This is a genomic window from Mesorhizobium sp. M6A.T.Ce.TU.002.03.1.1 (assembly GCF_003997275.1).
GTDB classification, from domain to species: Bacteria; Pseudomonadota; Alphaproteobacteria; order Rhizobiales; family Rhizobiaceae; genus Mesorhizobium; species Mesorhizobium mediterraneum.
The window spans coordinates 55,744-104,384 of the sequence record NZ_RZTI01000005.1; the positions used below are offsets into that span (position 1 = coordinate 55,744).

Below are 48,641 nucleotides of genomic sequence, written 5' to 3' on the forward strand. Positions count from 1 at the left end.
ATGTCGCCCGCGTGCGGGCCTTTTCCAGTGAGATATCCATGTTCGGCATTCGTCGGATTGAAGTGCCCACCTGCCGAGTCATGGCCGGTCTGATGGTCGCACTTTCCGGTTTCATGAACATGGAACGCGACCCATTCACCCGCCGGCAGTCCTGTTACGTCCAACGCTATCAGCACACCCTGCGCCGTCTCGGTCAGCGTGGCCGTTCCGTTCTTCTCGCCAGCCATGTTGACGAATTCGGCTTTCGCGGTCGCGGTGTCCTGAGCCGCTGCAGGCATCGCGACCGCCAGCGCCAATCCTGTTGTTGCAAGCAATTTTTTCATCCACTCAGCCTCCGGTTGTCCAAGGACCCCAAACAACAACGGGGCCTCTTCGTTCCATTTGGGAATGGAGTTTGTCTCCGGCGCGGCCGCCAGAGAAGCGGGGGTGATGCGTAGAACTCGATAGTCTCCGTGTCATGGAGTGAAGTTTCACGACGTGATTACACCAATTCGAAGAGTTCCGCGGTTTGCCAACCTGCCAGCAGCATGATGACAACGCCAACGAGTCTGAGAAGCGTCTTTTCTGCGATTGACTTCACTACCAATCCGGCCATCGGCGCTGCGACTACGCCGCCAACGATCAAGCCGGCAACGGAGAGTAGATTTTCCGTTAGCTCTCCTGCCTCCTCCCAATGGCCCGTTAGTAACGCAAACAAGAAGGTCAGAGACACCGACAACGTGATGAGGAACTCGCTGGCATTGACCGTGCCAATAACGTAGCGGGGCGTGCCGCCAAAACCGAGAAGGCCCGTCGTTACGATGGGTCCCCATCCGCCGCCCCCTGCGGCATCGAGAAATCCACCACCAAGTCCAAGAGGAGGTACCACGCCTGCAGGGACCGGATTGCTTGGGATCCGCCGGAATGAACGGAACAGGAGCCAAGCTCCGACAAGCGCAAGGTATGTGGTCACATATGGTTTCATGATGGCTCCCTCGAACGAGGTGAGAACAAAAGCGCCGAGAACGCCGCCGAGCACGCCAAATGGCATCAGCCGCCAGAAAAGCTTCCAGTCAATGTTGCGGTGATAGAGGTGAGCCGAACCTGAGGCTGCGGTGGTAAACAGTTCAGCTGCGTGAACTGACGCCGAAGCGTGTGCAGGAGACACGCCAAACCCCAGTAGGGTTGTCGAGGAAACCACGCCGTAGGCCATGCCGAGAGCCCCGTCCACAGCTTGGGCTACAAACCCCACAATCGCAAAAAGAATGAATTCTTGCATTTGACTCTCCGATAAGGCGCGGGGTCACAATTGGCGATAGAGAAACCCGCTGCCTACAACGTATGCAATTATATCTTCACGCTTCCACAATTCATCAAACGCGTGGCATCGATAATGGTGACGACGAACGGAAAACGATCCGCTCGACCGACGCCTTTCCCAATCCCGACAGGATGCCGGTTTCTGTTTTGCTCAAATGTCCCTGCTGGAACCGCAACCTCCTCTGACGTGAGGTTTCACTGGCCGGACGCAGGCTTGCAGCTCCACCCTTTATCTGTTTAATTGCCGCCATCCACAGGGGTGCTCCGTATCGTCGGGGCTGAGAGATGGGCTGCAAGCCCGTAAACCCTAGAGCTGATCTGGATAATACCAGCGGAGCGAGGCGGGCGATGTTTTCTGGCGCACAGATTTTTCTTTTTCCGATGTCCGGCGATTTCGTGGGCCCGCTCGAGGGCCATGTCACGATCGACCTCACGGTCTCGGCCAACAGCCCGACCCCGCGCTGATCTTTCGCGCCGGAGGTCTCGCATGTCCCAGTCTTTCTCCGCCGCGCCGCGAATCGCAGCCTTGTTCGCCAAGGTCGGACCGGCCTTGCTATCGGTCGGCACGCTGGTTCTGGCTTGGGAGCTCTATGCGCGCATCTCGGGCATCTCGCCCACCACGCTGCCCGCGCCGTCACGAGTCCTCGCCCAGGCCATCCAGCAGCGCCAGGCGCTGTTCGACAACACCGTGCCGACGATCAGCGCCACATTGGCGGGTTTCGCGTGCTCATTGGCCGTTGCCTTCATCCTTTCGGTGCTGATCGACTTCTTCAAGCCGCTGCGCCGCGCCCTGTTCCCGGTGTTCATTATCAGTCAGACCCTGCCGCTGGTGGCGATCGCCCCGCTGGTCGTTCTTTGGTTCGGCTTCGGGCTGACGCCGAAGACCATGCTGGTCGCGCTCGTGACTTTCTTTCCCATGCTGGTCGCGCTGGTGCAGGGTTATGAATCGACGGATCGGGATATCTCGGCGCTTCTGAGTTCGATGGGCGCTTCCCGCATGCGCATTTTCCTGCTGGCCCGCCTGCCCTCCTCGCTGCCCTATTTCTTCGCCGGACTGCGCATCTCGATCACCTATGCCGTGGTCGGCGCCATCTTCGCGGAATATGCCGGCGCGGCCAAAGGGCTCGGCATCTACATGCTCAACGCCAAGAACAATTTCCGGCCCGATCTCGTGCTCGCGGCCGTGCTGGTCAGCGCCTTGCTCACGCTGGCCCTGTTTGCCGCCACTGTGCTGATCCAGCGCGCCGCCATGCCATGGGAGCGGCTCGATGCCGTGCGAAAATCATGAGCAGGCGGCTGGAATTGCGCCAAGTCAGCAAAAGTATTGGCGATGTCGACGTGCTTGCCAGCATCACCCTGCATGTCGAGCCGGGCGAATTCGTTTCAATCCTCGGCCCCTCCGGAGCCGGCAAATCCACGATCTTCAGGTTGCTGACGGGCAGTCTCGAAGGCCACGACGGCGGCATCGACTTCGACGGGCGGCCACTGGCCGACGCGCGCCGACCGTTTGCCTTCATGCCGCAGCACGATGCCCTGATGCCCTGGCGCACAGTTATCGACAACACCGCGCTCGGCCTGGAAGTGCAAGGCATGTCCCGCAGGGCGGCGCGCGGCAAGGTGGCGCCGCTCTTCGGCGAATTCGGCCTTGCGGGCTTCGAGCATAAGTATCCCGCACAGCTCTCGGGCGGAATGCGCCAGCGCTCCGCGCTGTTGCGTACCGTCGTGCAGGACCGCGCCATGCTGTTGCTCGACGAACCGTTCGGCGCACTCGACGCCCTCACGCGCACCGGCATGCAGCGCTGGATTCAGACGATGTGGGACCGACACCGCTGGACCGTCCTGTTGATCACCCACGATGTCCGTGAGGCGGTCTTCCTGTCCGATCGCATCTACGTGCTGAGTGGCCGCCCGGCCCGCGTGCTGCGCGAAGTGGCCATACCTCTTCCGCGCCCGCGCAAGGATCTTGCCTCGCCGGAAGCCAGCGCCATCGAAGCCGACATCCTCGATACCCTTCTCGATCCACAGCTCGCCCAAAGGACATGACCATGCTTTCAAGACGCCTCTTCATCGCTGCCGCATTGATCACCGGGCTCGGACCCGTCACATCCGTCTCCGCCCAGCAGACTGTCACCGTCGCACTCGACTGGACGCCGAACACAAACCATGTCGGGCTCTATGTCGCCCAGGCGAAAGGCTTCTACACCGAGGCCGGGCTCGACGTGCAGATCCTGCCCTACACCGACACTGCGGCCGGTACGCTGATCGCCAACCACGTGGCCGATTTCGGTATACTGGGATCCATAGGATTGTTCACCCAACGCACGGCCGGCGCCGACCTCGTCGCCACCTACGCCATCATGCAGACGGAAACCGGCAGGCTGGTGTTCAATGCCGACCGCGCCGATATAAAGTCCCCCAGGGACCTGGACGGCCTGACCTATGGCGGTTTCGGCAGTGCCTGGGAGAATGCGCTGATCGGCACCATCATCCGCCATGACGGCGGCGAGGGCAAATTCGAAACGGTGACGCTGGGCACCTCCGCCTATGAGGCCTTGGCCAATGGCGCAGTCGATTTTACGCTCGAAGTCTACACTTGGGAGGGGATCAAAGCGGAACTTGACGGCAAGGCCCAGCGCGCCTTCCGCTACGCGGATTTCGGCGTGCCCGACCAACACACCAATTTCATTGGCTCGAGCCGAGCCTACCTGGAAAAGAACAAGGACACGGCAACCGCGTTCATCGCCGCGACCAGGCGCGGCTACGCCTTCGCCGTCGAACATCCGCAAGAAGCGGCTAACATGCTGATCGCTGCAAACAGCGACGTGCTGACCGACCGTCCGCTGATCGAGGCATCACTGAAGGCGCTGGTCGATGGCCACTACCTGCAAAGCCCCACCGGCACGATCGGCACGATCGATCCCGCAAAGATGGGGGCTATCGGCGACTATCTGTTCAAGGCCGGAGCCCTGCGCGACGGCGATGGGAACCCGGTCAGCGAACGACCCGATTTCGCGGCCTATTACAGCAACGCCTATCTGGCCGGCGAAAAATGAGCCCGCCGCGGCGCATGCATCTCAATGCCGTGATCTTCGGCCTCGGCAGTCACGAGGCCGGCTGGCGCATGCCCGAAAGCAACCCGCTAGCCTCGACCAGCCTCGACTATTGGGTCGATATCGCTCGCCGCGCAGAGGCTGCCGATTTCGACGCTTTGTTCCTCGGCGACGTGCTGGCCTTGCAGAGCGGCGCTGATCGGCATCTTTCCGACGCCATGGATCCGCTGGTCATCCTGTCGGCGCTCGCTGCCGTCACCAGCAGGATCGGACTGATCGGAACTGCATCGACCAGCTTCGATCACCCTTTCCACCTGGCCCGGCGCTTCGCCTCTCTCGACCACATCAGCAAAGGCCGTGCGGGCTGGAACATCGTCACCTCGTCCAACGTGCTCGAGGCCCGCAATTTCGGACTGGAAGCCATGCCGGAGCATTACGAACGTTATGCCCGCGCAACCGACGTGGTCGACGCAGCCATAGCGCTCTGGGAGAGTTGGGCTCCCGATGCGAGGAAGCCGGACAAGGCCGCCGGGCGATACTTCGATCCCGACAAAGTCCGGTCAGTCGATCACGCCGGTCCGTTCGTGCGCACCGCTGGCCCGCTCAACGTACCGCGATCGCCTCAAGGTCGACCGATCCTGGCACAGGCCGGCTCGTCGGAAACTGGTCGCGCCTTCGCCGCTCGTTACGCCGACATCGTATTCACCGTACAGGCGACGCTGACGGAAGCGCAGGACTTCTATCGCGACATCAAATCACGAGCGGCCGCCGTCGGGCGTGATCCGGACACGATCTTGGTCTTTCCGGGGATCGTGCCGATCGTCGCTCATACCAGGCAAGCAGCCGAAGAGCGGCTAGCTGAGCTGAACGGCTCTACAGTCACCGATCACGTCCTTGCCAAACTCGGCGAATTCCTTGGCGAGGATCTAACCGATGCCGATATCGACGCGCCGCTGCCGCCCCTGTCGAGCGCACAGCCGAACCAGTCCAGCCAGAGCCGCGTCGGCGTGCTGGTCGGAATCGCAATGCGGGAGAGGCTGACACTGGGCCAGTTGCTCATGCGCCTCGCAGCTGGCCGCGGTCATCTGCTTGCCGTCGGAAATGGCCGCGATGTCGCCGACACGATGCAGCAATGGTTCGAGGGCGGAGCGGCCGACGGTTTCAACGTCATGGCGCCCGTCATGCCCGGTGACCTGCAAAGCTTCATCGACGATGTGATGCCTTTGCTGGAGCGTTCGGACGTTTTCGACGCTGGGGGTAGCCGCACCCTTCGCGAGCGATACGGTCTTCCAAGTCTTTGGGTCTAGAATCCAAATCCAATCCCGTTCGTCCGATCAGAGCGCCGTAAGCCGTCAGGCGCTGCTTTTGCCTGCGTCATCACCGTCCATCGTCACATCGATGCGATCCGGCTCGGTCGATGCGCCGGCGTCGGCCGCTTGCACCGTTATGTCCCGCCCTTTCGAGAATGCCGGAATTGACACCCTCGCATAGCCATGCTCCTGGCAGTCCAGACCTTCGAGCCAGAAAAGCGGTTCCAATGCTTCTTAGATTTTTCTCCTACTACCGCCCCTGGAAGGGTCTGTTCATCCTGGATTTCTGCTGTGCGGTTCTGTCTGGCATGCTGGAACTCGGGTTCCCGATGGCGGTCAAGGTGTTCGTCGACGAACTGTTGCCAACTCAGCAATGGCTGCTGATCCTTGCTGCGTCGGCCGGCCTGCTTGCCATCTATGTGTTGAACACCGGACTGATGGCGGTCGTGGTTTACTGGGGTCATATGCTCGGTATCAACATCGAGACCGAGATGCGCCGGAAGAGCTTCGATCACCTGCAGAAGCTCTCCTTCCGCTTCTATGACAACCATAAGACCGGCCACCTCATCGCCCGCGTCACCAAGGACCTGGAGGAAATCGGCGAGGTCGCCCATCATGGCCCGGAAGACCTGTTCATCGCGATCATGACTTTCCTTGGCGCCTTCGCGCTGATGTTCCTGGTCAATCCGCAGCTTGCACTGATTACGGCGGCAATTGTGCCGCTCGTCGCCTGGGTGACAAGCCGCTATGGCGCGCGCATGACGCGCAACTGGCAGGCGCTTTACGGGCGGGTCGGCGATTTCAACGTTCGCATCGAGGAGAATGTCGGCGGCATGCGGGTGGTGCAGGCTTTCGCCAATGAAGACCACGAGCGTAATCTTTTCGCGCGTGACAATGCCAGCTACCGCAAGACCAAGCTCGATGCCTATCGCATCATGGCTGCCAGCACATCGCTGAGCTATATGAGCATGCGGTTGATCCAGCTGGTGGTAATGATCGCCGGAAGCTATCTCGTGCTGCGTGGCGAACTTTCCAGTGGCGGTTTCGTTGGCTTCCTGCTCCTGGTCAATGTGTTCTTCCGGCCGATCGACAAGATCAATTCGGTGATTGAAACCTATCCGAAAGGCATCGCCGGATTTCGCCGCTATGCGGCTCTCCTCGACACCGAGCCCGACATCGCGGATCGGCCTGGCGCGGTTGATGCACCGACACTCCGAGGTGACATCAGCTACCGCGATGTCACCTTCGGCTATAGCGGCGAACGGGCGGTTTTGAAGAACATCGATCTTGACATAACAGCAGGACAGACCATCGCCTTCGTCGGGCCGTCAGGCGCCGGCAAGACGACCCTGTGCTCACTACTGCCGCGTTTTTACGAGGTCGACAGCGGCGCCATCACAATCGACGGTTTGGATATCCGCGACATGACGCTGGCCTCGTTGCGCGGCCAGATCGGTATCGTGCAGCAGGACGTGTTCCTGTTTGGCGGCACGATCCGCGAGAACATCGCCTATGGCCGGCTGGACGCGGTCGAAAGCGAGATCGTCGAGGCCGCGCGCCGCGCGCGCCTCCACGAGCTCATCGCTTCCCTGCCGGAAGGCCTCGATACGATCATTGGCGAGCGTGGCGTAAAACTGTCGGGTGGTCAGAAGCAGCGCCTAGCAATCGCGCGTATGTTCCTGAAGAACCCGACAATCCTCATCCTGGACGAGGCGACGTCGGCGCTCGACACGCAGACCGAGCGGGAGATCCAGCAGTCGCTGGCAGAACTTGCGCAGGGCCGGACGACCCTGGTGATCGCGCACCGGCTGGCGACGATCCGCAATGCCGATCGCATCGTCGTGGTCGCCGAAACGGGCATCGTCGAACAAGGTCCGCATGATGAACTGGTCGCGCGCGGCGGTGCCTACTCACGACTAGGCGCGGCTCCGGACTGACGTGATGGCTTCGTGTCGCGCTTTGACGCCGGTTCCGCCTCGGGTTGGTCGTTCAATCGTTTCTTGAGGATGTCAATGAGGCTGATGGTGACCGCGATCACCGCAGGGCCAAGGACGAGCCCGGATGCTCCAAAGAGAACGATGCCACCGACCGCGCCGATAAAGGTCACCACCGTGTGGAGCCGCAGCCGGCTCCCGACAAGCATCGGATAGAGCAGATTGTCGATGCCGGCGACGATGACGCCGCCCCAGATGGTCAGTATCGCCGCGCTCGCCCAAGCCCCTTCCAGCGCGAGATAGATCGCTGCCGGCACCCAGATCACGAATGCGCCGAGCACTGGCACGATGGCAAGAAGTCCCATTACCAGACCCCAGAAGACCGGAGTTGGCAGGCCGAGCCACCAGAACATCAGGCCGCCCAGCGTTCCCTGCACAGCGGCGACAAACACGGTGCCTATCAGGATCGCATGTACCGTCTCGGCAAGGCGGGACAGCATGTATGCCGTCTCCGGTGCACGCAGGGGCGAGAGACCCTCGATCCCCTGTAGAGCGGGTTCGCGGTCCCGCAGGAAATAGAACAGCAGATAGAATGTCAGCACGAACATCACGGCCTGATTGATCGAGCCGCGCAACAGCGATGTGCTTTGTCCCGTCAGCCATTGTACAAATGCGGCGACCGTACCTGCCGGATCGACTTGGTTCTCGATCCACTGGGCAACGGCCGAAAGCCTGGGATAGTTCGACATAAAGCCGTCTGCGTTCCAACCCCGGATGACTTCCTCCAGATAGGTAGCGCCGTTTACCGCCTCGCTAACAAGCTGCTGTGCCACGAAGATGAGCGGCAGGCCCACGGCAACCGCCGCGACGCTCACCGATATCAGTGCAGCCAGGTTTCGATTCCTGAGCCTTTCCTCGACCCGCCGATGGGCCGGATAAAGAATGATTGCCAACACCAGCGCCCAGGTCAGTGCAGGCAAAAAAGGCAACGCCAGGAGATAGCAGACATACAGACCGATCGCCGTCGCGGCCACGATGCCGAGCAATCTCATTTGTTTCATATCGGGCATCTGCTTCAGGTCGGGCATCTCTCGCCGTCTCGCAAACCAGGCGAGCCTAGCGGATTTCCTGACAGAATGGCAGCTACCGTTGCCGTATCCCTACGCGCCCGCTTCACAGGGCCGATAGAAAAAAGGCCGGACTGTTAAAGTCCGGCCAAGCATGAAGGTTCAAAACCTCCAGAGGGGAACGCGCCGGACGCAATGGGAGGAAAACATCCGACGCGATCCGTATATGGGTGGGCACAGATGACGTTTCAACGGCATACTGTGGGCCACGTCAGCCGCTGCATAGAGCCACCAGCGCCGATTAAAAGTGCTCACGGCCCGCGTATCAGTTTTAGCGTGACAGCCATAACGGTTGGCAACTTTTTGCGCTATATGGCAGTTATCCGCCAGCCTCTGGACATAGCCGTGAAGGCTGAAGCCGTGATCGGTGTTCGCCATTGGAAGGCTTGATTGGGCTCGGCGAGGATGGCGCTAAACTTGGAAGATATTGCCTGCCGTCCGGCATTTCAGGGCTCAGTCGCAAATGCTGCTCCAGACCTACGAAGCCAACCCGCGGCTCGCTTCCGTGTTCGCTACGCAGCAGCGCTGGCTGATGGCTCACATCGGTCTTGCCTTGCACTTCAGACGGCAACCACATGACGATCGCACCGGACTGACGACCACACGTTTCATCGACATGATACACCGCTGTTCGGTGGCCAGCCGCAACACCGCCGACGCTTTCATAAAGGAGATGCTGCACTACAATTTCATTCGTGATCTGTCGACGAATAGAGACAGAAGGGTCCGCCCCCTGCAGCCGGCTGCGACCACTCTGGAAACGCTCGCCGGATGGGTCTTTGCCCATCTGAGAACGCTGGACAGTCTCGACGGCGGAAGTCGACTGACCAAATTCGCCGCGAGACCGGACGCGCTTGCCAGATTGCAGCCGCTGGTGGCGGATGGCCTGCTTTCGTCCCACGCCGTGCGCGAGCCGAAACAGACCTTTTCCCTGTTCACCTGGCTTAACAATGGCGGCGTCGTCATGGATTGGCTGATGTCCGGCGTCGATCCCGACCATGCCGGCCTCGACCGAATTCCGACCGGCATTGTCTCGATCGGAGACTTCGCAAACTGGCTCAAGCTTTCCCGCACCCATCTTTCACGCAAATTGCGCGACGCCGAAAACCTCGGCAGCATCGGCTGGCTGGGTCAGCGGGGCCATTCGGTCATGTGGGTGTCGAACCATTTCTATCAGGAATACATGACCGCCCAGGCCGTGAAGCTCGCGATCATCGATGCGGCCTTCCAGAATTGCTTTCACAATCCAGGAACCCCGGAATAGAGAGCAACATGGCGATCGTGGCGGCCATTGCGACCGCCACGATCGGAGTTCTCAGTCGATGTCGAAGGATACGCCTTGGGCCAGCGGCAGCGCCTTGGAATAGTTCACCGTGTTGGTGGCGCGCCGCATATAGGCCTTCCAGGCATCGGAGCCGGATTCACGGCCGCCGCCGGTCTCCTTCTCGCCACCGAAGGCACCGCCGATCTCAGCCCCCGATGTGCCTATGTTGACGTTGGCGATACCGCAGTCGGACCCGTCGACGCCGAGGAAGCGCTCGGATTCCTGCAAGTCGCGGGTGAAGATCGACGACGACAGCCCCGCGCCGACCGCATTGTGCTCGTCGAGCACGGCGTCGAAATCCGAGTACTTCATCACATAGAGGATCGGCGCGAAGGTTTCTTCGGTAACCGGTGAGACCTGCTTGGGCATCTCGACCAGCGCCGGATGCACGTAATAGGCGTCGGGATGGCCGTTCTCCACCCGCGTGCCGCCGGTCACCTTGCCGCCGTGCGAAGCCGCCTCCTGCAATGCCTTCTGCATGGCATCATATGCTGCCTTGTCGATCAACGGTCCGACCAGCGCTGATGTCTCCAGCGGATTGCCGACCGAGACGCTTTCATAGGCCTTCTTCAGGCGCGGAACCAAGGCATCATAGACGCTGTCATGCACGAACAGGCGCCGCAGCGTCGTGCAGCGCTGGCCGGCCGTGCCCATGGCGCCGAAGGCGATGGCGCGCAAGGCCATGTCGAGATCGGCCGTCGGGCAGACGATGCCGGCATTGTTGCCGCCGAGCTCCAGCACGGCGCGGGCAAAGCGCTTCGCCAGCCGCGGACCGACATCCCTGCCCATGCGGGTCGAGCCGGTGGCCGAAACCAGCGGCACCTTGGGATGATCGACCAGGATTTCGCCGACGGCGCGGTCGCCGATCAGCACCGACGTCAGGCCTTCCGGAGCATCGCCGAAACGTTCTGCCGCACGCTTGAAGATCGCCTCGCAGGCGAGCGCCGTCAGCGGCGTCTTTTCCGACGGTTTCCACACCACCGCGTCGCCGCAGACCAGCGCCAGTGCCGCGTTCCACGACCACACCGCGACCGGGAAATTGAAAGCGGAGATGACGCCGACGACACCCAGCGGATGCCAGGTTTCCATCATGCGATGGCCGGGCCGCTCGGTGGCGATGGTCAGGCCGTACAATTGCCGGGAGAGGCCGACGGCGAAATCGCAGATGTCGATCATCTCCTGCACTTCGCCGAGCCCTTCGGACGGGATCTTGCCGACCTCGATCGACACCAGCCGGCCAAGCTCGGCCTTGTGTGCGCGCAGTTCCTCGCCGAGCAGCCGCACCAGTTCGCCGCGTTTCGGCCCTGGCACCAGACGCCACGCCTGGAAGGCCATATGGGCCTTGTCGATGGTCTTTGCCGCATCGGCCGGCGAGATCGTCTTCAGCGCGGCAATCTGCTCGCCCGTGACCGGGCTGCGCACGATTAGATCACCGCCCGAAAGCGCGGCCTCGGCAACACCCAGTTTCGCCAGTAGCCCGGCTGTTTCCTTCGCAATCGTCATTCTCTGTCCCTTTCAGATGCCGTCGCTCATGTGGCGTCGGTTAAAGCCTTGTGCCATGCCGTCCCTGTGCCGATCGGCACATCAGGCGCTGTCAAGGCGTGGCATTACTCGTTTCAGGGAAAAATCTCCACCCCGGCATGGTCTAAGCCAAGGTCGGACCGTTGAACCAGCGAGTCATTCAGCGCTCTGTCTGCGCGGTTCCCCGCGCGGCGCCTTCCTCCATCAACCGGTCGATATGCATGCGGATATGCGCGGCCTCGGCTGCCGTGTTGGCAAGCGCGATGGCACGGTCGAAGGCGATGCGCGCCTCCTCGCCACGACCAAGCTGCATCAACAGGCCGCCCTTGAGGCCGAAGAAATGGAAATAGCCGGAAAGCCTCTGTTCCAGCGGCTCGATCATGGCAAGTGCCGCTTCCGGCCCGCGCACCTTGGCGACCGCGACGGCGCGATTGAGCGTCACCACCGGCGACGGCTGCATCTGTTCAAGCAGGCTATAGAGCAGGTCGATCTCGTTCCAGTCCGTATCCTCTGGCCTTGCCGCCCGCGCATGCAGGGCAGCGATCGCCGCCTGCACCTGGTAGGGACCGGGCTTCTGGTGGCGCAATGCCTTGTCGACCAGCGCTAGCCCCTCGTCGATCATCTTGCGGCTCCACAGGCTGCGGTCCTGGTCCTCGAGCAGCACGATCTCGCCGCTCTCGTCGAAGCGCGCCGGCGCACGCGCATGCTGGAGCAGCAGCAGCGCCGTCAGGCCCATGATCTCCGGCTCGGTCTGGAACAGCCGCAGCAGCAGCCTGGCCAGCCGGATCGCCTCTTCGCAAAGCGGGGCGCGGGCGGGAGCCTCACCGCTGTTGGTCGAATAGCCTTCGTTGAAGATCAGATAGACCATGGCGGCGACGGCGGCGAGCCGTTCCGAGCGCTCGACCGCACCGGGCGTCTCGAATGGCACGCCGGCATCCGCAATGCGCGCCTTGGCGCGGGTGATGCGCTGCTCCATGGCGCTTTCGCCGACGAGGAAGGCGCGGGCGATCTGCTTGACGCTCAGGCCGGAGACGATGCGCAATGCCACAGCGATCTGCTGCGTCGCCGGCAGGTCGGGATGACAGCAGATGAACAGCAACCGCAAGATGTCGTCGCGGTAGTGCGCGCCGTCCAGCCGTTCGGCGATGTCGGTCTCGGCATCCTCCAGATCGGAGATCTGGTCTTCCTCCGGCAGCGGCGCCTGCTTGGCGCGCTTGCGCACCGCGTCGATGCCGCTGTTGCGCCCGACAAAGATCAGCCAGGCTGCCGGATCGCGCGGCGGGCCGTTTGTCGGCCAGTTCTTCAGAGCTCGCAGGCAAGCGTCCTGGAAAGCTTCCTCCGCCGCATCGAGATCGCGGAAGTAGCGCAGCAGCGCGCCCATCGCCTGTGGGCGGGCGGTACTGATCGCCGTGCTGATCCAGGTAAGATCGGTCATGCGGAAATCTTGGCGGGATTGAAGAGCGAAACCGGCCGTATCTCGTAGGAGCCGCCGCTCGGGTTGACCTCGGAAAGCTCGCGCGCAAAGTCGACCGCCTCGTCGAGATCGGCGCATTCGAGCGTGTAGAAACCGAGGAATTGTTCCTTGGTTTCGGCAAATGGTCCGTCGATGACGACCGCTTCGCCCTTGACCTTCCGCAGCGTTGTCGCAGCGGTCGTCGGCAGCAACCGCGCCACGGGCCCAAGCCGGCCGGCTTTGGCGTATTTTTCCTGCACGCCGAGGAGTTTTTCCATGACAGCGTCATCTTGCTCCTTGCTCCAGGAGCAGACGACGTCTTCGGAGGCATAGCAGAGGATCGCGTAGAGCATGGGTGGTCCTTTTCTCTGTCAAAGGACGAAACACTAGGACCTATCCCGACATGACGTCGACAAAAAATTACGTCCTGCACGGATCACGAAACTGCGGCTGCTCTGTCCAGTTCAGCTTTCCTGCGCCTTCAGCCATCTCAGTACGAGAGCCTCTTCGTCATCAAGGCCGGGTATCGATCGTTTCCGCTTGTTCGCATCCGCTATTTCGCTGAGCAGCCGTCCTTCGGACCAGGCATCGAAAACTTGCGGGTGGATATAGCATCTGCGGCAGATGGCGCGCGTGTTGCCCAGCCGCTCGGCGACCTTGTCGATGAGGCCGTTCATCACCCGCTTCTGTTGTGCCTGGCTTTCGGGTCGTCCGGTTTGCGCAAACAGTGACGCAGCATGGATGGTGCCGCCCCAGGTTCGGAAATGCTTGGAGCTGAAATCGGCCTCTGCCATCTCCCTGATGTAGCGGTTGACGTCATCGGAGCGGATCGGTCGCCTGCTTCCGTCCTCGTCGAGATACTGGAACAGCTTTTGGCCCGGCAGGTCCTGCGCCCCGCGCACGATCCTGGCAATCCGGCGATCGACGAGCTTCAGCTTCCATTCCTTGCCGGACTTGCCTTTGAAAGCGAAACGCAGGCTCGAGCCATTGATGTCGACATGGCGGTCGCGCAGCGTGGTCAGCCCAAAGCTGTTGTTATCGCGAGCATAGGCGGCATTGCCGACGCGGATCATCGTGTTGTCGAGCAGCCAGACCACAGCAGCGACAACCCGCTCCAGCGGCAGGCCGTGACGGCGCAGATCGGCATCGATCTGGCGTCGCAGCTCAGGCAGGCTTTCTGCAAAGGCAACCAGGCTCGAATATTTTACGCCGTCACGCTCCTCCGCCCACAGCGCATGGTAGCGATATTGCTTGCGTCCGCGCTGGTCCCGGCCGGTCGCCTGGATGTGACCGTCAGCAACGGGCGAAATCCACACATCTGTCCACGCCGGTGGAATGGCGAGCGCCTTGATGCGGGCCAAAGTGTCCTCGTCGACGCCCTGCCCGTCAGGCCCTTTGTATGAAAATCCCTTGCCAACCCTCAGACGGCGGATACCGGGCTCGGCGTCAGTGATGTAGGTGAGTGAGGCTCGATCGGCAGAGGCTTGCGACCCATTTGTCGGCGCCCCTGGAGCAACCTTCCTGCTAGCCGACCGGCCAGGCGACGACCCGGATTTGTCCAGCATGTCCTCTCCACGGAATTTCCCGTAGATAAGCGACGGATCGGCCGCTGGTTCCGCCATGGCTTCCACAAAGATACCAGGCTCACCACATCCGCGTTCGAGAAGCAGCCTTCTGCCGATGTTCAAGATCGAGTGTGGCCTCGCTTGCCGTCATGCCTTTTCAAGCACGACCGGAATGACGTCGACTGCTTGCTCGCCGACCTGCCCTCCCGTCGTCTTCAGGACGCCGACGATCGGCGCTACATCCGAATAGTCGCGGCCATGGCCGACGGTGATATGGTCGTTGCTTGCCCGCATGCCGTTGGTCGGATCGAATTCCTGCCATCCGGTGTCGCGCCCACACCACACCTTGACCCAGGCATGCATGGCGTCGGCCCCTTCGAGCCGCGGTTTGCCACGCGGCGGAATGGTGCGCAGGAACCCGCTGACATAACCGGCGGGAATACCGAGGCCGCGTAGGCCGGCGATCATGATGTGCGAAAAATCCTGGCAGACGCCCCGCCTCAGGTCGAAGGCATCGCTCGCCCGGGTCTGCACCGTGGTCGCCTCGCCATCATAGGTGAAATCGCGATGAATGCGGTTGCACAGGTCCACCGCAGTGCTGACAGCCGAGCTGCCGGCACTGCCGCGCGCGTAGGCCGTGATCGCAGCGTCGATGCCCGCGTGATCGCTGGCGGCCAGGAAATGATGCGGCGATCCGGGCGACAGCGACCGCACCGCGTCGAGTTCCTCGCGCAGCCGGCGAATGTCGGGCGACACATCAAGCCCAGGCTCCGGCCGCGAGACGGCGACGCGCGCGCTCATCCTGATGTCGAGCGCATCATGGGCATCGCGAAAGGCGATCGACGTGACATTGTTGCCAAAGAAATCGGAAAAGTCGGAGCGTTCGCTCGGCGCCGGCGCGAAGGACAGCGAAGCGGCGATCACGCGCTGCACGCCCGATATCGTCGGCGGCAGCACGCGCACCTGATGGCGGCCACCGCCCGCCGCCGCATCGTAATCGTAACGCAGATTGAGCCTGATGTCGTAGAGCATGCTTACCCGAAATAGGCTTTGGCGAGGCTGTTGTAGAGACCGCCGATCTCGCTGGCGAGATCGTCCAGCGCCTTCGCCGTCATGTCCGAGGGCTCCTTGATGGCGATCGCCGTGTTGAGCTGCAGGATCTCTTTCGCCGCTGGCGACATATGCCCCTCGCCGACAGCAGGCAACAGCGCGATTTCGGCCTTCAGCCGCTCTAGCTGGAACAGGATGGAGCGCGGATTGAGCGGATCGAGCACCAGGAGATCGATCACCGTGCGCCGGCCGGACTGCACCGGATACTGCCGCCGATGCGTCATGACGCTGTCGCCGATCTCCAGCATCATGTCGAGCGCGCCGTCCGGCGCCGCAGCCCTGGTCAATCGGGCGAGCGTGCGGGCGATCTGGATGCCGCGTTCCAACCGCCGGCCGATCTCCAGGAAGCGCCAGCCAGTGAAGCGGTACATATTCTCATGCAGCAGACCCGAAAACCCGGCGAGCTTGCGCAGGATGACCGTCATCGCCCGCGTCGCGTCATCGCCCGGCGCTACCGTTGTCGCGAATTGATGAATGGTCTTCGACAGATCCTTCAGCGCCAGCCAGCCATCAGGCGAGAAGCGGTCGCGAATCTGTCCGGCGCTGTAGACGGCGCTGTCCAGCGTTCCGATCAGCCCCGGCGGGATCGCCGTCGCGACGTCGATGCCGAACGGTTCGAGATAGTCTCTGATATCGGCAAGCAGCGGCATATCCGGGTCGGAGGCCTCGGCCAGCCGCACGTGATAGGCGCGCAGGATGCGCACCGTGTCTTCCGATCGCTCGATATAGCGGCCGAGCCATGTCAGGTTTTCCGCCGCGCGGCTGGGCAGGCTACCAGGCAAGGTACGGGTGAAGCTGTCGTGCTCTTGCGGCAGCAGCGTCTCGCGCTCCACCGGTCTGTCGCTGACCACCCACACATCCGCCGCCTGGCCACCGCGCTGCATGGCGATTGCCGTCGGGTCGAGCGAAAAGCCGACACGGGCAAAACCGCCGGGCATCACCGTCCAGCCTTCCGGCGTTCGCGCCAGATAGACGCGCAGGGCTGCTGGCCGCGGCTCCAGCCAGCCGCCGACATAGACCGGCGTGGTCGAAAGCGTCACCGCTTCCTGTCCGACGAAGTCGCCGCCGCCCCGTTCGATCTGGGCTATCAGTTCGGCCCGCTCCCCGGCAACCAGCGCCGAGCCCAGCCTGGTGCAATCGTCATCCTCGAAGGCAAGCCGCGTCGACAGCGCCGGACCGATCACCATGTGGTCGAGGTTAGCCAGCACATGGTCACGGTCCGTGTCCCGGCCACACCACCATGTCGCGACGCTCGGCAGCAGAAGCTCCTCGTGGCGCAATTCGCGCGAAATCTTCGGCAAGAAGGCGGACATCGCCCGCGTTTCCATCAGCCCGGAGCCGAGCGCGTTGACGGCAGAAACGGCTCCCCGGCGGATCGCCTCGACCAGCCCTGGCGTGCCGATCTGCGACTCCGGCCGCAACTCCAGCGGATCGGCGAAGGCGGCGTCAAGCCGTCGCCACAGCACGCTTACCGGCATCAGTCCCGAAACGGTGCGTACCATGAGCCGGCCGCCGGAGACGGTCAGATCCTCGCCTTCGAGCAGCATGATGCCGAGATAGCGGGCGATATAGGCATGTTCGTAATAGGTTTCGTTGAGCGGCCCCGGCGTCAGGATGGCGACACGGCCGCCTGATACCTTGGCCATGCCGTTCAGCGCGTCGCGAAAGCGGCGGAAGAAGCCGGCAAGACGGTGCACATGCATCTCGCCATAGATGTCGGACAGCGCGCGCGTGGTGGCGACGCGGTTTTCCAGCGCAAAGCCGGCACCCGACGGCGCCTGCGTGCGGTCGCCGAGCACCCACCAGCGGCCGTCCGGTCCACGGCCGAGCTCGAAGGCGCAGAAGTGCAGGAAATGGCCGCGGGCCGGCCTGGTGCCGACGACCGGCCGCAAATATTCCGGGCTGGCGGCGATCAGCCCCGCCGGCAAAATGCCTTTCTCGACCAGCCGGTTCGGCCCATAGATGTCGGCGATCGTTTCCTCGAACAGCTCCGCCCGTTGAACCAGGCCGGCACTGATCGCAGCCCATTCCTGCTCCTCGATCAGCAGGGGCACATGCGCCAACGGCCATTCGCGCTCATTGGCGCCGGCCTTGTCGTAGACGCGGTAATAGACACCGGCGTCGCGCAGATACTGGTCGGCGCGAGCGAAGCGCTGGGCGAGCTTTTCAGGCCCCAGCTCTTCCAGTGCCTCGATGAAGTCCTTCCAGACCGGACGAGGATTGCCTGATGCGTCGACCATCTCGTCGACGACGCCGTCGATCGGCTGGTAGTGCTCCAGCAGGTTATGCGGTCTGCCGCGTATTTTCCTGTGATTCCCCTTTGCCATGGCTGATCAGAGTCTTGCAGGCCGCCGCAGGTCAAGGGTCATCGGGAAATCCTCAGAGGCTTGTTCGTCGCGCAGCACGTAGCCGGACGGCGTATGGCCGCGCGGCTCGAAGCGGGCGAGCCGCCGCGCCTCCGCTTCGTTGCCGTTGACCGGGAAGGTGTCGTAGCTGCGCCCGCCGGGATGCGCGACATGGTAGACGCAGCCGCCGACCGCCCGGCCCGACCACCGATCGTAGATGTCGAAGACCAGCGGCGTGTTGACTGGCAGCGCTGGATGCAGGCCCGATGCCGGCTGCCATGCCTTGAAGCGGACGCCCGCCACCGCGATCTCTCTGGTGTCGGTCACCTTCATTGGCACGATACGGCCGTTGCAGACGACGGCATGACGCTCCGGGTTGAGCCCTTCCGTCTTCACCTGCAGCCGCTCGACCGAAGAATCGACAAAGCGCACGGTCCCGCCGATGGCGCCCTGCTCGCCCATGACATGCCACGGCTCCAGCGCTTGCCGCAGCTCCAGCTTGACACCGGCATACTGGACCTCGCCGCAGAACGGAAAGCGGAATTCGAGCTGCGCGTCAAACCATTCGGGGCGGAATTCAAAGCCGTTCAGCTTGAGGTCGTCCAGCACGTCTAGAAAGTCAGCCCAGACATAGTGCGGCAGCATGAAACGGTCATGCAGCGACGTGCCCCAGCGCACGAAGCGGCCGTCGAGCGGGTTTTTCCAGGCGCGGGCGATGATGGCGCGCACCAGCAATTGCTGCGCGAGGCTCATGCGCGCATTGGGCGGCATCTCGAAGCCGCGGAATTCGACCAGCCCCAGCCGGCCGGTCGGGCCGTCGGGCGAAAACAGCTTGTCGATGCAAATTTCCGAACGGTGGGTGTTCCCCGTCACATCGGTCAGAAGATTTCGGAACAGCCGGTCGACCAACCACGGCAATGGCGCATTGCCCTTGTCTGGATGCGGCACCTGCGCCATCGCGATCTCGAGCTCGTAGAGCGAATCGTGGCGCGCCTCGTCGAAGCGCGGCGCCTGGCTGGTCGGGCCGATGAACAGGCCCGAAAACAGATAGGACAGCGACGGGCGGCGCTGCCATTGCAGGACAAGGCTTTTCAGCAGATCCGGACGGCGCAGGAACGGGCTGTCGTTGGGCGTCGCGCCGCCGACGACGACATGGTTGCCGCCGCCTGTGCCGGTGTGGCGCCCGTCGATCATGAACTTGTCGGCGCCAAGCCGTGTCTGCCGCGCCTCCTCGTAGATCGCTGTGGTCGTCGCCACGCAGTCCTGCCAGTTCGCAGCCGGATGGATGTTCACCTCGATGACACCGGGATCCGGAGCCACCCGGATGACGTTGAGGCGCGGATCGTGCGGCGGGCCGTAGCCCTCGATATGCACCGGCAGCCCGATAGCCTTTGCCGCGTTCTCGGCCGCCGCGACCAGTTCGAGATAATCTTCCAACGCCTCGACCGGCGGCATGAACACACAAAGCCGTCCGTCGCGCGGCTCGACCGATAGCGCGGTGCGCACCGCGCCACCGATCTCGGTGATTTCTTGTTCGACACGGCCCTGCTGGCCGGTCGCGGCGGTGAAGGACGCCGCCTGCTGGCGGCGCGCCATTTCGTCGGCGCCTTCCAATTCGGCCGGGGCAGCGTCCGGCAAAGGAGCGGCTTCAGGTAAAATAGCCTGGCGCGCCGGCAATGGTCCGCGCGGCAGCGAAGGATCAACCGGCACGATGTAGGGGAACTGCGCCGGCGGCACATGGGGCAGCGTGCCGAGCGGAAGGCGGTAGCCGACCGGCGAATCGCCCGGCACCAGGAACAGCTTGCCGCGCCGTGTCTTCCATTTCTCCGAACGCCAACGCGGCCCCGACGCCTGGCTGTTCCAGCGCTGGACCGGCAGCACGTAGCCCGACGGCTTGGTCAGGCCGCGTTCGAACACTTTTGCCATGCGGCTGCGCTCTTCCGGGTCTTCCAGCTTCGAATTGGACGGGTCGACATTGTCGGGCAGCTTGCCTTCCTTGAGCAGCCACTCAGCCGGGTCCTCATAGGCTTCGCTGACCATGGTCTTGTCGATGCCGAGTTCATCGGCAATCGTCGTCAGCAGGCTTTCAGCCTGCTTCGGTCCGACATCTGCTTCGCTGTTTTCCCGTGCGATCAGCGACGGATCGCTCCACACCGGCTCGCCGTCGGCGCGCCAGTAGAGCGAGAAGGTCCAGCGCGGCAGGCTTTCGCCCGGATACCACTTGCCCTGCCCGTAGTGCAGGAAGCCGCCGGGCGCGAACCGTTCGCGAAGCCGGCGGATTAGGGCATCGGCCTTTTCACGTTTTGTCGGGCCGACGGCAGCGGTGTTCCACTCCTCCGCCTCGAAATCGTCGATCGACACGAAGGTCGGCTCGCCACCCATGGTCAGCCGCACGTCCCCGGCTTCGAGCGCGGCATCGACCTGGACGCCCAGCGCATCGAGCGCCTGCCAGCTTTCGTCGGAGAATGGCTTGGTTATGCGCGGGTGCTCGGCGATGCGGTCGACCCGCATGTCAAAGCCGAATTCGACATTGGCGAAGCTCGCCATGCCGGAAATGGGCGCAGCGTTGCGGAAATGCGGGGTTGCGGCCAGCGGCACATGGCTTTCGCCGGTCAGCAGGCCGGAGGTCGGGTCGAAGCCGATCCAGCCGGCCCCCGGCAGATAGACCTCGCACCAGGCATGGAGATCGGTGAAATCAACGGCAGTGCCGGGCGGCCCGTCAAGCGCGACGAGGTCGGGCTTCAGCTGGATCAGGTAGCCGGAAACGAAGCGCGCGGCGAGGCCGAGGTTTCTTAGGATCTGCACCAGCAGCCAGCTCGTATCGCGGCAGGATCCCTTGGCGGCGGCCAGCGTTTCCTCGGGTGAGAAGACACCGGTTTCCATGCGCACGATATAGGCGATCTCGCGCTGCAGCCGCGCATTGAGGTCGACGACGAAATTGACGGTGTTGGTTGGGTGTCGCACGATGGTCTGCAGGAACGCCGACAGCAGCGGTCCAGCCGGCTCCGGCGTCCGGTAGATGGCGAGATCGTCGCGGATCTCTTCTGGGTATTCGAACGGAAAGATTTCGGCCGACGGCTCGACGAAGAAATCGAACGGATTATAGACCGTCATGTCGGCGACGAGGTCGACCTCGATCTTCAGCTCCGTCACCGGCTCAGGAAACACGAAGCGGGCGAGGAAATTGCCGTAGGGGTCTTGCTGCAGATTGACGAAATGGTTTGCGGGCTCGACCTTCAGCGAATGACTGAGCACCTTGGTGCGGGAATGCGGCGCCGGCTGCAGCCTGATGACCTGAGGGCCAAGGACGACCGGCCGGTCATATTTGTAATGGGTCAGGTGGTAGACGGCTGCCAGAATTGCCATGGTGCCCCGAAAGTCGGCGTTTCAAACGAATTCGCCGAACCCTGACACATCAGGCGGGCATTCTCCAAGCAGATGTTGCGGTGCACCTAATTTAAGCGACAGTTGCCGGCTCAGAAAAACGCCTGCAATCCGGTCTGCGCCCGCCCGAGGATCAGCGCATGCACGTCATGCGTGCCCTCATAGGTGTTGACCGTTTCAAGGTTCTGCGCGTGGCGCATGACGTGGTAACCGATCTGGATGCCGTTGCCGCCATGCATGTCGCGGGCCTGGCGGGCAATGTCGAGCGCCTTGCCGCAATTGTTGCGCTTGACGATCGAGATCATCTCCGGCGCCATCTTGCCTTCGTCCATCAACCGCCCGACCCGCAAGCTGCCCTGCAGCCCCAGAGCGATCTCGGTCTGCATGTCGGCGAGTTTTTTCTGGAAAAGCTGCGTCCCGGCCAGCGGCTTGCCGAACTGCTTGCGGTCGAGGCCGTATTGGCGGGCCCGGTGCCAGCAATCTTCCGCTGCACCCATCGCGCCCCAGGAGATGCCGTAGCGCGCCCGGTTGAGACAGCCGAATGGCCCCTTCAGGCCCGACACATTGGGCAGCAGCGCGTCTTCGCCGACCTCGACGCCTTCCATCACCACTTCGCCGGTGATCGAGGCTCGCAGCGACAGCTTGCCGCCGATCTTCGGCGCCGACAGCCCCTTCATGCCCTTCTCCAGCACGAAGCCGCGAATCTCGTTGTCATGCGCAGCCGATTTCGCCCAAACGACAAAGACGTCGGCGATCGGCGCGTTGGAAATCCACATTTTCGAGCCGAAGATCTTGTAACCGTTCGCCGTCTTCTCGGCGCGCGTCTTCATGCCGCCAGGGTCGGAACCGGCATCCGGCTCGGTCAGGCCGAAGCAGCCGATCCATTCGCCTGACGCGAGCTTCGGCAGGTACTTCTTGCGTTGCGCCTCCGAGCCATAGGCATGGATCGGATACATCACCAGCGACGACTGCACGCTCATCATCGAGCGATAGCCCGAGTCGATGCGCTCGACTTCCCGCGCCACCAGCCCATAGGTGACATAGTTGGCGCCGAGCCCGCCATATTCCTCGGGGATGGTGATGCCGAGCAGACCCGCCTCGCCCATCTCGCGAAAGATGCCGGCGTCGGTCTTTTCCTCGAGATAGGCTTCCTCGATCCTGGGGGCGAGTTTGTCGGCGGCGAATGCCGCCGCGCCATCACGCACCATCCGCTCGTCTTCCGAAAGCTGGTTTTCGATCAGGAAAGGATCATCCCAGACGAACGCGTTCTTGTCGGCTGCCATGGCCTCGGTCTCCAAAGTACGGGAATGCCGGCTTATCTGCCTCCAACTCGAAAAAATCAAACGAAATTGCTTCAGCGATCAATGAGCGTTAGTAATGGATGATGAACGTCCAGCGTCGCCTTTTGCCTGCTATCAGCGCCCTTGCCGCCTTCGAGGCGGTGGCCCGCCTGGGCAGCTTCACCGCCGCCGCGCAGGAGCTCGATCTGACCCAGGGCGCCATCAGTCGGCAGATCAAGCTGCTGGAGGACCAGTTCGGCCGTCGGCTGTTCGAACGCGACAGCCGCAATGTCCGGCTGTCGACAGCAGGCGAGATTTATGCCGAAGCGGTACGCGCCGCCTTGGGTCAATTGCGCGACGCGGCCCTTGGATTGATGAGCAATCGGCATAGTGGCATCTTGAACCTCGCCATCCTGCCGACTTTCGGTACACGCTGGTTGATGCCGCTCATCCCGGATTTCGTCGAAAACAACCCCGATATCACCATCAACTTCGTCACCCGCATCGGCCGCTTCGACTTCGCCCGCGAGAGGCTCGACGCCGCCATCCATTTCGGCCTGCCCGACTGGCCGGATGCCGACTCGACGCTGCTGGTGCGCGAGACGGTGATGCCAGTGGTCTCGCCCGAATTTCTGGCCGGCCGCGCCATTGCCACACCCGCCGACATCGGCCGTCTGCCGCTGCTGCATATGGCGACGCGGCCCGGCGCATGGACCGAGTGGTTCGAGCATCAGGGTTTGAGCGCGCCGACTGGACCGGGCATGCAGTTCGAGCAGTTCGGCACCGCCGCCCAGGCCTGCATGGCCGGGCTTGGCGTCGCGCTGCTGCCGCAGGTCCTCATCTCAGGCGAGTTGCAGCGCGGCCAGTTGGTGCCGGCGCCGGGCCGGCCGATGCAAAGCCGCAGCGCCTATTACCTCGTCGTGCCGCATGACAAACGCGGCCATCCGCCGGTCGCCAGTTTTCGCGACTGGCTGCTGGACCATGTACCGCCGGAGAAGTAGCTACTTCCGCTTCAGCGCATCGGCCAATGCGGCACCGAATGCGCCCTGTTGCGCCGGCCGCTCTGGCTGACGCTGCGGCGCCGGCGCGCGCGACACCGGTCTGTTGCCATTGTCGCGCGGCTTCGGTGTACCACCGTCGCCATCCTTTCGCATCGACAGGCCGATGCGCTTACGCTTGATGTCGATGTCGACAACACGCACCTTGACCACGTCGCCGGCTTTTACCACCTCATGCGCGTCCTTGACGAAACGGTCGGCCAGTTGCGAGACGTGCACCAACCCGTCCTGGTGCACACCGATATCGATGAAAGCGCCGAACGCCGCGACATTGGTGACGGTTCCTTCCAGCAGCATTCCAGGCTTCAAATCCTTGATGTCGTCGACGCCGTCGGCGAAGGTCGCGGTCTTGAAACCTGGTCGCGGATCGCGGCCGGGTTTTTCCAGTTCTGCCAGTATATCGCGGACCGTCGGCAGGCCGAAGCGTTCATCGACGAAAACCCGCGGATCAAGCGCCTTGAGGGCGGCACTGTCGCCCATCAGCGAGCGGAGGTCGCGCCCACAGGCGGCGACGATCTTTTTCGCCACGCCATAGGCTTCCGGATGCACGGCCGAGGCATCGAGCGGTTCGGTGCCGTTGGGAATTCGCAGGAAGCCGGCGCATTGCTCGAACGCGCGAGGTCCGAGGCGGGAGACCTTCAACAGGTCACGACGGCTGGCGAAGGGGCCGGCCGCATCACGGTGAGCGATGATCGCCTCGGCCAGCGATGTGCCAAGTCCCGAAACCCGCGCCAGAAGCGGCGCCGAGGCGGTGTTGAGGTCGACGCCGACGGCATTGACCGCGTCCTCGACCACCGCTTCCAGCGAACGGCCGAGCCGGTATTGATCGACGTCATGCTGGTATTGGCCGACGCCGATCGACTTTGGCTCGATCTTGACCAGTTCGGCGAGCGGATCCTGCAGCCGCCGCGCAATCGACACGGCGCCGCGCAGCGACACGTCGAGGCCGGGAAATTCCGCGGCCGCCGTCGCCGAGGCGGAATAGACCGAGGCGCCCGCCTCGCTGACGATCACCTTGAGCGGCTTCGGCCCGGAATCAGCCGGCATGTCGGACAGCATGTCGGCGACCAGCCGTTCCGTCTCGCGGCTGCCGGTTCCGTTGCCGATCGAAATCACTTCGACCTTGTGCAAGCGGATGAGCTTCGCCAATTCGGCCTGCGTGCCGCGCACATCGTTCCGTGGTGGAAACGGATAGACCGTCGTCGTCGCCAGCAGCTTGCCGGTGCCGTCCACCACCGCCACCTTGACCCCGGTGCGGATGCCGGGATCGAGGCCCATCGTGGCGCGCGAGCCGGCCGGTGCTGCGAGCAGCAAATCCTTCAGATTGCGGGCGAAGACGTGGATCGCTTCCTCCTCGGCCCGCTCGCGCAGATCGCGCATCAAATCGAGCGTCAGATGCAGCGACAGCTTTATGCGCCAGGTCCAGCCAGCAACCTCCATCAGCCAGCGGTCGCCCGGCAGCTGGCGGCCGATGGCGTAGGCATCGGCAATCATCCGTTCGATCGGCTTCACCGGCGACGCGTCGTCGGCATCGACTTCGATGTCGAGCGACAGCACCTCTTCGTTGCGGCCGCGCAGCATCGCCAGCGCGCGATGGCTCGGCACATTGGCCCAGCGCTCGACATGGTCGAAATAGTCGGAGAATTTCGCGCCGGCCTCCTGCTTGCCGTCGACGACGCGTGACCGCATGAAAGCCCGTTCCTTCATGTAGGCCCGCAGTCTGCCGACCAGGTCGGCATTTTCGGCGAACTGTTCGGACAGGATGTCGCGCGCGCCGTCGAGTGCCGCCTTGGTATCGGCCACCTCTTCGCTGATGTATGCCAGCGCCAGTTCGGCGGGCACCGCCGCGCGGTCGGCAAGGATGGCCTCGGCCAGCGGTCCCAAGCCACGCTCCCGCGCGATCTCCGCCTTGGTCCGGCGCTTCGGCTTATAAGGCAGATAGATGTCTTCGAGTTCCGCCTTGGTGGCGGCTGCAGCGATCTTGGTTTCGAGCTCCTCGGTCAGCTTGCCCTGCTCGCGGATCGAACTGAGGATTGTGTCGCGGCGCGCATCGAGCTCGCGCAAATAGGCGAGCCGCTCGGCAAGCAGGCGCAATTGCGTGTCGTCCAGACCGCCGGTGACCTCCTTGCGGTAGCGCGCTACGAACGGCACTGTCGCGCCTTCGTCCAGCAGTCCGATCGCCGCCGCAGCCTGTTCGGGCCGGGCAGTGATCTCGGCTGCTATGATTGCTGCGATGCGCTTGATGTCGGATGCCATATCGTTCCTGCTGTCCTGTCGAAAAGAGCGGCGACCATAGGCGCAGAGCGTCGCTCCGCCAACCGCGGCGGTTTCGATCACCCTGACAGGTCCACAGGAAAGCTGCGATAGCGCGGGTTGCCTGGATCGGGTCAGACTATTCGGGCAAAGCCGAATCCGGTCTCGAACGCAGTCTCGCCGGCCATGGCGTTTTCTTCCGATTTTTTGGAACTTAGGCCAGCGCGGCGGCGATCGCGTGCACGGCTTTCATCGTCGCCACCGAATAAGCGATATCAGTGAAATCCGGATAGCTCGAAAGCTTCACCACGACCATTCTCGTGTTCCAGTCGACATGGATCAGCTGCCCGAACACGCCCCGGCACATCAGCGCGCGTGAGCGCGGATCCTCGATCCAGAACTGGTTGCGGTAGCCGCCTTCCGGCAGGCTGGGATTGAAGTCCGGTCCATGCCTGCCGCTGCGCGTCGCCTCGATCCAGTCGGCCGGCACCACACCGCCGCCATTGTCGAGGATCAGCTGGGCGAAACGGCCATAGTCGCGCAGCGTGGCGTTGAAGCCGCCATCGGCGATGGCATAGCCGGCGCTGTCGACGGTGAAGCAGGCGCTTTCATCCGCCCCGAGCTTTTGCCAGAGTTCGTCCGAAACCAGTTGCGCCAGCCGCTGGCCGGTCACCCGCTCCATGATGAAGGCGAGCACGTCGGTCTCGATCGAACGGTATTCGAAGGCAGCGCCATGCGGCCGGCTTGTCTCCTTAAGCCGCAGGATCAATTCGAACATATGCGACGGCCACTCGAAGGCCGAATCGCTGCCCGGCGGCACCGGTTTCCAGCCGGAGGCGACATCGACCTGGCCGATATCGGAATAGCGGTCGGTATATTCCTCGGAAAAACGCACGCCTGTCGTCATATCCAGCACATGCTGCACGCTGGCGCCGGCCCAGCCGGTCGCATCGAGCTCCGGCAGATAGGTCGTCACCGGCAAGGCCGGGTCGATCAGGCCGCGCCCGACCAGTATGCCGAACACCGAAGCGGTGACGGACTTCGCCATCGACTGCGACAAATGCAGCGTGCGGTCGGTCATGCCGTTGAAATAGCGCTCATAGGCGATCTCACCGCCCTTGAGCACGAGGAAGCCGTCCGTATAGGTCTCATCCAGCAGCCCGGCCAACGTCGTAGGCTGACCCGTGCTGTCGCTCACCGGCAGCGCATCGAGATCGACCTCGGCCCGCTCGAGCCGGCGGCGATGGCCATTGCCGCGCCAGACTTCGACGGTCGGCAGAATTTCGCGGACGTGCTGGAACGCCCACCGGTTCCACGGTCCCCTGTCCCAGTCGAGCTTTGGCGGCACCATCTTGGGCGGCGAGCCCCGCATGATCGGAAGCACCGGTTCGCTGTTGCGGTAAGATGTCATTGCATGCTCCGGGAAATGTCGTCCCGCGGTGTCCCGACGGTTTTTGCTTTCAGTGCAGTCGCGCCGTCCTTCATAGTTTCGGCCGGCGCGCCTTTTCTCCGTACCAGCCACCAACTGCTTTTTCATAGGCCATGCCGGCGCGGAACACATCTTCGTCGCTGTAGGTGCGGCCGACGATCTGGATGCCGGTCGGCACGCCGTTTTTCGCGTGGCCGGATGGAACCGACAGCACCGGACAGCGGCTCATCATGTTGAACGGCGTCGTCATCACCCAGCCAAGCGAGGGATTGACCAGCTTGCCGTTGATCCTGATTTCGTCCTTCGACTGGTCATGGTCGGCCGGCACTGACGGCAGCGCCGTGGTCGGGCAGATCAGCACATTGTATTTTTCGAGGAGCGGCCCAAGCGTCGTATACATGCGGCCAGCCACCTCCAGGCTGGCGACAAAATCGGTCGCCTTGGAACCCGCTCCCTCCTCGGCGAACTTGCGGGCGTAGGTCGTCATCTCGTCGGCGTGGTGGGGCAGCAGCTTCGACAGGAACGCACCGAACAGATGGTTCAAATAGGCGAGCCCGGCCTCCAGGACCTCCGGTCCCCAGCCGAGATTGACCTCCTCGACCTCGGCACCCAGTGAGCGGAACACGTCGAGTGCTTTCTTCGTGTTCTTCACCACTTCCGGATCGACCTCGAAGCCGCCCAGATCCATCGAATAGCCGATCTTCCAGCCCTTGATCGGCTTGAATCTGGTCGGCAGGGTCAGCTTCGGCCGGAGCGAAGCGATATCCAGAGGACTGGGACCGGTCATGACGTTCTGCAGCAGGATGGCGTCCTCCACCGTGCGCGCCAGCGGCCCGGTGTGGCAGTAGAAGTCGAGATTGAACGGCGGGTCGTCCGGATTGCGGCCATAGGGCGGCTTGTAGCCGACGACACCGCAGGCCGATGCCGGGATGCGGATCGAGCCACCGATATCGGAGCCGGTGGCGATCGACGACGTGCCGGAGGCGAGCGAGGCGGCCGAGCCGCCCGATGAGCCTCCGGGCGTGAACTTGGGATTCCACGGATTGCGGGTGACACCCCACAGCCTGGACCATGTATAGGCTGCGCAGGAGAATTCCGGCGTCGCGGTGCGTGCATGGACGATGCCGCCGGCCCGAATGATGCGCTCATTCATCGTCGAGCTGGTGTCGGCAACGAAATTCCTGGTGATCAGAGAGCCACCGGTGGTCGGCTTGCCCTTGATATAGCTTTCGTCCTTGATCCCGGCGGGAAGGCCCTCGAGCGGGCCCGTCTTCTTGCCCTTGGCGTATTTGGCCTCGGCTTTTTTGGCCAGTGCCATCGCCTCGTCAAAATGCGTGTTGGTGAAAGCGTTGACCTTGTCCTTCGTCGCCTCGGCGCGCCCGATGACCGCTTCCATCAGCTCGACCGGTGAGAGCGTCTTCGCCTTGAAGCGCCTAAGGGCCTCGCTTGCCGGCATGTAGCAGAGATCGAGATCGGGCATTTGCAGGCAAACTCCGGGTGCGTCAGGCGACAGCCGGACGTCGGTCCTTGGCGAAGATTTTTTTGATTCATGGACCCGGCAGCCATGGCTGCCGGGTCCATGGTACTGCGATTACTTCTGCAATTCGGTCCAGATCCTGGTGTAGAGCGCCTGGACGTCGGGCGCGCAGTTCAGCATGAACTTGCCCTTGTCGGCGAACTCGGCGGGGATGTTGACCTCCGGCGCCGTCTTCATGTCGGCTGGCATGTATTTGTCCGAACCTGCAATGCCGTTGGCGTAGCGCGCGAAAGACGAGATCAGCGCCGCGTTTTCGGGATCCATGATGAAGTTCTGGAACAATTTGGCGTTTTCGACGTTCTTGGCGTCCTTCAGCACCGCAAGATTGTCCATCCAGATCGGATAGCCCTCCTTCGGATAGCCATAGACCATGTCCTTGTTCTGCAGGCGGGCGCGGAAGGACGCGCCGTTCCAGTCGACGCTAGCTGCGAAGTCGCCCTTGGCGAACTTCTCGACCGTGCCGTAGTCCATGGAGATCCATTTCGGCTTTGCCGCCACCAGCGCATCTCGCACCTTCTTCAGCACCTCCTTGTCGCCGGTGCAGGGCTCGCCGCCGACATATCTGATGGCGAGATGCATGACATCGGCCATTTCGGGAACGACGTTGACCTTGCCGACCAGTTCCGGCGGCGGATCGAGGAAGATGGCCGAAGTGTTGACGTCACCCTTGTAGACGGAGGTGTTGACCGTCACGCCGGTCGTTCCCCATTGCCACGGCACGGTGTATTTGCGGCCTGGATCGAAGGGAACATCGACCCATTTCGGGTCCATGTTCTTGAAGTTCTCCATCTTGCTAGGCTCTGTCTCCAACAGCAGCCCTTCCTCGATCCAGATCGGCACGAAGCTCGCAGAGGGCACCACGATGTCGAAGCCGCTGCCGCCCTGGCGGATTTTGGCGAGCGCGGTGTCGTTGGAATCGTAGTCGGTGACTGTCACCTTGACCTTGTATTTTTCCTCAAATTTCTTGATGAGGTCGGGGCTGGTGTAATTGCCCCAGTTGTAGATGTTGAGCTCGCCATCGGCGCGGGCAATACCCGCCGAGGCGAGGAGCGCGGCGCCGAGCGCCGTCGCAGCCAGTTTCCACTTCATCGTTTTTCTCCTGTTACAGCTGATATCATTCCTGATCCTTTTTCCTGCTGATGAAAAAGAAGACGGTGACGATCAATATCGAGATCAGCAGGAACACCGTCGAAATCGCGTTTATTTCCGGCGTGATAACGCGCCGGAACTGGCCGAGCATGTAAGTCGGCAACGTGTCCTGGCCGCCGGACTTGACGAACTCCGTGATGACGACATCATCCAGCGAGATGACGAAGGCCAGCATCAATCCAGCAAGGATGCCTGGCCAGAGCAGCGGAAAGGTGACGCGCCGAAAAGCCTTCCAGGGTGTCGCGTAGAGGTCGGCCGCAGCGACCTCCAACGTCAGATCCATGTTCTCAAGCCGCGCCCGGATCGGCAGATAGGCAAAGGGGATGCAAAAGGCCGTATGCGCGGCCATCAGGTAGCCCAGCCCCGAATAGCCGGTCCAGATCTTGATGCGCGAAAAGAAGATCAGCAGCGCCACCGCGGTGACGATTTCCGGCACCATCAGCGGCTGGTTGATGAAGGCGTATTTGAAGCCGAGGCCGGGATATGGCTTCGTCCGGGTCGTGGCAAGCGCGGCCATGGTGGCGACGATCGTGGCAATAGTCGCCGCGACTGAAGCAATCTGCAGCGACCGGATCGAGGCGTCGACAACCTGGTTGTTGTTCCAGGCCTGGTAGAACCAGCGCAGCGACACGCCTTCCCAGATCGCGATCGAACTGCCGGCGTTGAAGGCATAGACGACAACCGTGATGATCGGCAGGTAAAGCGCGAAGAAGCAGACCATCGCGATGGCCGTGAAGCCGGTCTGCCGGCGGATGTCGAAGCGGCTACCCATGCGTGCCGCCCTGACGCCCGGCGGAGCGGACATAGAAGAGCAGCGCGACCATCACGATCGCCATCAACGAGATCGACAGCGCCGAGCCGAGCGGCCAGTTACGGCCTTGCCCGAACTGCAGCTCGATCAGATTGCCGAGCATCATATTCTTCGAACCGCCGAGCACGCGCGGGGTGACATAGGCGCCCAGCGCCGGGATGAAAACGAGGATCGAGCCGGCGATGATGCCAGGCTTGACCAGCGGGATGATGACCCGCCTCAGCACCTGGAAGCGGTTGGCGTAGAGGTCGTAACCCGCCTCGACCAGCCGGAAGTCGATCTTTTCCATGCTGGCATAGAGCGGCAGCACCATCAGCGGCAGATAGACATAGGTCATGCCGACCATCAGCGCGAAATCGGTGAACATCATCTGGATCGGCTGGCTGATGATGCCGAGCTTGATGAGCACCGTGTTGACGATGCCCTCGTTGCGGATCACCTCCTGGATGGCGAAGGTGCGGATCAGCAGATTGGTCCAGAACGGGATGGTGATCAGGAACAGCCAGATCTCGCGCTGCCGCGCGGGCCGGGTGGCGATGAAATAGGCGGTCGGGAAGCCAAAGAGCAGCGTGAAGATCGTTGTCATGAACGACAGCTTGGCCGAACGCCAGAAGATCGACAGATGCGCGTCGGCGAAGGCCAGCGTGTCGTCGAAGATGTCGCGCTGCATCACCACCGACAGCCAGCCGTCGGTGGAGAATTTCCACACCACGTCGCCATAGGGCCCCGGCGTCAGGAACGAATAGATCACGACGATCAGTAGCGGGCCGGTCGCCGCCAGAAAGATGATGATCAGTGCCGGCGCTGACAGAAGCCAGCGATCGCGGATATCTCGGCGTTCGGCTTCCTTGGCGACTTCTTCCGCGCTCGCCATCAGTCCCTCAGCACTTGTGCGGCATCGTTGCCGATCGAAATGCCGACCTTGTCTCCCCGCTCGAAACCGCAGCCTGCGCTGCGCGTGTTCTGCTGGCGCACAGTGAAGGCCTCGCTGCTGTCCAGGCGAACATGGATGTGCGTGTCGGTGCCGAAATAGACGATGTTTTCGACCGTGCCCGACAGGTCGCCCTTGCCGCTGGTCAGCTTGGCATGTTCCGGCCTGACCACCACGGTGGCATTGTCCTTCGGCTGAAAGCCCTCAGCCACGGTGGCGTCGATCGTCGCGCCGGATTTGAGCGTTGCTTGTGCCTTGCCGTTGGCCATGCCTGATATGGCCGCGGTCAGGAAATTGGTCTCGCCGATGAAGTCGGCGACGAAGCGCTCCGCCGGCTTGTCATAGATGTCCCAAGGCGTGCCGACCTGCAGGATCTTGCCCGACGACATCACCGCGATGCGGTCCGACATGGTCAGCGCTTCTTCCTGGTCGTGGGTGACGAAGATGAAGGTGATGCCGGTCTCATGCTGCAGCCGCTTCAGCTCGATCTGCATCTCCTTGCGCAGCTTGAAGTCGAGCGCCGACAGCGGCTCGTCGAGCAGCAGCACCTTCGGCTGCGGCGCCAGCGCCCGGGCCAGCGCCACGCGCTGCTGCTGGCCGCCCGATATCTGGCTGGTGCGGCGGCCGCTGAGCGCTTCCATCTTGACCAGCTTCAGCATCTCGGCGACCCGCGCCTTCACTTCGGCTTTGGGTTTGCTGAGCATTTCGAGGCCGAAGCCGATGTTCTCGGCCACCGTCATATGGGGGAACAGCGCATAGTTCTGGAACACGGTGTTGACCGGCCGCTTGAATGGCGGCAGCGGCGCGATGTCCTGACCATGCAGCAGTATCTCGCCGGCGCTAGGGAAATCGAAGCCGGCAATCAGCCTTAAAAGCGTCGTCTTCCCGCAGCCGGACGGACCAAGCAGCGTGAAGAACTCATTTTCGCGGATCGACACCGAAACCGTGTCGAGGGCGGCGACCTGTGACTCCCCGGTACCGAATACCTTGCGGACGCCACGAACCTCAATTGCACTTTTACCCGGTTGTTCCGGCACGATTACCCCATTCTTGCGTCCGCTCTTCAGGGCGGATCCAGTTCCCACTCGATTGTCAGCACACGGCGTGTGGCTTGGCAAGCATGCATCTGAATGTCGATTCAGAACGCAATTCCCGTGCCATCGTCATGCCTGGTAAGTGATCTTGCCGCCGCAGATCGTCGTCACTGGCCGCACCATATGCAGCGCTTCCGGCGCGGTCGCCTCGATATCGGCAGAGAGCACCACGAGATCGGCCATGAAGCCTAGCTTCAGACGGCCTTTGCGATGCTCCATGAACTCGGCATAGGCGCCTTCCACCGTGTAGCCACCGAGTGATTCATGCAGCGAGAAGCTCTGATCGGGATCATCGTCTGCCCATGGTTTGCGCAGCACTGCCGCCTGAATGCCCAGGATCGGATCGATCGGCGACACCGGCCAATCCGAGGCGAAGACGACACGCGCGCCGGCGTTCTTCAGCGTCCGCCACGCATAGCTCAGCGGCCAGCGGGCGGGCCCGATGCGCGACACCGTCGGCTCCAGCGGCAAGCCCATGCTGCCCGGCGGATGCGGCGGCTGCATCGAGGCAATGACGCCAAGCTTTGCGAAGCGCGGCACGTCGGCGGCGGTGATCACCTCGATGTGCTCGACCCGATGCCGACTGTCGCGCTTGCCGTTTTGTTTCTGTGCCGCCTCGTAGCCGTCGAGCACGGCGCGCACGGCGCCGTCGCCGATCGAGTGCACCGCAATCTGCAGCCCGCGCCTGTCGACGGCCACGGCAAGGTCGATGAATTGCTGCGGCGTGAACAGCGGCTCGCCCAGCCAATCCGGACGGTCTGCATAGGGCTCGACCATCACCGCCGTCCATGAATCGAGCACGCCGTCATAGAACACTTTGACCATGCCCGACGACAACCATTCACCCTTGTAGCGCTCGGCCATCGCCGACGCCTTGTCGAGCATGTCGAGCGTCATGAAGTTCTTGTAGTGGAACGGCACCTGCACGCGGCACAGCAAGCCGCCTTCGGCCTCGATCTCGGACAAGAGTTCGAGCTGATGCAAATTGCCGTCCATGTTTTGGATCGAGGTGATGCCATGCCTGGCACACCATTCCAGCCCGCGGCGCATGATCGCCCGGTCGGAGGCCTGCTCCGCCGGCGTCGGCCTCGGGTCCGGCTCGCCGCCGGTGGCTAGGCCGAGCCGCACGCGATCCTCGCCGGCCAGCGCGATCAGCGGCCCAAAAGCCTCGCCCTCGCGCAATTCGCCGCTGGCCAGCCCGTCGTCGCCCATGACGATCTCATTGCCCGGGCCAAGCTGCTTGCCTCTAAGCAGGCCGGCCAGTTCCAGCGCTTTGGTGTTGGCCCACATTGTGTGGTGATCGGGCGCCGCCATGACGAAGGGCCGGTCCGGCAGGATGCGGTCGAGATGACGGCGGCTGACCCGTTCGGCCGCCGACAGGATGGTGTAGTCGGCGCCTTGCGCCTGCAGGATGGGCAGGTCCGGTCGCATTGCGGCATAATGGCGCACAGCGTCGGAAAGCGCCTCGAAACCGTGGACGCCCATCAGCTGGAGATGATCGAGCTCGGCCGCGCCGCCGAAAAGATGCATATGCGCTTCGATGAAGCCGGGGACGACGGAGCCGCGGCCGGCATCGATGACGCGCGTGCCGGGGCCTTTGTGCTCCAGCACGGTCGCGCGATCTGCGATCGCAATGATTTCGCCGCCCTTGATGGCTATGGCTTCGGCACGGGGGTTATCGGGATCCATCGTCAATATGCTGGCATTCTCGACGATCAGATCGGCCGATGGCGGCATAATTTTCTCCCGTTTGAGCTTAGGCTAGCAGAGTATTGGCGTCTGGCAAGCCGTCCGCTGCTACTTGCAACAACGATCTGGAACGCCTCTTGGCGGCGCTGAAACTCTCTGCCACAAAGCAGTCCGTCAATGACAGATACGCAACTCGAAGAGCGAGCCGGGCCCGCAAGATGAAGACTGTTTTCTCCCCTCTCCACGTCGGTCATGCCGGCAACTTCGAACTCATTTCGGGCGCCATCGTGCCGGCCTTCGAGAAGCCCTCGCGCGCTGAGTTCATCCAGGCGAGGGTGGAGAGCGAAAAGCTCGGCCCGATCCTGCCACCCGACACCCACGATCTCGCTGCCGCCAGGAAGGTGCACACCAGCGACTACATCGATTTCCTGCCGACCGTGTGGCCGCTCTGGGAAGCGTCCGGCCGGACGGGCTCGGCCATCCCCTTCACCTGGCCGACGCGCGGCCTGCGCGGCGATGTGCGCCCCAGAACGATCGATGCGCTGCTTGGATTTTACTCCTTCGACGGCGGCGCCACCTTCGTCGAAGGCACCTGGGAGGCGATCAAGTCGTCCTATGACGTGGCGCTGACCGCGGCCGCCCTGGTCAAGGGCGGCGAGACGTCCGCCTTCGCGCTCTGCCGTCCGCCCGGCCATCATGCCGGCGCTGCTTTCATGGGCGGCTATTGCTACATCAACAACGCCGCCGTTGCCGCGCAATGGTTCCGCGACCAGGGCGCCAAGCGCGTCTCGATTCTCGATGTCGACTACCATCATGGCAACGGCACGCAGGAGATCTTCTACAGCCGCGACGACGTGCAGGTGCTGAACCTGCATGGCGACCCGATGACCGAATATCCGTTCTTCCTTGGCCATGCCGACGAGCGCGGTGCCGGCCCCGGCGAAGGCTTCAATCTCAATTATCCGATGCCGTTCGGCACCTCATGGGACGCTTGGAATGCTTCGCTGGAAGACGCCTGCGCGAAACTTGCGGCGTACGCTCCCGATGTCGTCGTCGTTTCGCTTGGCGTCGACACGTTCGAGAAGGACCCGATCAGCAAGTTCAAGCTGAAAAGCGGCGACTATCCCAAGATTGGCCGCCGCATCGCCAGGCTCGGCCTGCCGACGCTGTTCGTTATGGAAGGCGGCTATGCCGTCGAGGAAATCGGCATCAACGCCGTCGGCGTGCTGACCGGATTCGAGGATCGGTAACGCATGTCGACCAGAGTCTGCCCTCGGGCGTTTGATCAGAGAGAGCGCAGCGGTTTTGGGCAACGACATTCGTGGCAATTTAGTAGGCATCGGGCACAAAGTCGGCCACCTCACCGAAGCGCTCGACGCCGCCTGCAAGGACGCCCGCTGACCTGTTCCGGCGTCCGCTATCCTGTTGTTGGACCATGATCTTCTTCGAAAAGGCGTTCGCCCTTTGCAAAGTGATGCTCTACTTTGAAGGGACGGTATGAGGGACCGATTCACCGGAAGAAGACAGCATTGAAGTCGGGGAAGCATCCATGATCGACGACGAGCCGAACAGCGAACGCGTCTCGGCGCTGGCGCCGTTCCGGCACGGCATTTTCCGCGCCGTATGGTCCGCCAGTCTGGTTTCGAATTTCGGTGGTTTGATCCAGGGCGTCGGCGCCGCCTGGATGATGACGACGATCGCCACCTCGTCCTATCAGGTCGCGCTGGTCCAGGCGTCGACCACCTTGCCGATCATGCTGTTTGCGCTCGTTGCCGGTGCGATCGCCGACAGCTTCAACCGGCGCAAGGTCATGCTGATTGCCCAGACCTTCATGCTGGTCGTCTCGGTTCTGCTGACCGTGTTCACCTATCTTGGCCTGATAACGCCGTGGACGCTGCTCGCCTTCACCTTCCTGATCGACAGCGGCACGGCGCTCAACAACCCGTCATGGCAGGCGTCGGTCGGTGATATGGTGCCACGCGCCAAGCTGCCTGCGGCCGTCGCGCTCAACTCGTTAGGCTTCAACCTGACGCGCAGCGTCGGCCCGGCGATCGGCGGCATCATCGTTGCCGCCGCAGGTGCCGCCGCCGCCTTTGCCGCCAATGCATTGAGCTATGTCGGCCTTATCATAGTGCTCGCCCGCTGGAAGCCGGACCTGCCGGCCTCTACACTGCCGCGCGAGACGCTGGGCGCGGCGATGGGCGCCGGCCTGCGCTACGTCGCCATGTCGCCCAATATCGGCAAGGTGCTGGTCAGGGGTGCGGCTTTCGGCTTCAGCGCCGGCGCGGTTCTGGCGTTGCTACCGCTGGTGGCGCGCGACGTCGTCAAGGGCGATGCCTTGACCTACGGCATCATGCTCGGCGCGTTCGGCATCGGCGCGGTCGGCGGCGCGCTGATCAGCGTCCGGCTGAGGCAGATCCTGTCCAGCGAGACGATGGTGCGCATGGCATTCGCCGGCTTCGCGCTCTGCGCCTTCAATGCCGCCGTCAGCGACCACGCCTGGCAGACGTCGCTCGGGCTGCTCATCGGCGGCGCCTGCTGGGTGATCGCGCTGTCGCATTTCAACGTCACGGTGCAGATGTCTACGCCGCGCTGGGTGGTCGGCCGGGTGCTGTCGGTCTATCAGACGGCGACCTTCGGCGGCATCGCGCTCGGCAGCTGGATTTGGGGTGTCGTCGCCGATGCGCATGGCGCCGAATTCGCGCTGATCGCGGCTGCTGTCGCGATGCTGGCGGGCGGCGCGATCGGCCTCTTGCTGCCCTTGCCGCAGCAGGCGGTGCTCAATCTCGATCCGACCAACCGTTTCAAGGAGCCGCATCTTGCGCTCGACCTCAAGCTGCGCAGCGGCCCCATCGCTATCATGATCGAGTACATCATCCGCGAGGAGGACGTGCCGGAATTCCTAGCCACCATGGCCGAACGCGGCCGCATCCGACGCCGTGACGGCGCCCGCAACTGGACGCTGGCGCGCGATCTCGAAAATCCCGCAATATGGATCGAGCACTATCACACGCCGACATGGCTCGAATACATCCGCCACAATAAGCGGGCCACCCATGCCGACGCCGTTATCGGCGAGCGCGTGCGCGCGCTACACAGCGGCGACGAGCCGCCGCGCGTCCGCCGCATGATCGAGCGTCCGACAACCGCCGGCACGGCGATCGTCATGCCGAAAGGCCCGATCGAGCACTAAGCGGCAGCCCACCCTGCGCGTTAGGATGCAGCGCGCAGGCTCGTACGGACACGCCGCCTGCTTGTAGCGCGGGCCTTCTCCGCCACGACACCGGTGATCTCGACCACGCCGTCCTCACGCGGTCTGGCGTTTGTGACCTTGTGGAGACGCTCATAGGGCAACAGTTCCTTGACCCGAGCATCGAGCAACGCGACTTCGGCTCGCAGGTCCTCGCATTCCTGCCTCTGGACATCGAACTGTATCTGCTCGGATGCCTGCTGCAGGGAAAGCTGCGAAAAATTCGCGTTCACGGTCGAAAGGTTCATCTTGTCGTTTTCGTTCTCCTTTCTGAGAGCAGACAACCTTTCCTCCGCGATTTGCTTTTCGGCCACAGCGTCGCTCCATTGAGCCTTGAGCTTGGCGATCTCGCTGGCGGCTTCACTGTTCTCGTTCAAGGCAACCTCCAATCGCGATTGGAGGTTCCGAATTTCGGAACGCAGGCCGCCGATCTCCGTGAAACCACGCGCTCGCTCGGCTTCCCTGTCACCTTCCATGATACGGGCCGCTTCCGTCATTTCCGACAGCTTCGCTTGCGCGACATCGAGCGATTTCTGCAGCCGCATTTCCTCTTTCTCGCTCTTGCCAAGCGCAGCCAGCACTTCCGAAAGTCGCGCCGTCTCATTGGCATGAATCGTCGAGAGTTCATCCAGCCTGTGCCGCGCCTCAACTTCCCGTTTCAGCGCCTTGTCGAGGTCGATCGACAGGCTGACATGTTTTTCCCGCAGTATCTCGTTCTCGCGCGAGCATCTGTTGGCCTCGGCCGTTCTGGCCGAAAGCGTTGTGACGAGGTCACCGAACTCGGCTTCGCGCTCTGCGCTCGCATTGCCTGCCACGACGAGTTCCAGCCTTGCTGCAGCCAGCGCACGGCGAAGTGCCTCCTTGTCCTCGATCAGGCCTGTCTCGCGCTGCTGCAGGGCCTCGACAGCGCTTTCACGCTCGCGCTGCTTTCTGGTGGCATCGTGGAGTTGCTCCGACAGCACTCTTTGCTGGGTGGTCAGGCCGACATTTGCCAGTTCCAGTTCGTTGGCGCGAAGAATGTCCCCGTGAAGCAGCTTCAGGAATTCGCCTGTCAGATGATGCGAGGTCGCGATCTCCGACAGTTTCGTATTGATCTCCTCCAGATACTCCCGCGCATCGTCAAAGAGCCCATCGACGGCATTTAACGCAGCCAGTCGGGTTTGTGTGTGGGAGGTCAGGCGTCGAGCGGTGCCAGCGTCGTCCTCGGGCTGAGAGTTGTCATTCTTTGCCGCGAGATTCTCATCCGGGACGGCCTCCAACGGCGACTGGTCGTCTAGGTTGAGGCACTCATCGAACGCGTCCGCCAAATCGGCTTCAAGCTCCTTGAATGCTCTGTCCACCTTCTCGGCGCGCTTCATCAGACTTTTGATTCTCATGACTGAACCTCCCCCTCGTGTAGCGCCATCATGGGGTCTTGATCCTCGCCTCCCGGATACGGGTTCATCCTATCTCCCCTGACGCGGTCGACGCGTGAGATGACCGCTCTAGAATCTGCTGTCATGGCCCGTTTACCCACTCTGAGCGCAGGGGCCGAGTCCACGCTAGGGACAGGCTCGGCCACTGTCCTCGTCTGTTTGAATGACGCAAACCGTGTAAGTGCCCTGATTGTAGCCGGCTTTGGAAACAACCCACCGGAGGAACGTCCGCCAGAGTTCCAGATTGACCGCCGCGACCATCGTCGTGCTCCCTTGTTGTTCACGACGTGACATGCCGGCCGAGCTGCTCGGTAAGCCTAGCCCTCGCCCGACAGGTCCCGCCTCGCCTTGTCGAGCTCCTCGGCATAGCGCCGCATCAGATGGCCTTCGGTCAGCAGCCCGACGACGACGCGGTCGTCGTCCGCTATCGCGAGAGGACGCGAATACGACTCTGAAACTCCCCACGATCGACATAACATCCGCGCAAATGTCGCCGCCCCGTGTTCGGATTGAACGATTGGCGGCCGTGCAGCACCCGGCGATTGTCGAACACCGCCATTTCGCCGGCCTTGAGGCGGTAGGCTATTTGGAAACGCGAGCCGCGGATCATCATCATCAGCTTGCGATAGGCCGCGTAAAAGGGCGCGCAAATGTCGGAGGGAAGGTCGATGACATCGACAAGATGGGCGTTGAACCGTAACTCTGTCACTTCTCCATCGCGTCGCGTTACGATCACAGGAAACCTACCGCGCAGATCGTAGTTTTCGTCGTGAAAACGATAGGGTATCTCGACCTCGCACAAGAGACGGTAGGCTTCAGGATCTTCCGCCTGTAACGCGGCCACGATCGCAAACCCATCGGCAAAGACCGATCCACCGCCTTCAGCTTCGTTCGCGATACAATGAAGGAATTGATAGCCGGGCGGCACCTCCTGGTTCGCAAGATCGGTGTGTAACGGCAGGGCGACCGGCGTATAGGCCAGGTTGTTCGGTTTCGGCATCGACACGACCTCGAACATGGTGCCGAAATTTGTCTGGCGCAGGAACCCTATCCGCTCGGCCGCGCGCCGCCCGGCGTCGGGATCATCGTCAAGCCCATCGACGATGGAGAGCCCGTATGCAGCCGTTGCCTTCAGCCAGGCGAGCAGATCGGCATCGCTTTGCAAGATGTCTCCGGCGGAGTGACGCGGTATGGTTTCAAGATCGATCGAGCCGTCCCAGAGTTTTGGAGCGATGTCAGCCGGATCGTTTCTCTTTCTGCCCGGACGATAGGATTCAAAGAACTGGCCCGGGAATTCCTCCTCAGCCTGGTCGTTCAACCAGACAATGCTCACAGTGCCGCCTCTGTCTTGCACGCTGATCGGTCTGAGTGAGGGCTCCACCCTGGTCAGGTCGAATATCCGCTCTTCGGTCTGCGGGTGAAACGCCGATGGCGCATTGTCCTTTAGCCAGAGCCAAGGATAGCAGACTGTTTCGCCTGACGAGAAAGTTACGGCAAGCGCGGTCTCCCGGGCTTCCACGGAAAGCATGGTATTCATGACGGTGTCTCTCTGAACACAGAATTTGATTTTCAGCTCGGATCAGGCCCGCAGGCCATCAACCCAACGGTGGTGGCCACCACAAGCTCGGCTTCCCATAGCGATGGGATCCGGGATTTCTGTTCGGTTCTTCGAGCACTCGATCTCCAGGTAGAAACCTGATTCAAGCAACATGGCGATGGTAGCGGTCATTTGCCGGCAGTGTCCAGCTAAATGCAATGGGACCGCCATCCCCCTCTGGGCTGGCCTCGCGGACAGCCCGGCTTCACTGCGGCGATAAAACCCATCTTCATCTCGGGGAACCGCGTTGACGTAAACGTCAACCCAAAGCTATATGCGCCAGCGACCGTGATCGCGAAATGCGCAAGACGGCGACTTCGGCCGGACCGAAGTGCCAATGTGCGACAAACGCAACGAGACGAGGAGAACGGCCATGGGCGTTCAGGAAATTGCCGACAAGATCAGCGCGCGCGTGGCGAGTGCCGGGTTCGATCGTTCCGTGAAATTCGATACCGGCGGCGACGGTGTCATCGTCATCGACGGCGCTAATGTCTCGACCACCGACGCGCCGGCCGACTGCACCATAAAGCTTTCGCTCGACGATCTGGAGTCGCTGATCGCAGGCGATCTCAACCCGACCATGGCGTTCATGTCCGGCAAGATAAAGGTCGAAGGCGACATGAGCGTCGCCATGGCGCTGAGCCAGTTGATCGGCTGATCCACTCCAATCCGGGATGAAAAGAAGACGCCGCCCGATGGGCGGCGGCTTGTTTCCGATCCGTCAGGCCGCGAGCGGCAGCCGCTGTGCCTTCAGCTTGCGCCCTGCCGCCTTCAGCGTGCCCTGCGCGTCGGCGAGCGCGCCTTCCACCAGTTCCAGCGCCAGCAAGCGGTGCCGTTCGTAAGGTCCCGGCATGGCCAGCGAGCCGGTCTTCTCGGCCGAGAACCCGAAGCGATCGTAATAGGGCGCATCGCCGACCAGCAGGATCGCCGCATGGCCGAGACGCGCGGCTTCAGTGATTGCATGGCGCATCAGCGCCGAGCCGATGCCGGCATTCTTGATAGTGGGATCGACGGCGAGCGGGCCAAGCAGAAGCGCTGGCCGACCGCCCTCGCCCAGCACGACATCCCATAGCCGCACCGTGCCACTCACAGCGCCCGAAGCATCGTGCGCGACAAAGGCCAGGCCTTCCGAAGGCCGACGGCCGCGCCGCAGCTTTTCCGACGATTTTTTCCTGCGCTTCGGCCCCATGGCGCGATCGAGCAAAGCCTCGCGCGCCGGAACGTCGGCAGCGGTCTCGGCGGTGATGGCAAAAGCACCAGCAATCTCCCCCCTCGAGGGGGAGATGTCGCCAAAGGCGACAGAGGGGGTCGCCGCGCGTGAAGCGCCGACGCCGTGCGGTCCAAGAGAGGTCGCGTCAGCCGGACCGACCCCCTCTGGCCTGCCGGCCATCTCCCCCTCGAGGGGGGAGATTCCGCGCGCAGCGTCTTCAACAATGAAATCTACAATTTCCATTTCCGCGATCCTTCACGAGCGGATTGTTCCACAGGCGAGCCCGGGCGGGCGACAGGCGCCCACCTGGGATGATCTGAGCGGTTCTTTCGAACCGTCAGATCACGTAGGATCGGAGAGGCTCGAAGCCGTTGAAGGCGACCGAGGCGTAGGTCGTGGTGTACGCGCCGGTGCCCTCGATCAGCACCTCGTCGCCGATGGTCAGCGACAAGGGCAGCGGATACGGCGTCTTCTCGTACATCACGTCGGCCGAATCGCAGGTCGGGCCGGCGAGCACGCACGGTGCGGTCTCGGTGCCGTCATGCGCGGTGACGATCGGGTAGCGGATCGCCTCGTCCATCGTCTCGGCGAGACCGCCGAACTTGCCGATGTCGAGGAACACCCAGCGCACATTGTCGTTGTCGGCCTTCTTCGAGATCAGCACGACTTCCGACTTGATGACGCCGGCATTGCCGACCATGCCACGGCCCGGTTCGATGATGGTTTCCGGGATGGCGTTGCCGAAGTGCTTGCGCAGCGCCGAGAAGATCGCCTGGCCATAGGCCTGTGCCACCGGCACATCCCTGAGATAACGGGTCGGGAACCCGCCGCCCATATTGACCATCTTGAGCACGATGCCTTCCTCGGCGAGCGCCGCGAACACCTTCTTGGCATCGCCGAGCGCACGGTCCCAGGCAGTCAGGTCGGTCTGCTGCGAGCCGACATGAAACGACACGCCATAGGCGTCGAGGCCGAGCGTCCTGGCACGACGCAGCACATCGACCGCCATCGCCGGCACGCAGCCGAACTTGCGCGACAGCGGCCATTCGGCGCCTTCGCCGTCGGTCAGCACGCGGCAGAACACACGGGCGCCGGGCGCAACGCGGGCGATCTTGTCGACCTCCTCGACGCAGTCCACTGCGAACAGCCGGATACCGAGCTGATAGGCGCGCTGGATGTCGCGCTCCTTCTTGATGGTGTTGCCGAAGGAGATGCGGTCCGCCGGCGCACCGGCGTCCATCGCCATCTCGACTTCGGCAACGGAAGCGGTGTCGAAGGACGAGCCCATCGCAGCAAGCAGGCGCAGGATTTCCGGCGCCGGGTTTGCTTTCACCGCATAGTAGATTTTCGAATCGGGAAGCGCCTTCTCGAAGGCGCGAAAATTGTCGCGCACGACATCGAGATCGACGACGAGGCATGGGCCGTTCGGACGTCGGGTGGCGAGGAAATCAAGGATGCGCTGGGTAGCCATCGGGGTCTCTCCATCAGCGCCTTTCGGCGCGCACAAAGGCTGCGGGACGCGGGTCATCGACCTCGCGAACACGCGGTGGACAAAGGCGGGACGTCAAATCCATGGAACCAGCCGGTGGAGACCCCGGAACCATGAAACGCCGTCTCGCGGCGGTGAACCTTGGCCTTGCCCGGCCTCGGTTCGCTTTGTCTGCCTTGGCTTGGATGGGAGACCCGTCCGCACTGCCGGCAATGAAGGTGTGCCTCTTCAGTAACCCCGGTCTTTGGACGACCGGCAGAACACCAGAAAGGCCCGCACCGTCGTTGCTTCAAGGTGTCCTCGGTCTGGCGGTTGGCCGCTAAACCGACTGGAGGGGTTGGCTCCAGTTACCTTACCGATATCCCTCACCATTTTGAGGATCGGCGGACACCCACAGGCACGTGCGACTTTGGGCAAGCGCGATATAAGGTCGAAGGATTTCACAATCAATAAAAATCGTACGTCAGGTTGTAAAATTCCTAGCATCGAACAATGTTGCAACAGCTGTATCCGGATATCGAACGAATGACAGGCACTCGTGGCCCCCTGAACGCTTTTCTCGACCTAGACGATATCCCTGTATCCAATGCGCAATCCGGCCCGCTTGCCGGCCTGCGGCTGGCCGTCAAGGATATTTACGACGTGGCCGGCTACCGCACCGGCTGCGGCAATCCGCAGAAATACCAGGAGGTTTCACCCGCCCCCGCGACAGCGCCGGCCGTTCGGGCGCTGCTTGATTCGGGCGCGCGCTTCGTCGGCAAGACGCAAACGGATGAACTGGCCTTCTCCCTGATGGGGCTGAACGCGCATTTTCCGGCGCCGGTCAATCCGGCCGCACCCGACCGCATCACCGGTGGCTCGTCCTCCGGTTCCGCTGCTGCGGTCGCCGGCGGGCTGGCCGACATCGCCGCCGGATCCGACACCGGCGGCTCGATCCGCGCCCCGGCAAGTTTCTGTGGCTTGATCGGCCTCAGGGTCACGCATGGCCGCATTTCGCTCGATGGCACCATGCCGCTGGCCCCCTCCCTCGATACGTTCGGGTGGTTTGCCAAGGACATGACCACCTATGACAAGGTCGGCGCGGTGCTGCTCGGCGACGATCCGCATCGCCACGAATTGCAGCGCCCCCTCGCCCTTGATGCGCTGGACGGGCTCGTTCTCGGCCCGCAGGGAGCCGATGAATATCGCGGCATGGTCCAGCATGTCACTTCGGTGACGGGCGCGCCGCGGATCATCGCGCCGCTCTCGCATTCGACCGACGATCTCTACTGGTGCTTCCGCAAGCTGCAAGGATACGAGGCCTGGCAAAATCATGGTGCCTGGATCTCGCAGAAAAACCGGATGCTAGGCCCCGGCGTCAAGGAACGCTTCGAGCATGGCGCAACCATCGACGCCGCAACGGCGCGACATGAAACGCAGCGCCGCGACGCCTTCCGTCTCGAACTTGCCGAGCGTCTTGGCGATGACGGCGTTCTTGTGCTGCCGACCGTTCCTGACGCCGCCCCGCTCAAGGCTGCTTCCTTCGACGATTTACAGGCGTACCGTGAACGCGCGCTGAGACTGTTGTGTCTTTCCGGCCTGTCGGGCTTTCCGCAAATCACCCTACCGCTAGGCCAGCTCGACGGCGCTCCATTCGGCCTGTCGCTGCTTGGACCGAAGAACAGCGACCGGCGGCTGATGGCGCTCGCCGCGCGCATCCTCTCAGCCCGCCAAAGGAGCGCATGACATGGACACGCTGACCCGCATGCGCGCCTTCATCGACGTGGTCGAGGCCGAAGGTTTTTCGGCAGCGGCGCGCAAGATCGGGCGCTCCAAGGCGCTGCTGTCCAAATATGTGCGCGAGCTGGAGGACGAGCTCGGTGCGCTGCTGCTTAACCGCACCACGCGGCAGTTCTCGATGACGGAGGCCGGCCATACCTATTACCGGCGCGCCTCGGAAATTGTGCGTGAGGTCGACAGCCTGGCCGATGCGGTGCGCGAATCCTCCGGCGACGTTCGCGGCAGGATCAAGCTTTCAGCGCCGCGCACCTTTGCTGACGCACCGATCGGCCAATCGCTGATCGACTTCGCCAAGCAGCATCCCGACATCGTGCTCGACATCCATCTCGACGACCGCTTCGTCGATCTGGTCGAGGAAGGTTTCGATCTCGCCGTGCGCATTTCGCGGCTGGAAAACTCCTCGCTGATCGCGAGGCGTCTGGCGCCGTTTTCGGTGCGCCTCTGCGCATCTCCCGAGCTGATCGCCAAGCATGGCATGCCGGTGCGGCCGCAGGACCTTGGCCGCGTGCCCTGCATCATAGACACCAATGGCCGCTGGCTGACCAACTGGCCGTTCAAGGGCGACAGTGGCGATACGGTAACCGTCTCGGTCTCCGGTCCGATCGAGGTCAACAGTCCGATGGCCGCAAGAGCCGCCGCGGTGGCTGGATTGGGATTTTCCATCCTGCCCGATTTCATCGCCGCTCCCGACATCGAAAGCGGCCGGCTGGTGACTGTGCTGGATGACCGCATCCTTTCGGGTAGCGGCATTTTCGCAGTCTATCCGCACCGGCGCTATTTGCCTGCCAAGGTTCGCGTTTTTGTCGATTTCCTGGTGCAGTGGTTCAAGACGAATGACAGCGCATGAGCTTTCAGCCGCCTGGCGGTCCCATTTTCGCCCCCTTTCTGGTAACTCTCGATATTTACCGAAGTCGATGGGATCGCGACCGAGAATGCATCTGAAACGGCAAGCAATCATGATGGCTTCGGCCATGGCGGCGACATTTGCCATGGTCGTGCCGGCCGAAGTGCATCCCCACGTCTTCGCCGAGGCCCGCCTCGAAGTGGTTCTCAGCCCGGATCACCAAAGTGTGAAGGCGTTGCGCCATCTCTGGCGCTTCGACGATTTGTTTTCGAGCACGGTGATGATGGAATTCGACAAGAATTCTGACCTGAAGCTCGACGACAAGGAGCTGAAGGAAGTCGCCGACACCGTCCATGCTTCGCTGGCGGAGTTCAATTATTTCCAACTCGTCACCGTCGACGGCAAGGACGAGCCGATGAGCCCACCGCCGCAGCTGATGGCCAATTTCGAGAACGACCAACTCATCATCCTGTTCGAATCCGAACCGAAGGCGCCGATGAAGCTGGCCGGCAAGATCGATATCGGCGTCTACGACCCGACCTTCTACACGGCGATCGATTTCACCGAGGATGCCAATCTGCAGGTCGATGGCATGCCGTCGAAATGCACGAGCAAAGTCGTTCGTCCGAACCCCGACGAGGCGATCGCCGAGAACCAGAAGACCCTGACGGACGCCTTCTTCAACGATCCGACAGGCACCGATATGAGCAAGATCTTTGCGACCAAGCTTGAAATGAACTGTCAGCCAGAAGGATAATCCGGTGACGAAACCGTCCCTGCGTTTGGCTTTCGGCCTTTTGGCCGTCGCCCTTGCGATGACGCATTTCCTCGGCGCCGCCCACGCCCAGAGCTCGCTCGGCATCGGCACCAATGACGGGATAGCTCCCACCACCGGCCCGTTCGCCCATGTCCTGATGTGGATCAATCTGCGCCAGCAGGAATTCTACCGCGCGCTTGCCGGCGCGATGAAGGCGATGCGCGAGGACGGCAGCAAGTTGTGGCTGCTGATCGGCCTGTCCTTCGCCTATGGCATTTTCCATGCCGCCGGCCCCGGTCACGGGAAGGCGGTGATCTCGTCCTACATGGTGGCGAACGAAGTCGCGCTCAAGCGCGGCATCATGCTGTCCTTCGTCTCGGCCCTGCTGCAGGCGCTGACGGCGATCCTCGTGATGATGCTCGCCTACTTCGTCTTGCGCGGCACCGCTATATCGATGACCGATGCGGCATGGTTCCTCGAAATCATGAGCTATGTCTTCGTCACCCTGTTCGGCGCCTGGCTTTTGTGGCGCAAGGCCGGCCCTGCCGTCCTTCGCCTGTTCGGCGCGAGCCCTCCCTACAGCCTCTCGGCGGCCCATGCCGGCCATTCGCACGCAGGCCACGCACATTCCGTGCATGCTCATTCGCAACATTCCCATGCGCTTCGCGCACATGCCGGCCGCGACGATGATGCGCATGACCATGATCACGGCACGCACAACCATCACCATGGCCATGGCCATGGCGGGCACGATCATCATCACAATGCGGCGGGCGAAGTCTGCGAGACGTGCGGACATTCACACGCGCCCGACCCGGCGCTGCTTTCCGGCGACCGCTTCGACTGGCGCACCGCCTGGACGGCGGTGGCGGCCGTCGGTATCCGGCCCTGCTCTGGCGCACTGATCGTGCTGAGCTTCGCCATGCTCAACGGGCTGTGGTTCGGCGGCATCCTGTCGGTGCTGGCCATGGCACTCGGCACGGCGATCACGGTCTCGGTCCTGGCGACGCTGGCGGTGACGGCCAAGAACTGGGCGGTCTATTTCGCCGGCGACGGCCGCATGGGCAACCGCATCCATTCGATCGTCGAGATCGGCGGCGCAGCCTTCGTCTTCCTGTTCGGGCTGCTGCTGCTTTCGGCGAGCCTGACAACTGGCGGATGACGGCTTTGCGTGTCCGATTGGACGCGCAGCGCTCTAGCTTGCGATCTTGCCGTCCAGCTCGTCCTCAATATGGGCGCGGATGATTTCATCGAAGCTCTTTTCGGCGGCAAAGCCAAGCTCCCTCGACCGCCGCGCCTCGAACCGTGTCGGCCAGCCCTTCACGATCGCCCAGATCGTGTCGTCGGGCTCCTCGCGGATCAGGTTCATCGCCTTGGCGCCGGCAATGCGCTCCAATGCCTCGATCTGCTCGCCGACCGTGACGGCGACGCCGGGCATCGTCAGATTGCGGCGCGGCCCGACGGCGCTGCCGTCGATCCCTGCTGCGTGGATCAAAAAATTCACCGCCGAGCGCGGGCTGGCGTGGGTGTGCACGACAGAGCGCGGCACCGGCAATATCGCTTCCTGGCCGCTTAACGGCTCGCGGATGATACCGGAAAAAAAGCCGGAGGCTGCCTTGTTCGGCTTTCCCGGCCTGACGCAAATGG

36 protein-coding genes, 2 pseudogenes and 1 riboswitch (1 of these 39 running past the window's edge) are annotated in these 48,641 nt (G+C 62.7%); of the genes and pseudogenes, 14 read left to right on the forward strand and 24 right to left on the reverse strand.

Features of this window, described 5'->3' with window-relative positions:
* Both EOC93_RS03055 and EOC93_RS03060 read right to left on the reverse strand, forming a co-directional pair.
* Positions 1 to 323, reverse strand: the 5' portion of a protein-coding gene (locus EOC93_RS03055; RefSeq protein ID WP_127203806.1) for a superoxide dismutase family protein. It extends 187 nt beyond the left edge of the window; 323 of the gene's 510 nt are visible here — the first part of the coding sequence; its start codon is at positions 321 to 323; its stop codon lies off the left edge, out of view.
* 158 nt (positions 324 to 481) lie between these two features.
* Complete coding sequence (locus tag EOC93_RS03060; RefSeq protein ID WP_095484119.1) at positions 482 to 1,258, reverse strand: sulfite exporter TauE/SafE family protein; 777 nt, start codon at positions 1,256 to 1,258, stop codon at positions 482 to 484.
* A gap of 286 nt (positions 1,259 to 1,544) precedes the next feature.
* Positions 1,545 to 1,657, forward strand: a riboswitch (TPP riboswitch).
* Between the two features lie 129 nt (positions 1,658 to 1,786).
* Between EOC93_RS03060 and EOC93_RS03065 the strand changes: the two genes are divergently transcribed.
* The 5 genes from EOC93_RS03065 (at position 1,787) to EOC93_RS03085 (ending at position 7,596) form a co-directional block, all read left to right on the forward strand.
* Positions 1,787 to 2,587, forward strand: coding sequence for an ABC transporter permease (locus EOC93_RS03065; RefSeq protein WP_164759024.1), 801 nt, complete (start codon positions 1,787 to 1,789; stop codon positions 2,585 to 2,587).
* Positions 2,584 to 3,342, forward strand: coding sequence for an ABC transporter ATP-binding protein (locus tag EOC93_RS03070; protein WP_127203807.1), 759 nt, complete (start codon positions 2,584 to 2,586; stop codon positions 3,340 to 3,342). The genes EOC93_RS03065 and EOC93_RS03070 overlap by 4 nt, the downstream gene beginning before the upstream one ends.
* Positions 3,339 to 4,352, forward strand: a complete 1,014-nt coding sequence (locus EOC93_RS03075; RefSeq protein ID WP_127203808.1) for an ABC transporter substrate-binding protein — start codon at positions 3,339 to 3,341, stop codon at positions 4,350 to 4,352. The genes EOC93_RS03070 and EOC93_RS03075 overlap by 4 nt, the downstream gene beginning before the upstream one ends.
* Positions 4,349 to 5,656 (forward strand): LLM class flavin-dependent oxidoreductase, encoded by a 1,308-nt coding sequence (locus EOC93_RS03080; protein ID WP_127203809.1) that lies wholly within the window; start codon positions 4,349 to 4,351, stop codon positions 5,654 to 5,656. The genes EOC93_RS03075 and EOC93_RS03080 overlap by 4 nt, the downstream gene beginning before the upstream one ends.
* Before the next feature lie 230 nt (positions 5,657 to 5,886).
* Entirely contained in the window at positions 5,887 to 7,596 is a 1,710-nt protein-coding gene (locus tag EOC93_RS03085; RefSeq protein WP_127203810.1) for an ABC transporter ATP-binding protein, read from the forward strand.
* Here EOC93_RS03085 and EOC93_RS03090 read toward each other — a convergent pair.
* On the reverse strand, positions 7,566 to 8,681 hold the full coding sequence (locus tag EOC93_RS03090; RefSeq protein WP_127203811.1) for an AI-2E family transporter: 1,116 nt from the start codon (positions 8,679 to 8,681) through the stop codon (positions 7,566 to 7,568). The two genes, EOC93_RS03085 and EOC93_RS03090, sit on opposite strands and share 31 nt — an antisense overlap.
* 444 nt (positions 8,682 to 9,125) lie before the next feature.
* Between EOC93_RS03090 and EOC93_RS03095 the strand changes: the two are divergent.
* Positions 9,126 to 9,984, forward strand: a pseudogene (locus tag EOC93_RS03095) (hypothetical protein).
* 51 nt (positions 9,985 to 10,035) lie between these two features.
* On the opposite strand, the gene EOC93_RS03100 reads toward EOC93_RS03095, so the two are convergent.
* From EOC93_RS03100 to EOC93_RS03135, 8 genes are all read right to left on the reverse strand, one after another.
* A complete protein-coding gene (locus EOC93_RS03100; RefSeq protein WP_127203812.1) occupies positions 10,036 to 11,547 on the reverse strand; it encodes an aldehyde dehydrogenase family protein in 1,512 nt (503 codons plus the stop codon).
* A 178-nt stretch (positions 11,548 to 11,725) separates the two neighbouring features.
* On the reverse strand, positions 11,726 to 13,000 hold the full coding sequence (locus EOC93_RS03105; RefSeq protein ID WP_127203813.1) for an RNA polymerase sigma factor: 1,275 nt from the start codon (positions 12,998 to 13,000) through the stop codon (positions 11,726 to 11,728).
* The gene (locus EOC93_RS03110; protein WP_127203814.1) at positions 12,997 to 13,371 is read right to left on the reverse strand and encodes a YciI family protein; all 375 of its coding nucleotides are present in this window, start codon (positions 13,369 to 13,371) and stop codon (positions 12,997 to 12,999) included. The genes EOC93_RS03105 and EOC93_RS03110 overlap by 4 nt, the downstream gene beginning before the upstream one ends.
* 111 nt (positions 13,372 to 13,482) lie before the next feature.
* Entirely contained in the window at positions 13,483 to 14,583 is a 1,101-nt protein-coding gene (locus EOC93_RS03115; RefSeq protein WP_127203815.1) for a DNA topoisomerase IB, read from the reverse strand.
* Positions 14,584 to 14,730: 147 nt separating this feature from the next.
* Positions 14,731 to 15,615: a transglutaminase family protein gene (locus EOC93_RS03120; RefSeq protein ID WP_126105166.1), complete on the reverse strand. Its 885-nt coding sequence runs from the start codon at positions 15,613 to 15,615 to the stop codon at positions 14,731 to 14,733.
* A 2-nt stretch (positions 15,616 to 15,617) separates the two neighbouring features.
* Positions 15,618 to 18,020 carry a circularly permuted type 2 ATP-grasp protein gene (locus tag EOC93_RS03125; RefSeq protein WP_127203816.1) on the reverse strand — a complete coding sequence of 801 codons (2,403 nt, stop codon included), beginning with the start codon at positions 18,018 to 18,020 and terminating at the stop codon, positions 15,618 to 15,620.
* Positions 18,021 to 18,026: 6 nt separating this feature from the next.
* Complete coding sequence (locus EOC93_RS03130) at positions 18,027 to 21,404, reverse strand: transglutaminase family protein (RefSeq protein ID WP_126105164.1); 3,378 nt, start codon at positions 21,402 to 21,404, stop codon at positions 18,027 to 18,029.
* 110 nt (positions 21,405 to 21,514) lie between these two features.
* Positions 21,515 to 22,705, reverse strand: a complete 1,191-nt coding sequence (locus EOC93_RS03135) for an acyl-CoA dehydrogenase (RefSeq protein ID WP_127203817.1) — start codon at positions 22,703 to 22,705, stop codon at positions 21,515 to 21,517.
* A 101-nt stretch (positions 22,706 to 22,806) separates the two neighbouring features.
* On the opposite strand from EOC93_RS03135, the gene EOC93_RS03140 reads away from it, so the two are divergent.
* Entirely contained in the window at positions 22,807 to 23,703 is an 897-nt protein-coding gene (locus EOC93_RS03140; RefSeq protein ID WP_127203826.1) for a LysR family transcriptional regulator, read from the forward strand.
* On the opposite strand, the gene EOC93_RS03145 is transcribed toward EOC93_RS03140, so the two are convergent.
* The 8 genes from EOC93_RS03145 to EOC93_RS03180 form a co-directional block, all read right to left on the reverse strand.
* A complete protein-coding gene (locus EOC93_RS03145; RefSeq protein ID WP_127203818.1) occupies positions 23,704 to 26,016 on the reverse strand; it encodes a Tex family protein in 2,313 nt (770 codons plus the stop codon).
* Between the two features lie 211 nt (positions 26,017 to 26,227).
* Positions 26,228 to 27,424: a serine hydrolase gene (locus tag EOC93_RS03150; protein ID WP_127203819.1), complete on the reverse strand. Its 1,197-nt coding sequence runs from the start codon at positions 27,422 to 27,424 to the stop codon at positions 26,228 to 26,230.
* Between the two features lie 70 nt (positions 27,425 to 27,494).
* Positions 27,495 to 28,922, reverse strand: coding sequence for an amidase (locus EOC93_RS03155; protein WP_127203820.1), 1,428 nt, complete (start codon positions 28,920 to 28,922; stop codon positions 27,495 to 27,497).
* Between the two features lie 111 nt (positions 28,923 to 29,033).
* Positions 29,034 to 30,068: an extracellular solute-binding protein gene (locus EOC93_RS03160; protein WP_127203821.1), complete on the reverse strand. Its 1,035-nt coding sequence runs from the start codon at positions 30,066 to 30,068 to the stop codon at positions 29,034 to 29,036.
* A gap of 25 nt (positions 30,069 to 30,093) precedes the next feature.
* Positions 30,094 to 30,900, reverse strand: a complete 807-nt coding sequence (locus EOC93_RS03165) for an ABC transporter permease (RefSeq protein WP_127203822.1) — start codon at positions 30,898 to 30,900, stop codon at positions 30,094 to 30,096.
* Positions 30,893 to 31,813 carry an ABC transporter permease gene (locus tag EOC93_RS03170; protein ID WP_126105157.1) on the reverse strand — a complete coding sequence of 307 codons (921 nt, stop codon included), beginning with the start codon at positions 31,811 to 31,813 and terminating at the stop codon, positions 30,893 to 30,895. The genes EOC93_RS03165 and EOC93_RS03170 overlap by 8 nt, the downstream gene beginning before the upstream one ends.
* Positions 31,813 to 32,907: an ABC transporter ATP-binding protein gene (locus EOC93_RS03175; protein ID WP_127203827.1), complete on the reverse strand. Its 1,095-nt coding sequence runs from the start codon at positions 32,905 to 32,907 to the stop codon at positions 31,813 to 31,815. Before EOC93_RS03175 ends, EOC93_RS03170 begins: the two co-directional genes overlap by 1 nt.
* A 126-nt stretch (positions 32,908 to 33,033) precedes the next feature.
* Positions 33,034 to 34,701, reverse strand: coding sequence for an amidohydrolase (locus tag EOC93_RS03180; RefSeq protein ID WP_127203823.1), 1,668 nt, complete (start codon positions 34,699 to 34,701; stop codon positions 33,034 to 33,036).
* Positions 34,702 to 34,871: 170 nt separating this feature from the next.
* On the opposite strand from EOC93_RS03180, the gene EOC93_RS03185 reads away from it, so the two are divergent.
* Positions 34,872 to 35,903 (forward strand): histone deacetylase family protein, encoded by a 1,032-nt coding sequence (locus tag EOC93_RS03185; RefSeq protein ID WP_095484099.1) that lies wholly within the window; start codon positions 34,872 to 34,874, stop codon positions 35,901 to 35,903.
* A 299-nt stretch (positions 35,904 to 36,202) separates the two neighbouring features.
* Positions 36,203 to 37,846, forward strand: a complete 1,644-nt coding sequence (locus tag EOC93_RS03190; RefSeq protein ID WP_126105153.1) for an MFS transporter — start codon at positions 36,203 to 36,205, stop codon at positions 37,844 to 37,846.
* Positions 37,847 to 37,866: 20 nt separating this feature from the next.
* Here EOC93_RS03190 and EOC93_RS03195 read toward each other — a convergent pair whose 3' ends face one another.
* Positions 37,867 to 39,279 (reverse strand): hypothetical protein, encoded by a 1,413-nt coding sequence (locus EOC93_RS03195; RefSeq protein ID WP_127203824.1) that lies wholly within the window; start codon positions 39,277 to 39,279, stop codon positions 37,867 to 37,869.
* A gap of 463 nt (positions 39,280 to 39,742) precedes the next feature.
* Positions 39,743 to 40,855 (reverse strand): TauD/TfdA family dioxygenase, encoded by a 1,113-nt coding sequence (locus EOC93_RS03200; RefSeq protein WP_126105151.1) that lies wholly within the window; start codon positions 40,853 to 40,855, stop codon positions 39,743 to 39,745.
* A gap of 433 nt (positions 40,856 to 41,288) precedes the next feature.
* Here EOC93_RS03200 and EOC93_RS03205 point away from each other — a divergent pair, with 433 nt between their 5' ends.
* Positions 41,289 to 41,573: an SCP2 sterol-binding domain-containing protein gene (locus EOC93_RS03205; protein WP_095484241.1), complete on the forward strand. Its 285-nt coding sequence runs from the start codon at positions 41,289 to 41,291 to the stop codon at positions 41,571 to 41,573.
* Between the two features lie 63 nt (positions 41,574 to 41,636).
* Here the strand turns inward: EOC93_RS03205 and EOC93_RS03210 are convergent, their stop codons facing one another.
* A complete protein-coding gene (locus tag EOC93_RS03210; RefSeq protein WP_245329800.1) occupies positions 41,637 to 42,200 on the reverse strand; it encodes an N-acetyltransferase in 564 nt (187 codons plus the stop codon).
* A 262-nt stretch (positions 42,201 to 42,462) separates the two neighbouring features.
* On the reverse strand, positions 42,463 to 43,596 hold the full coding sequence (gene odc2 / locus EOC93_RS03215) for an ornithine/lysine decarboxylase (protein WP_095484094.1): 1,134 nt from the start codon (positions 43,594 to 43,596) through the stop codon (positions 42,463 to 42,465).
* A 543-nt stretch (positions 43,597 to 44,139) separates the two neighbouring features.
* Here odc2 and EOC93_RS03220 point away from each other — a divergent pair.
* The 4 genes from EOC93_RS03220 to EOC93_RS03235 all read left to right on the forward strand — a co-directional run bounded on the left by EOC93_RS03220 (position 44,140) and on the right by EOC93_RS03235 (position 48,156).
* Positions 44,140 to 45,339 (forward strand): amidase, encoded by a 1,200-nt coding sequence (locus tag EOC93_RS03220; RefSeq protein WP_095484240.1) that lies wholly within the window; start codon positions 44,140 to 44,142, stop codon positions 45,337 to 45,339.
* A 1-nt stretch (position 45,340) separates the two neighbouring features.
* Positions 45,341 to 46,240, forward strand: coding sequence for a LysR family transcriptional regulator (locus tag EOC93_RS03225; RefSeq protein WP_095484093.1), 900 nt, complete (start codon positions 45,341 to 45,343; stop codon positions 46,238 to 46,240).
* Positions 46,241 to 46,325: 85 nt separating this feature from the next.
* A complete protein-coding gene (locus EOC93_RS03230) occupies positions 46,326 to 46,994 on the forward strand; it encodes a DUF1007 family protein (RefSeq protein ID WP_095484092.1) in 669 nt (222 codons plus the stop codon).
* 58 nt (positions 46,995 to 47,052) lie between these two features.
* Positions 47,053 to 48,156, forward strand: a complete 1,104-nt coding sequence (locus tag EOC93_RS03235; protein WP_095484239.1) for a nickel/cobalt transporter — start codon at positions 47,053 to 47,055, stop codon at positions 48,154 to 48,156.
* 33 nt (positions 48,157 to 48,189) lie between these two features.
* Here EOC93_RS03235 and EOC93_RS03240 read toward each other — a convergent pair.
* Positions 48,190 to 48,641 (reverse strand): annotated as a pseudogene (locus EOC93_RS03240) (NAD-dependent epimerase); the annotation flags it as partial.

Coding starts and splice junctions, on each gene's coding strand:
- EOC93_RS03060 (WP_095484119.1), bottom strand. CDS start 1,258: ATGCAAGAATTCATTCTTTTTGCGATTGTGGGGTTTGTAGCCCAAGCT.
- EOC93_RS03065 (WP_164759024.1), top strand. CDS start 1,787: ATGTCCCAGTCTTTCTCCGCCGCGCCGCGAATCGCAGCCTTGTTCGCC.
- EOC93_RS03070 (WP_127203807.1), top strand. CDS start 2,584: ATGAGCAGGCGGCTGGAATTGCGCCAAGTCAGCAAAAGTATTGGCGAT.
- EOC93_RS03075 (WP_127203808.1), top strand. CDS start 3,339: ATGACCATGCTTTCAAGACGCCTCTTCATCGCTGCCGCATTGATCACC.
- EOC93_RS03080 (WP_127203809.1), top strand. CDS start 4,349: ATGAGCCCGCCGCGGCGCATGCATCTCAATGCCGTGATCTTCGGCCTC.
- EOC93_RS03085 (WP_127203810.1), top strand. CDS start 5,887: ATGCTTCTTAGATTTTTCTCCTACTACCGCCCCTGGAAGGGTCTGTTC.
- EOC93_RS03090 (WP_127203811.1), bottom strand. CDS start 8,681: ATGCCCGACCTGAAGCAGATGCCCGATATGAAACAAATGAGATTGCTC.
- EOC93_RS03100 (WP_127203812.1), bottom strand. CDS start 11,547: ATGACGATTGCGAAGGAAACAGCCGGGCTACTGGCGAAACTGGGTGTT.
- EOC93_RS03105 (WP_127203813.1), bottom strand. CDS start 13,000: ATGACCGATCTTACCTGGATCAGCACGGCGATCAGTACCGCCCGCCCA.
- EOC93_RS03110 (WP_127203814.1), bottom strand. CDS start 13,371: ATGCTCTACGCGATCCTCTGCTATGCCTCCGAAGACGTCGTCTGCTCC.
- EOC93_RS03115 (WP_127203815.1), bottom strand. CDS start 14,583: ATGCTGGACAAATCCGGGTCGTCGCCTGGCCGGTCGGCTAGCAGGAAG.
- EOC93_RS03120 (WP_126105166.1), bottom strand. CDS start 15,615: ATGCTCTACGACATCAGGCTCAATCTGCGTTACGATTACGATGCGGCG.
- EOC93_RS03125 (WP_127203816.1), bottom strand. CDS start 18,020: ATGGCAAAGGGGAATCACAGGAAAATACGCGGCAGACCGCATAACCTG.
- EOC93_RS03130 (WP_126105164.1), bottom strand. CDS start 21,404: ATGGCAATTCTGGCAGCCGTCTACCACCTGACCCATTACAAATATGAC.
- EOC93_RS03135 (WP_127203817.1), bottom strand. CDS start 22,705: ATGGCAGCCGACAAGAACGCGTTCGTCTGGGATGATCCTTTCCTGATC.
- EOC93_RS03140 (WP_127203826.1), top strand. CDS start 22,807: ATGAACGTCCAGCGTCGCCTTTTGCCTGCTATCAGCGCCCTTGCCGCC.
- EOC93_RS03145 (WP_127203818.1), bottom strand. CDS start 26,016: ATGGCATCCGACATCAAGCGCATCGCAGCAATCATAGCAGCCGAGATC.
- EOC93_RS03150 (WP_127203819.1), bottom strand. CDS start 27,424: ATGACATCTTACCGCAACAGCGAACCGGTGCTTCCGATCATGCGGGGC.
- EOC93_RS03155 (WP_127203820.1), bottom strand. CDS start 28,922: ATGCCCGATCTCGATCTCTGCTACATGCCGGCAAGCGAGGCCCTTAGG.
- EOC93_RS03160 (WP_127203821.1), bottom strand. CDS start 30,068: ATGAAGTGGAAACTGGCTGCGACGGCGCTCGGCGCCGCGCTCCTCGCC.
- EOC93_RS03165 (WP_127203822.1), bottom strand. CDS start 30,900: ATGGGTAGCCGCTTCGACATCCGCCGGCAGACCGGCTTCACGGCCATC.
- EOC93_RS03170 (WP_126105157.1), bottom strand. CDS start 31,813: ATGGCGAGCGCGGAAGAAGTCGCCAAGGAAGCCGAACGCCGAGATATC.
- EOC93_RS03180 (WP_127203823.1), bottom strand. CDS start 34,701: ATGCCGCCATCGGCCGATCTGATCGTCGAGAATGCCAGCATATTGACG.
- EOC93_RS03185 (WP_095484099.1), top strand. CDS start 34,872: ATGAAGACTGTTTTCTCCCCTCTCCACGTCGGTCATGCCGGCAACTTC.
- EOC93_RS03190 (WP_126105153.1), top strand. CDS start 36,203: ATGATCGACGACGAGCCGAACAGCGAACGCGTCTCGGCGCTGGCGCCG.
- EOC93_RS03195 (WP_127203824.1), bottom strand. CDS start 39,279: ATGAGAATCAAAAGTCTGATGAAGCGCGCCGAGAAGGTGGACAGAGCA.
- EOC93_RS03200 (WP_126105151.1), bottom strand. CDS start 40,855: ATGAATACCATGCTTTCCGTGGAAGCCCGGGAGACCGCGCTTGCCGTA.
- EOC93_RS03205 (WP_095484241.1), top strand. CDS start 41,289: ATGGGCGTTCAGGAAATTGCCGACAAGATCAGCGCGCGCGTGGCGAGT.
- odc2 (WP_095484094.1), bottom strand. CDS start 43,596: ATGGCTACCCAGCGCATCCTTGATTTCCTCGCCACCCGACGTCCGAAC.
- EOC93_RS03220 (WP_095484240.1), top strand. CDS start 44,140: ATGACAGGCACTCGTGGCCCCCTGAACGCTTTTCTCGACCTAGACGAT.
- EOC93_RS03225 (WP_095484093.1), top strand. CDS start 45,341: ATGGACACGCTGACCCGCATGCGCGCCTTCATCGACGTGGTCGAGGCC.
- EOC93_RS03230 (WP_095484092.1), top strand. CDS start 46,326: ATGCATCTGAAACGGCAAGCAATCATGATGGCTTCGGCCATGGCGGCG.
- EOC93_RS03235 (WP_095484239.1), top strand. CDS start 47,053: ATGACGCATTTCCTCGGCGCCGCCCACGCCCAGAGCTCGCTCGGCATC.